Source organism: Streptomyces sp. NPDC058576 (assembly GCF_042718715.1).
In the GTDB taxonomy this organism is placed as follows: Bacteria; Actinomycetota; Actinomycetes; order Streptomycetales; family Streptomycetaceae; genus Streptomyces.
Window position 1 is genome coordinate 1 of record NZ_JBHXPF010000011.1, and the last position, 55439, is coordinate 55439.

Below are 55439 nucleotides of genomic sequence, written 5' to 3' on the forward strand. Positions count from 1 at the left end.
GGGCGACGGGGTGTCCTGATCGCCCGCCGTGGGCGGGGTCTCCGGCTCCTCCGGCGGCTGTCCGGGCGGTCGCCCCCGCCGGGCGATCGGCCGTGGGGACCCCGGCGGCCGGCCCCCCGCCCCCCGCGCCCCCCGGGCCCGCCGTCCCCGGCCCGTCCGCCGGCACACCCACCGAGAAACCGCAGGAGCCTAAGGAGGCGGAGGAGGCTGCGCCCTCCGACCCGTCCGCTCCCGCCGCCACGGGCCCCAGGACACCGCCCGACGAGATCGCCCCGGCCACCGGGACCTTCACGAAGGAGCAGAAGGAGTACCTGGCCGACCGGGTGCCCAAGGGCATGGACCCGGCCGCCGTGCTCGAGACCGGCCAGGAGACCTGCGACAAGCTCCGCTATCTGGTGAAGGCCGACCGGGACACCGCCGTCGGCGCCATCGCCACCGACGAGATCCCGGACGCCGCGGACGCCGTCGCCGGGCTCTGCCCCCAGCACCAGGACCTGGTGGACGAGGCGGCGTACGCCTACCCCGACGGCGCCCACACCGGGAAGAAGCTCCGGCCGGGCGTGTACCGCTCGGCCTCGCCCACCGCGGACTGCTCCTGGCAGATCACCGGGGCCGGGGGCAAGGAGCTGAGCCGGGGCTCTTCCGGCACCGGGAAGTCCCGGAAGATCACCATCCCCGATTCCGCTCGCACATTCACCTCCACAGGCTGCTACGCCTGGCTGCCCGAAGGAGCCAAGGGATGACCGCAGGTACGCCGAAACTCCCGATAGCCGTGGCGATCCCCACGAAGAACGAGGGGCTGAACATCGCGGAGGCGGTGAAATCGGTGCTCGGCCACTTCGAGGCCGTCGTCGTGGTGGACTCCCACAGCACCGATGACACCGTCAAGATCGCCGAGGAGTGCGGGGCCGAGGTGGTCACGTACACCTGGGACGGGGGCCACCCGCGCAAGAAGCAGTGGTGCCTGGAGAACGTCCGCACCGATCTGGACTGGATCCTGCTCCTGGACGGCGACGAGCGGCTCAGCCCCGGGCTGCTGGCCGAGCTCCGGGAGACCTTCCGGAACCCGGCGGCGCCGAAGCCGGCGGCGTACGACATTCCGCTCGGTTACTGGTTCTCCGGGAAGCGGCTGCGGCACGGATACACCATCCGCAAGCGGTCGTTGACCGACCGCACCCGCTCCTTCTACCCCGAGGTCGGGGACCTGGACGCCCCGGGCATCGGGGAGGTCGAGGGGCACTACCAGCCGGTCGCGGCGACGGTGGGCACACTCACCCACCCCATCGAGCACCAGGACCTCGACCCGGTGACCGCCTGGTTCGAGCGGCACAACCGCTACTCGGACTGGGAGGCCTGGCTGGAGCACCACCCCCATGTGAAGGAGCAGGTGCGCCAGGTCAAGTCGCGCCAGGGGCAGTTGTTCCACAAGGCGCCGTTCAAGCCGGTGGTGTCCTTCGCCTACATGTACCTCTACCGGCGGGGCTTCCTGGACGGCCGGGCGGGCTTCGACTTCGCCCTGGCGATGAGCTTCTACCGCTGGCAGATCGCGCTCAAGTCCCGTGAGAAGCCGCTGCGCTGACCCGCCCGCCGGTCACCCTCGCCTCCGGCGGACCACGTCCTCGTAGGTCCGCCGGAGGGTGGCGGTGACGGCCTCGATGGTGAACTGCTCGTTCACCAGCTCCCAGGCGGCCTTGCCCGCCTGCTCGGCGGCCTCCGGCTCCAGCAGCTCCAGGATCGCGTCGGCGACCTTGCGGGCGTTGGCCGCGTCCTCGCCGACCCGGCTGTCGATGACCCGGCCCGAGCCCGCCGCCGCCACATCGGGGGCCTGCCCGCAGGTGCGGGTGATGACGACCGGGGTGCCGACCGACATCGCCTCCAGCACCGAGACCGGGAACGGCTCCTCGATCGCGGGCAGCACGTACACATCCGCCTCACGGTCGGCGGCCAGGACCTCGTCGTGCTCCAACGGCCCCACGTGGTCGAGCGATGCGGCCACCCCCAGCTTCCGGGCCAGCGCGAGGGTGCCGGACAGCGCGCCGGTGTCGGGCCCGGCCAGCACGAAGCGGGCGTCCGGGTGGCGGGCGAGGACGTGCGGCATCGCGGCGACGAAATCCTCGGGCCGCTTGCGCTCCTGGATCCGGGCCAGATACAGCACGGTGGGCGGGCGGCCGGGTTCCCGAGCGGGCTTGCGCTCCTGCGGGCGGACCCCGTTGACCAGCCGTACGGTGCGGGTGAGCGGGACGGGGGCGGCGACGGCGTTCACGTCGAGCCGCTCCATCTCGGTCAGGTGCAGGACGGCGTCCGCCTCCCGCAGCACCTTGCGCACCCCGAGGAGGTCGGTGAGCTGGGCGACCTTCTTCTCGGTGGGGTCGATCATGCCGTGGGTCTGGACGACCAGCGGCGTCCGGGTCGCGAGCGCGAGGAGCGCCGCGGGCAGGGTCACCAGGTCCCGCATCAGATGGACGTGGACGAGGTCGGCGCCGCGCATCATGCGCCGGGCGGTGCGCAGCAGCCCGGCGGAGGTGATGCCGCTGACCTCGAACATCGGCAGGAGGTGCCGCGCCTGGAAGAGGTGGACCGGAACTCCCTCCACCCGGCTGGGCAGTTCGCCGTCGGGGAAGCCGTCGCCGAGGGCCATGACGCGGGCGTCGTCGCCGTGCGCCCGCTGGACCCTGGAGAGGTTGAACGCCACCCGGGTCGGACCGCCGAAGGCGTGATCCGGAGTGTGGAGCGTGACGACGTGCAGGATTTTCACCAGAGTTCCCCTCGACTATGGCCACGTGTTCACAGCGTAGTCATCGGTCCCCCTCAAGTGGGCTGATTCGTTAGAGTGTTCAGCGGTTCACTGATCCCGGGGGGGCGCATGACGTCGGTGCACACGGCGGCGCGCACGCAGGCCCGGGGGCCCGCATCCGAGGCGCCCGAGCGGCCGATCGTCTGGTCGATGCTGTCGCGGGCGGTGTCCGTGCCGCTCATCCTGGGGCTGGTCTGCTTCCTGCCCGCGGTGATCGCCGCCCAGCCCGGCACCGGGGTGCGGGACACCGCGTACTGGCTCCAGTTGGTGCTGACCTGCTATGCGGGAGCCCGGCTGGCGACCATGATCCTCTCCACCCGGCGGCGGCTGCTCCAGGGCGTCTTCTGGATGTTCGTGTACATCGCGATGGGCGTGGCGCCCTTCGCCCAGGTGGTGATCGGGCAGACGCCGACGCCGATGGTGGGACCGCGCCAGGACCTGGTCACGGCCATCGCGATGGTCCTGGTGGGGTGTGCCGCCTACGACCTGGGGGCGCTGCTGGCCTCGCGGCGCCCGCTGCGCCGCCGTACCCCCTCGGCGCGGGCCCCGGGCGGAGGGCCCGCCGTGGCGCACCCGGTGCGGCTGCGGCTGCTGGTGCTGCTGGCGTTCGCCGCGAGCGCGTTCTATGTGCTGAAGCTGGGCGGCCCCGCGGTCTTCTTCTCCAGTCGTCAGGAGATCAACGAGACGGTCGCGGCGAGCGGCGTTGCCGCGGAGGGTTCCAACGTGGGCTCGGCGTTCGTCAAGGGCTTCGGCCAGGTCCCGGCGCTGCTGGCGCTGCTCTTCTACACCCGCCGGCTGGCGACCTCCTACCGGGCCCGGCGCCGACCCTCGACGGTGCTGGTGTGGGTGGCGCTGGCGGGGCTGAACCTCCTGGTGAACAATCCGATCTCCAACGCCCGTTACTGGTTCCTGACGGTGGTGGTGGCGTTCGTGTTCGCCGCGTTCCCGAGCAGCGCGGCGGTCTACCGGACGGTGCTGACGACGGGAGTGGTGGGGGCGCTGGTGCTGTTCCCGTACGCGGACAAGTTCCGGTACGAGGAGGGAGGGCAGCGGGCCGTGCAGTCGGCCTCGGTCTTCGATCCGCTGGTGACCAAGGACTACGACCAGATGGTGATGTTCGCCAACACCATCTCGTGGGTCGACACCCGCGGCCACACCTACGGCCGCCAACTGACGGGCTCGGCGCTGTTCTTCGTGCCGCGCGCGGTGTGGAGCGGGAAGCCGGAGGACACCGGGGTCCGGGTCGGGCAGTGGATGGGCCTGCGGATGACCAACCTCTCGGCCCCTCTGTGGACCGAGTTCTGGGTCGACTTCGGCGCGACCGGCATGATGGGCGGCCTCGCGGTGATCGGCTACGCGTCGGCCCGCACCGACCGCCGCTACGCACTGGCCGTCACCCGGGCGGGGCCCGGCCCCGGGAGTGTGCTGGCCATCGCCGCTCCGCTGATCGCCGGGTACACCTTCATCCTGCTGCGCGGCCCGCTCCTCCAGGCGGCGGGGAAGCTGGCCATCGCCGCGCTGTGTCTGCTGGCGATAGCCACGTTCAGGGAGCGGCGGAGAGAGCGCCGGCGCTGACGCCCTCGCCGGCGGCCCGGGTACGGCGGCGCAGCCGGGCCACCCTGACCCACGTGGCGGCGGCCTTGCAGAGCGATCCCAGGAACAGCCCCCAGGCGGCGCCCGGGACGCCCCCGACGACGTAACCGCCCGCGAGGAAGGCCACGGCGGTGAGCGAGAAGACGACCTGGATGGCGAGCGTGGTGCGCGGGTCGAGCATGCGCAGGGCGAGCAGTCCGCAGGTGCCGACGGCCATCGCCGCGTACTGGCTGCCTGTGGCGGGGAGCAGGGCGGCGGCCGTGGGCCAGGTGTCGCCGAGCAGTTCGCGTCCGGCGCGCTCGGGCAGCAGAGCGAGCACGGTGGCCCAGAGCGCGGCGGTCGCCGCGAGGACGGCGGCGAGCGCGGCGGTGGCCCGGATCCGGCGGCGCTCGTCGCCGATGCGGGCGAGCAGCGGAGGGCCGAAGGACGTGGCGGAGGTGTAGAGCACGTTGAGCGGCCCGAACAGGGTGGTCGCCCCGCGCAGCGCCCCGACCAGGAGGGGGTTGCCGACCGCGCCGAGGCCGAGGACGGACAGCTGGCCGGTCGCGTTGCCGACGCCGAACTCGACGGTGAAGCGCTGCCCGAGGTGGCCGCGCCGCAGCAGCGGGCGCAGCCGCAGCGGGGACCCGGCGGTGGCGCGGTGGAGGAGGGCGGCGGACAGCAGGAGCGCGGGCAGGGCGGACAGGCCCCAGACGGCGATCAGGCGGGCCGGGGACGCCCCGTGGTCCTGCACGGAGAGCGCCCCGAGCACACAGCCGAGCCGCAGCAGGTCGCCGGTCAGGGCGAGATGGGGCTGCTGGAGGGTGGAGAAGGCGTACCGTACGGCGTCCTGCCCCAGCACCACCGGCAGGACGAGGCCCAACACCAGGAGGGCTCCTGCGGTGTCGCCGGGGAGGAGGACGCAGACGGCCGCGAGCAGCCCGCCGAGCACGGCGGCGGCGAGCACCGTGAAGGTCACGGCGGACCGGCAGGCGCCCCGGGTCTCCTCCCCCGGGCCGCGCTTGAGGACGAGGGGCTGCCCGGTGTACGCGCCCGAGACGCCGAGGAGCACGGTGAAGACCAGGTAGACCGCGGAGAAGCGGGCGAAGTCGGCGAGCGTGGAGAGCCGGGCGGCGGCAAGAAGCACCAGGATGTTGGTGAGCGCCGCCACGCCCTGGTCCGCGACCGAGCAGAGGACGGCGGTGCGGGCTCTCACCGGCGGGCGGCCGGCAGGGTGAAGGAGCGCAGGCCGAGGGTCTCGGTGGGATCGCCGGTGATCTCGGGAGCGTCCGGCTCGGCGGCGGAGGTGGGCCCGCCGCCACCGCCCCGGCGTCGGGTCGGCTTCGCCCGTCGCTCGGCGCGGCGCAACCGACCCCGGGCGGGGTGGAGCAGGGCGCCGAGGACGGAGCCGCCGGAGGCGCCGATGATCTCGCGGATGCGTTCCAGGTCGCTGCGGTGCACCTCGCGCGGGTCGCAAACGATCATGACGCCCGCCACCCGGTCGACGAGGGCGACCGCGTCCGCGTAGGACAGGACGGGCGGGGCGAGGACGATGACGACGTTGCCGCTCCGGTCGGCCTCGGCGACGATGCGGCCGACGGGCGGGGAGGTCAGGGCGCGCGGGACGTTGTCGACGGTGGTCCCGGGGATCAGGGCGAAGGCCCCGGAGCCGGGCACGTCCACATTGGTGCGGCCGCCGCCTGGCCAGCTGCCGTCGCCCTCCTCGGCGGCCCAGCGCGGCGGGCGCACCTCGTGGCCGGCGGAGCCGATGTCGCGGGCGAGGGAGGGGGTGCGCAGGTCGGCCTCGACGAGCAGGACGTCGCGGCCCATCTCGGCGAAGGCGGCGGCCAGGTTGGCGGCAGCGGCGGCGGCTGCCGCGCTGTCGCCGCGCGGGGCGGTGACCAGCAGGCGGCGGCTCTCGGCGAACGACGGGTCGTAGGCGAGCCGGAAGGCGACGGCGCGGTACTCCTCCGCCAGCCGGGAGCTTCCCCGGCCGATGGCGAGCAGACTGCCCGCGGCGCGTTCCCGGGGCAGGGTGCCGAGCAGGGGTGCGCCGAGCGACTGGACGAGCTCGCGGGAGGAGCGTACGGCCGGGTCGAAGACGAGGCGCACCCAGGAGAGCAGCAGCCCCAGCGCGAGGCCGACGACGCCGCCGAGACCGAGGAGCAGGGGCAGTCCCGGGCCGGTGGGCGCGGTGGGGGCGACGGGCTTCTTGTTGAGGTAGCCGGGGGTGGTGTCCAGGGCCCCCAGCTCGGAGATCTTCCGGCTCAGCTCGGAGATGGAGACGATGATGTTGGCGCGGGCGCTGGTGACGTCGTCGGCCGCTCCGACTCCGGCCTGTTCCTCCAGCTGGTCGCGTTTCTCCTCCAGCGGCTTCAGCTGGGCGCGGTAGCCGCCCGCCATGTTCTCGATGCTCTCCTCGGTGCGCGCCTTGCGGTGGGCCAGATAGGCCTCGGCGAGGGCTTCGGCGCGGGCCCGGGACCGCTCGGGGGTGGCGCCGGTGTAGGAGAACCGCAGGGTGAGGGTGTTGGGCGGGTTGGTGACCTGGAGTCCGGCGAGGAGCTTGCGGGCGGTGACGTCGTCGCCCTCCTTGAGGAGGGTGCCCGCGGCCAGGGTGCCCACGGTGTCGCTGATCGCGGTCTGGCGTTCGGAGCCGATGTTGATGCCCTTGTCGGCGGTGGATCCGGCGGCGAAGGGGTCGGAGATCGCGGAGCGGACGAGCACCTCGCCGGTGGCGGTGTACGTGTCCTCGCCGCCGAGCGCGAGGTAGCCGCCGCCGAGCAGGCCGACGACCACGCCGACGGCCAGCAGCGATCGGTAGCGCAGGAGTTGGCGGAACTGGTCGCGCAGGAGCGCGGGCTCGTCGTGGTCGTCCAGGGCGCGGTGCTGTGGCGTCATCGGCGGGGGCTCCCTTGCGCGTCCGGCAGGACCTCGGCGAGCAGGTCGTCGAAGCGGGCGAGGCCCGCCTCGCGGCTCAGATGACGGGCCACGTACCGCGGCCCCTCGGCGCCGAGCACGTCGGCGGCGGCCGGGTCGGCGGTCAGTTTCCGCAGCGCTTCGAGGAGGGCGGGCGGGTCCTCGGGAGCGACGAGGACTCCGGCGCCCGAGCGGCGGACCTCGTCGGCGGTGCCGCCCTCGTCGGCGACGGAGGCGATCACGGGACGTGAGGAGGTGAAGTAGGAGGTGAGTTTGGAGGGGACGCTCATGTCGAGGACCGAGGCGCGCTGGGTGACCGCGAGGGCGTCGGCGGCGGCGAGGACGTCGGTGAACTCCTCGGCTCCCGCGGGCTCCAGGAACTCCACGTTGGCCAGCCCCTCGGCGCGGGCGCGCAGGGCGTCGCGCTGGTTGCCGTCGCCCATCAGGACGACACGGACGTCGGGGGCGAGGCGGGCGGTGTCGATGAGCACCTCCAGGCCCTGCTTGAGGCCCATGTTGCCGGAGTGCAGGAGGACCGGGGTGGACTCGGGCCAGCCGAGCCGGGCCCGGGTCGCGGCCCGGTCGGCGGTGGGCCCCTGCACATGGGTCCAGTTGGGGACGAGGCGGATGCGCCCGGGGTCCACCCCGAGGGCGGTGACGCCGGGGACGAAGCTCTCGTGGATGACGCCGACGAGGGCGGCCCCGCGCAGCGCGTACCGCTCGGCGGCCGCGGCAACGGCGGCGGCCCGGCCCCCGCCCCGGATGCCGCTCTGCGCGGCGGCGGCGCCCATCAGGTCCTGGACGACGGGGAGATACGGCACGCGATGGCGTCGGGCGAGGCGCGCTCCGATGACCCCGCCGGCGAGGCTGGGCATCTGGGAGATCACGACGTCGGGGCGGCCGGGCGGCGGTGCGATCAGTCCGGTGACGAGCACGCTGGCCTCGAACGCCGCACGCCTTACAGCCGTCTGACGAGGCGGCACATAGTGGCGGCGACGGTGCACGCCGACGCCGCCGATTATCTCCACCGTCCGCCATACGCCCCGGTAGCTCTCCTCCAGTCGCCAGGAGGGATAGTGCGGCATGCCGGTGAGCGCCCGGACGCGGGCGCCGGACGCGGCCCAGTGCTGCGCCAGTTGGGCGGCGTACGGGCCTATGCCCGTGAGTTCCGGAGCGTAGTTGGTCGAGACCACCAGAAGCCGGCGGTCCCGGATCGGACCGGGCCTTGCAGCATCGGACATCGGACGATCGCCTTCCCCCCACGACAGCCGCTGTCCCCACCGAGGAACAGCCCCCATCGAGCTTATCCGTTCACGGCTTGCACAAGTGTTCTTCACAGTAAGGTCGTTGGAACATCACCGGATCACGTTCACCGTGGGGGGAGAGATACGGATGGTGCAGCACAGGGTGGGTTACGCACCCGGGGTGTACGACCTGTTCCACGTCGGGCACCTCAACATCCTGCGGCACGCCCGCAGTCAGTGCGACTACCTGGTCGCCGGAGTCGTGTCGGACGAGATGGCCGCCCTCGCCAAGGGCCATACGCCGATGATCCCGCTCCGCGAACGACTGGAGATCGTCCGCAGCGTGCGCTTCGTGGACGCCGCGTTCGTGGAGACCGTCCCGGACAAGGTCGAGACCTGGCAGCAGGTCCGGTTCGACGTGATCTTCAAGGGCGACGACTGGCGGGGCACGGAGAAGGGGGTGAAGCTGGAGCGCGACTTCGCCGAAGTGGGCGTGGAGGTCGTCTACTTCCCGTACACCGTGCACACGTCCAGCACCCAGTTGCGCCGGGCGCTGGACGTGCTCGTCAGCCGGCCCGGAGCGCTTTCAGCTCCCTGAACCACTTGGCGAGGAAGGCCGCCAGGAACAGCGTGTGCACGACCGCCAGCACGGCGTACCCGGCGCGGAAGGCCCCGGGTGCGCCGAGCAGCAGGAACACCAGGCAGAACACCCCGTAGTCGGCGGGCAGCAGGGCCACGGCCCGCACCTGCGACACCGGTGCCGGCGCCGCCGCCCACGACGGACCCAGGGCACTGGCCGCCGCCTTGCCGAGGTGTTCGCGCAGCAGCCCCGCGCAGAAGGTCACCACGGCGGCCAGCTGAAAGCCCAGCGGCAGCAACAGCCATGCTTGTGAGGGAAGTTCGCCGAAGCGGTAGAAGGAGATCAGGACCGCGGTGTGGACGAGCAGCAGCTTCCCGCAGTCCACGACGTGGTCCAGCCATTCCCCGTCGGGGCCTCCCCGGCCGGTGAGCCGGGCGAGCTGCCCGTCGGCGGAGTCGAAGGCGAAACCGACCGCCAAGGCCGCCCAGACCAGGACGGCGAGCGTCCAGGACGGCTCGACGAGCGCGACCGATGCCACCGCACCATAGGTGAACAACGCACTGGTCAACGTGACTTGATTGGGCGTCATGCCCGCCCGGTAGGCCCCGGCCGCGAGCACACGACCGGCCGGCCGGTTCACGTACCGCGAGTAGAGCGAGACGCCCTTGGCGCTCTTCTGTGCGCCGCGCAATTCGCGCAGCACCGTGCCCGTGCTTCCCATACGCCCCCCAGCGTCCGGCCCTGCCCGCATCATGGCACGCGGGCCCGCGGCCGTGGGGTGTTTGGATCTCCTTACCTCCGGGGTAATCGACGCCGCCCGGCCCCCGGGGCCAAGGTGGGTGCATCGCCCCGGACCGCCGGGACGCCTACGGAGAGGGCCTGCCATGACCGCGTACGACGAGACCGTTCAGCGCTACTTCGCCGCCTGGAACACCACCGGGGCCGAGGAGCGGGCGAAGGCGGTAGAAGCCGCGTTCACCGACGACGCCCGCTACACCGACCCGCTGGCCGACGTGAGCGGGCACGAGGGGCTCGCGGCCCTGATCGGCGGCGTGCACGAGCAGTTCCCCGGCTTCCGGTTCACGCTCACCGGGACGCCGGACGGGCACCACGACCTGGTCCGGTTCTCCTGGGAGCTGGTCTCCTCGGCGGACGGCTCAGCCCCGGTGGCCGGGTTCGACGTGGCCCGGCTGGCCGAGGACGGCCGGATCAGCTCGGTCAGCGGGTTCCTGGACCGCGTGCCGGCCGCCTGAACGCGCCTCGCGCCAGCGTCACTTCTCCTCGGTGAGCTGCTCGTCGAGTTCGTCGAAGAGCAGCTCGCCGTGGTCGACCTGGCCGGTGCGGTACGCGGAGCGGGCCACCAGGTGCGAGGCGACCGGTCCCGTGAGCATCTGGAAGAAGGCGATGAGGGCGAGGGTGGCGAGGTCCATGCCGCTGCGCAGCCGCAGTGCGACCCCGGCCAGCACCAGGATCATCCCGAGGGTCTGCGGCTTGGTGGCGGCGTGGCTGCGGGAGAGGACGTCGGGCAGCCGGATCATGCCGATCACCCCGAGCAGACAGATCGCGGCGCCGATGAGGAGCAGGACGGCGCCGGCCGTGTCGACGATCTGGAGCCAGACGTTCACCGCGGGTCCTCCTGGGAGTCGCCGGGGTGCGCGGGGCTCGGCGGATTGCGGGGCCGGTCGCGCACGGCGATGAAGCGGGCGATTCCCACCGAGCCGGTGAACCCGAGGAACGCCAGCACCAGCATGATCGGGAAGTAGAAGGGGTCCCGGGCGAAGGCCGATTTCGCGGCGAGACCGGCGATGATCAGGGCGGCGCAGACGTCCAGCGAGATCGCCCGGTCCAGCATGGAGGGACCGCGCCAGATCCGGGCCAGCAGCAAGGCCCCGGCGATGAGGATCAGGACGACGGCGCAGGTCAGCAGGGTGTGGTCGACCTGTTCGGGTGCGGTCATGGTGCGGGCCTCCCGGCGGCGAGCTGGGGCGGTGGCGGGGGTTCGGCGACCCGGGCGATCTCGTCGGGGGTGCCGAAGGCCCGTACGGTCAGTTCTTCCACGCGCCACACCTGGCGCCGGGCGGCTTCGAGCTCTTCGGGCCGGTCCGCGTCCAGGACGTGCACGAAGACGGTGGCGGTGGCCCGGCGCACCTCGATGATGGATCCGCCGGGCACGTTGGAGACGGCGACGGCGGTGGCGGCGAGCATCAGGTCGCTGCGGCAGCGCAGGGGGACGCCGATCACGGCGGCCCGGTGCGGCAGGCCGAAGAAGATCTGCCGGGTGACCTTCACGGCCGAGGTGTACATGTCGTAGAAGAGATAGCCGGCCAGGCACAGGATGCCCCAGGGGTGGAGCCGGAGTCCGAGGTCGACCCGGGGCAGCGGGAAGGCGAGGCAGACGGCGACCGAGACGACCAGGCCGGTCAGGACGTTGGCCCAGGTGAGGGTGGACCAGAGCAGCACCCAGATGACGGTGAGCCAGGCGATCAGCGGGAGGTCGATCACCCGACGGCGGCGGGTGCCGAACTCAAAGCTCAGCGGCGGCAGATCGGCGTTGCGGAACGAGAAGTGCGGGACGCGTTTCACCGGCCCAGCACCTCCTGGATGTAGGGGGTCCGCTGGAGGAGTTCGGCGGCCGTGCGGTCGGTGTAGGCGGTGAGCGGGTCGGCGAAGACGGTGAAGGCGAGGCCGATCGCGATGGTGGCGGCGGTGGCCGCGACCATGGGGTGGGGCAGCCGGCTGGTGGTGGTGACGGCCCGTCCGTGCAGCGTCGCGGCGGCGGCCTGACCGGCGGGCGGGGGCGCCGACACGATGCCCTCGTCGCCGGTGCCGGGGATGTGGTCGGGTCCCGCGTCGCTGTCGTCGTCGCTGTCGTCGCCGGACTCCAGGACCGTACCGGCGGCGGCCAGGCCGGGCGGGGCCGCGCGCCAGAAGGCGAGGTTCCAGACCTTGGCGACCACGTACAGCGTGAGCAGGCTGGTGGCCGCCGAGCCGACGACCAGGACCCAGGCCCAGCCGCTGCCGTCGGCGACGCCCGCGCGCATCAGCCCGAGCTTGCCGATGAAGCCGGACAGCGGGGGGATCCCGGCGAGGTTCATCGCGGGGACGAAGAAGAGCAGGGCGAGCATCGGGGCGGCCCGGGCGAGGCCGCCGAGCCGGGTCAGCTCCGTGGTGCCGCCCCGGCGTTCGATGAGCCCGGCGACGAGGAACAGCGTCGTCTGGACGGTGATGTGGTGGGCGACGTACACGATGGCCCCGCCGTACGCCTCGCGGGTGGCGAGGCCGATCCCGAAGACCATGTAGCCGATGTGGCTGATCAGGGTGAAGGAGAGCAGCCGCTTGAGGTCGGTCTGCGCGACCGCGCCGAGGATGCCGATGACCATTGAGGCCAGCGCGATCGCCATCAGCAGGTTCCCGATGCGGTTGCCGGGGAAGAGCAGCGTCTCGGTGCGCAGCATGCAGTAGACGCCGACCTTGGTGAGCAGTCCGGCGAAGACGGCGGTCACGGGGGCCGGGGCGGTCGGGTAGGAGTCGGGGAGCCAGGCGGCGAGCGGGAAGACGGCGGCCTTGATCGCGAAGACGGTCAGCAGCAGTGCCTGGATCAGGGTCTGTACGCCGATGGGCAGTTCGGCCAGCCGCACGGCGAGCTGGCCGAAGTTCGCGGTGCCGGTGGCCGCGTACGTCATGGCGATGGCGGTGAGGAAGAGCATCGAGGAGAACAGCGAGATGATCACGTAGGTGGAGCCCGCCCGCATGCGGGGTCCGGTGCCGCCGAGGGTGAGCAGGACGAAGCTGGCGACGAGCATGATCTCGAAGCCGACGTAGAGGTTGACGAGGTCGCCCGCGAGGAAGGTGCAGGAGACCCCGGCGACGAGGATCAGATAGGCGGGGTGGAAGACGGCCAGCGGGGTCTCCTTGTCCCGGTCGGTCATGCCCTGGCCGAGGGAGTAGACGAGCACGCAGAGCGTGATGGCCGAGGAGACCGTGAGCATCAGCCCGGACAGCCGGTCGGCGACCAGCGTGATGCCGAGCGGCGGGGCGAAGTCGCCGAGGTGGACGGAGAGCGGGCCCTGCCGGTCGGCGGCGACCATGAGGATCACCGAGAGCGCGAGCACGGCGGAGAGCACGGCGACGCTGATGAAGCGCTGGAAGCGCCCCAGGCGGGTGCCGAAGGCGAGGCTGAGGCCGGTGGCGCACAACGGCAGCAGTACCGGCAGCGGGACGAGCGCGTTCATCCGTCGGCTCCTCGGTCGCGGGGGTAGCGGTCGTCCGCCTTGGCGTCGCCGTCGCGGGCGTAGTCCTCCGGGTCCGCGCCGAGCACGTCGTTCCAGAGGTTGCCGGAGGCGTCGCGGCCCCGGGCCTGGCGGGCCCGGTCGGCGCGGAGCCGGTCGCGGAGCCGGCGGCGCTCATCCCGGTAGCGTTCGCGCTCGTCCGCGGTGGGCTCGGCTCCCGAGCGAAACTCCTCGCGCAACTGGGCACGTTCGGAGAGCACTTCGGCGCGCAGCACGATGCGCCGGTCCTCCAGGTCGTCGTGGACCTCGTCGGTGCCGGTGATCTGGTGGCTGCGGTAGGCCATGGCCAGCAGGAACGCGGTGGTGGCCAGGGTGATGACGATGGCGGTCAGCGCGATGGCCTGCGGCAGCGGGTCGGTGACCCGGCTCAGGGACACCCCGTACAGCAGCGGTGCGGCGCCCGCGCGGCCGGTCGAGGAGAGCACCAGCAGGTTGATGCCGTTGCCGAGGATGACGGCGCCGAGCAGGATGCGGGTCAGCGGGCGGGTGAGCATGAGGATGCCGCCCACGGCGCAGAGCACGACGGCGGTGGCGATGAGCGAGGCGCTGACGATCACCGTTGGAGACCTCCCGCCTCGGGCCGGGCTCCGGGGGTGAGGACGCCCGCCGCCCGTTCGATCTGCCGGTCGACCTTGGCGCCGAGGGCCCGCACGATGTCCAGGACGACGCCGAGGACGAGCAGGTAGACGCCGAAGTCGAAGAGGACCGACGTACTCAGGTGGTAGGTGCCGAAGACCGGCAGATGGCCGTAGTACGTGAAGGCGTGCAGGACGGTGCCTTCCAGAAGTCCGATGAGGCCCACCCCGGTGGAGATGAACAGCCCGAGGCCGGTGAAGAGTCCGGGTTGCAGGGGGGCCGCCTCGGCGAGTTCGAACCGGCCGCCCGCCAGGTAGCGGGTGATCAGGGCGACCCCGGCGACGAGTCCGGCGACGAACCCGCCTCCGGGCAGGGACTCCGCGCAGAACAGCAGATAGACCGAGAGCACCAGGATCGGGTGGAACAGCAGCCGGGCCACCACTTCGAAGACGATCGAGCGGTGTTCGGGGGCGAGGGTGGCCCCGGCGGCGAGCCAGCTGCGTTCGGGGGCCACGTCGTCGCCCTGCGGCAGCCGGGAGGAGTGGTGGGCGGACAGCGACCAGGCGGTGCGGCCCTGCAACTCCTCCTGGGTCATGGAGCCTTCGCTGCGGCGGTGCAGGTAGATGAGGCTGGTGACACCGATCGCGGCGGCGGCGAGCACGGCGGACTCCCCCATCGTGTCCCAGGCGCGCAGGTCGACGAGGATGGTCGCCACGACGTCCTTGAGCCCGTGCTCGGCGACTTCCTGGACCATGGCGGTGCCGGCCGGTTCGGCGGTGCGCGCGGCGGCGGCGACCCACATCCCGACGCCGACGGTGGCGGCCGCCGCGAGCGCCACGGGGATGCGGGCGGCGCGCCGCCAGGTGCTCACGGTCTCCTGGAAGTGGACGGGCATCCGGCGCAGCACCAGCACGAAGACGATCATCGCGACGGTCTCGACGCAGAACTGGGTGAGCGCCAGGTCGGGCGCTCCCTGGACGACGAAGAGCAGCGCGGTGCCGTAGCCGGTCAGACCCGCCAGGACCACGGCCTTCATGCGCCGCCGCACCGTCAGGCACAGCAGGGCGGCGGCACAGGTCAGGGCGGCGACGGCGCCCTGGAGCGGGTTGTCCCAGAGCCGGGGGCGCACGGCCCCGTCCCAGGGGGTGTCGACCATGAGGACGGCGAGCTGTCCGCCGAGCATGACGAGCAGCGTGGTGGCGAGGTACACGGAGAGGGAGCCGCGCTGGATGAAGCCGGTGACCTGGAGGGCGAGACGTTCCTGCCCGAGCAGCAGATGGCCGAAGACGCTGTCGGCGGTGGGCCAGGCGATCCGCCGGGAGAGCCGGGTGACGTGCGCGCGGCCGAGGAAGAGCACGGTGCCCGCCGCCCAGGCGACGGCCGACAGGAGCAGGGCGAGGCCGAATCCGTGCCAGAGAGCGAGGTGGTACGGGTCCGGGACGGCCGGGAACAGGTCGGCGTACGCGTTCGGCAGCCGGTCGGTCCAGCTGACGGCGGGGCCGAGGACCAGTCCGAGCACGGCGAGCAGGGCGGGCGGGGCGAGGAAGGCCGGGCCCACGCGGTGGACGGGGGTGTCGGGGACGCCGGGCTTGCGGAGGAACGCGCCCCAGAAGAACCGCAGGGTGTAGGCGGTGGTCAACGCGGAGCCCGCGACCACGACGGCCAGCGCCCACCGGTCGGCGGTGGATCCGTGCAGCAGCGCCGCGAAGGCCGCCTCCTTCGCGGCGAAGCCGAGCAGGGGCGGCAGGGCGGCCATGGAGGCGGCGGACAGCGCCGCGACCCCGGCGACATACGGCAGCGAACGTCCGACACCGGAGAGTTTACGCAGGTCACGGGTGCCGGCCGCGTGGTCGACGATGCCGGTGACGAGGAACAGCGGGGCCTTGAAGAGGGCGTGGGCGAGGATCATGGCGAAGGCGGCGAGCGCGGCGTCGTGGTTGCCGGTCCCGGCGAGCAGGACGAGGAAGCCGAGCTGGCTGACGGTCCCGTAGGCGAGGACGAGTTTGAGGTCGTTCAGGCGCAGCGCCCGCCAGCCGCCGAGCAGCATGGTCGCGCCGCCGAGGACGAGGACGACGGGTTTCCAGACGGGGACGTCGGCGAAGGCGGGGGCGAGCCGGGCGACCAGGTAGACCCCGGCCTTGACCATCGCGGCGGCGTGCAGGTAGGCGCTGACGGGGGTGGGGGCGGCCATGGCGTTCGGCAGCCACATGGAGAACGGCCAGATCGCGGACTTCGACAGGGCCCCGCCGAGGACGAGAACGACCGCGATGGACACGGCGAGGGTCGCCTCGGGCGGGTCGGCGACGATCGCGGAGATCCGGTAGGTGCCGGCGGCCTGACCGATGATCAGGAAGCCGACGAGCATGGCGAGCCCGCCGAGCGTGGTGACGACGAGGGCCTGGAGGGCGGAGCGGCGGCTGTGCCGGTGTTCGCTGCCGTGGCCGATCAGCAGGTAGGAGAAGACCGTGGTCAGCTCCCAGAACACGTAGAGCGTGATCAGGTCGTCGGCGAGGACGAGGGCGAGCATCGCGCCGGCGAAGGCGAGGAGGTTCCCGGCGAAGCGCCCCAGTTGCGGGGTGTCGTCGGTGAAGTAGGAGGCGCAGTAGAGCAGGACGAGCGCGCCGACCCCTGCGGCGAGCAGGACCATCAGCTCGGCCAGCGCGTCCAGCCGCAGGTCCAGGGCGACGCCGTAGTCCGGGATCCACGGCCAGGTCCAGGTGTCCGCGCCGCCGGACGCGGCGGTGTTCCAGCGGGTGAAGGCCCAGACGGTGGCGGCCGCCGGGGGCAGCGCCAGCACGACGAAGGCCCGTCGGCCGAGCCGGTGCACCAGCGGGCCCGCGCAGGCCGCCAGCGCGAAGTGGGCGACGATGAGCGCGATCACAGCGGAGCGTCCGGGTCGGGCGACGGGGCATCCGAAATAAAGAGCACTAAATACAGATATATCCCCCGAAGCGATTCACCCGTCCGGCGCGCCGCGCACCTCCCGGGCCGCTGCGTTCGGGGCCGTGGGGCGCCGCCGCCTCAGCCGTGTCCGGCGCAGGGGCCGCTGTGGTCGCAGTACGGGGTGTTGCCGGTGGCGCCGCAGCCGCAGAGCATCACCCGGGTCTCGTGGCGGGGGCCGTACGGGGTGGCGACTTCGAGATCGCCGCGCAGGTGCAGCACGCCGTCGGTGTGGAGTGACACATGCGTGGGGACGTCGGGGACCTCGTCCGGCATGCCGTCGGTGCGGTGGTACTGGAGGGCGCCGCTCGGGCAGCGGTGGATGACGTCGGCGACCTCGTCGGCGGGGGCGTTGCCGGGCTGGACCCACGGGCGGCGGCCGACGTCGAAGACGGCGGGGAGCCCGCGCACGCATTCGGCGGCGTGCAGACAGCGGTGGGCGTCGAAGCCGACGACGATGCCCTCGCCGTCGTAGGACTTGGCGGCGGGGCGCGGGGGCGGTTGGCTGTTCACCGCTGACTCTCCCGGGTCGGCTCGGCATCCGGACCCCTTCAGCCTCGCCCCGGCTCCGTCCCGCCGCTACTCGGGCGGGGCGGTGGGAGGCGAGGATGCCCCGGGAGCGCCCCTCCACGGATCGGGGCCGGAACCCGTCCGTTCACGGCAGGACCGCGACCGCGTCTCACGGCAGGACCGCGACCCCGTCGATCTCGACCATGGCCTGCTCGTCCCAGAGCCGGGCCACCCCGATGACGGCCATCGCCGGGTAGTCGCGCCCCGCGAGCCTGCGCCAGATCCGGCCCAGCTCGGGGGCGTGGGAGCGGTAGTCGGCGACGTCGGTGGCGTAGACGGTGACCCGGGCGAGGTCGGCGGGGGCGCCGCCGGCCGCGTGGAGCGCGGTGAGCAGATTGCCCAGCGCCAGGGCGAACTGCTCGGGCAGGGTGGCCCCGACGACCTTGCCCGCCGGGTCGAGCGCGGTCTGCCCGGCGAGGAAGACCAGGTGCCCGCCGGTGGCGACGACGGCGTGGCTGAAGCCGGTGGGCGGGGAGAGTTCGGCCGGGTTGATCCGGTGGGACGGACTCATGCGGGCGGCTCCTGGGTCGGGCCCACGGATTGCGTGGATTCCACGGGCTCCTGGGCGGCGGGAGGCTCGGCGAGTGGCTCGGGTCGCCGCGCGGCGTTCGCGTACAGCTCCTTGGCGATGATCGTGCGCTGCACCTCGCTCGCGCCCTCGTAGATCCGCGGCGCGCGGACCTCCCGGTAGAGGTGTTCGAGCAGATGCCCCCGGCGCAGGGCGCGGGCGCCGTGCAACTGGACGGCGGCGTCGACGACGTACTGCGCGGTCTCGGTGGCGTACAGCTTGGCCATCGCCGCGCGGCGCGGCACCCCGCTCTCCCCCGCGTCGTACGCCGCTGCCGCCGCGTACACCAGCAGGCGGGCGGCCTCGGTGCGGGTGGCCATCTCGGCGACCTGGTGCGAGACGGCCTGGAGGTCGCTGAGCGGGCCGCCGAACGCGGTGCGGTGGGCGGTGTGCTCCAGCGTCGCGTCGAGGGCGGCGCGGGCCATCCCGGCGGCGAAGGCGCCGACGCTGGGCCGGAAGAGGTTGAGGGTGTTCATCGCGACCCGGAAGCCCCGGTCGGGCTCGCCGAGCACGTCGTCGGCGGTGACCGGTACGCCGTCGAACTCCAGGGTGCCGATGGGGTGCGGGGAGAGCATGTCGAGGGCGGAACCGGTGAGCCCCGGGCGGTCGGACGGGACCAGGAACGCGGTGATGCCCCGGGATCCCGCGCCGGGGGTCGTCCGGGCGAAGACGACGGCGAAATCGGCCTCGGGGGCGTTGGAGATCCAGCACTTCTCGCCGGTGAGCGCCCAGCCGGCCCGGGTGTGCTCGGCGGCCAGGCTCAGGGCCGCCGCGTCGGAGCCCGCCCCCGGCTCGCTCAGCGCGAACGCGGCGACGGCCCGCCCGGCCCGCACCTCGGGAAGCCAGCGTTCGCGGTGGGCGGGAGTGCCCGCCTGGACGACGGGGGTGGTGCCGAGGCCCTGGAGGGCGAGCGCGGTCTCGGCCTCCGTGCAGCCCCGGGCCAGGGACTCGCGCAGCAGGCACAGGTCCAGCGCCCCGGAGCCCAGCATCCGGCCGAGGAGTCCCAGCTCGCCGAGGGCCGCCAGCAGAGGCCGGTTGACGCGCCCGGGCTCCCCCTTCTCCGCCAGCGGGCGCAGCTCCCGTTCGGCGAGGGTGCGCAGCTCCTCGCACCAGGCGGTCTGTTCCGGTTCGAGGGAGAATGCCGTCATGGCGGCGCCTCTCTTGTCGCGTCTCTGCCGTATCGCGTCTCTGTCGTGGCGCGTCACTGGCTCTTACCGCGTCACTGGTCCTGCCGCGTCACTGTCTTATCGCGGACCGTTGACTACCGTCACCCAAACGATACGCTCCAGAGGCGACAAGGGGGCGATCCTTGATGGAGCCGAATTCCTCGCCGAACACGCCCGCAGCCGCCGCCGACGCGTCCGTACGCGTCCGCGGCGCGCATCACGAGCCGTCCGGGCGTGCCACCGGCGCCCACGTCGACACCTTCACGCGCGACCATCTCCCGCCACCCGACCAGTGGCCGGAACTCCTCCTGGAGGACCCGGCGCCGCACTACCCCGACCGGCTGAACTGCGGACACGAACTGCTGGACCGCACGGTCGAGGAAAGGGGCGCCGGCCGGCCGGCACTGCGCTCCGGCGACGGCGTCGTCTGGAGCTACGGCGAGCTGCGGGAGACCGTGGACCGCATCGCCCACGTGCTGACCCAGGACCTGGGCGTCGTCCCGGGCAACCGGGTGCTGCTGCGCGGGCCGACCACGCCCTGGCTGGCCGCCTGCTGGCTCGCCGTCATGAAGGCGGGCGCGGTCGCCGTCACCGTACTGGCGCAGGCGCGCGCGACGGAGCTGGCCACCATCTGCTCGCTGGCGCGGATCGGCCACGCCCTGTGCGACGCCCGGTCCGCGGAGGACCTGACGAAGGCGGACGTGGCCGGGCTGCGGATCACCCTGTTCGGCGGGGACGGCCCCGAGGACCTCACCCGGCTGGCCCAGGGCCGGTCCGGTCCGTACCGGGCGGTGGACACGGCCGCCGACGAGGTCGCGCTCATCGCGTTCACCTCGGGGACCACCGGGCGCCCCAAGGGCTGTATGCACTTCCACCGGGACCTCCTGGCCATCGCCGACACCTTCTCTCGGCACGTACTGCGCCCCTCGGCCGACGACGTGTTCGCGGGCAGCCCGCCGCTGGGCTTCACGTTCGGCCTGGGCGGGCTGCTGGTCTTCCCGCTGCGGGCCGGGGCCTCGACGCTGTTGCTGGAGCAGGCGGGCCCGCAGCACCTGCTGCCCGCCCTGGTCCGGCACCGGGTCTCGGTCCTGTTCACGGCGCCGACGGCCTACCGCACGATGCTCGGGCAGTTGGACGGCCACGACCTGTCGGCGCTGCGGCGCTGTGTGTCGGCCGGGGAGAACCTGCCCGCGGCGACCTGGCAGGCCTGGTACGAGGCGACGGGGCTGCGCATCATCAACGGCATCGGGGCCACCGAACTGCTGCACATCTTCATCTCCGCGGCCGACGACGCGATCCGGCCGGGCCTGACCGGAGTGCCTGTGCCGGGCTGGCAGGCCCGGGTGGTGGACGAGCGAGGGGACGAGCTGCCCGACGGCGAGGCGGGCCTGCTCGCCGTGCGCGGCCCGGTCGGCTGCCGGTATCTCACCGACCCCCGGCAGACGGAGTACGTCCGGCACGGCTGGAACATGACCGGCGACACCTTCGTCCGCGAGCCGGACGGCTACTTCCGTTACGTGGCCCGCGCCGACGACATGATCATCTCCTCCGGGTACAACATCGCGGGCCCCGAGGTGGAGGACGCCCTGCTGCGCCATCCGGAGGTGGCGGAGGCGGCCGTGGTGGGCCGGGCGGACGAGCTGCGCGGCGAGGTCGTGGTGGCGCACGTGGTGCTGCGCGAGGGCTCGGAGCAGACGGCGGACTCGCTGCGCGCCCACATGAAGGCGAGCCTGGCCCCGCACAAGTGCCCGCGCGTCTTCGTCTTCCCCACCTCGCTCCCCCGCACCGCGACCGGCAAACTCCAGCGGTTCCTGCTCCGGGAAGACACCCCCTAGAGTGATCACGTGGCCGAGTTGCGCACCCCCCGCTCCCTGATCATCACGCTCTACGGCGCGTACGGCCGTCCGGCGGACGGCGCGCCGTTCGCGGTGTCGGAGCTGATCCGCCTGCTGCACGCCGTGGGCGTCGACGCCCCCTCCGTGCGCTCCTGCGTCTCACGGCTCAAACGGCGCGGGCTGCTGGTGGCCGCCCGGGCCGGGGACGGCTCGGCGGGGTACGCGCTGTCGCCGGACGCCCGGCAACTGCTGGACGACGGGGACCGGCGGATCTACCGGCGGGCCGGACCGCGGCTCGCCGACGGCTGGGTCCTCGCGGTGTTCACCGTGCCCGAGGCGGAGCGCAGCAAGCGCCACCTCCTGCGCTCCCGGCTGGCCCGCCTCGGCTTCGGCACAGCCGCGCCGGGGGTGTGGATCGCGCCGGCCGGGCTGTACGAGGAGACCCGGCACACCCTGGAACGGCTCGAACTCGCCCCGTACGTCGACCTGTTCCGCGGCGAGCACCTCGGCTTCGCCGCCACCCGCGAGGCGGTGGCCCGCTGGTGGGACCTGGACACGGTGGCGCGCCTGCACCACGACTTCCTGGAACTGCACGAGCCGGTGCTGCGCGACTGGGAGTCGTCCGGGGACACCGGCGAAGGACCCCGCCCGCAGACCGCCTACCGGGACTATCTGCTGGCGCTGGACTCGTGGCGGCAACTTCCGTACGCGGACCCGGGTCTCCCGCCGGAGCTGCTGCCCGGGGACTGGCCGGGCGGGCGGTCGGCGGAAGTGTTCGGCCGGCTGCACGAGCGGCTGCGGGACGCCGGGGAGCGGTTCGTGCGGGGGTGATCCCCGTACGGGGGGGGGAAATCCGGGTACCCCGGGGCCCCGCCCACCGGCAGGATGAGGCATGACCTGGACCTTCACCGACGACGTCGACGTGTTCCTCGCCACGGCCGGCCCGTCGCTCGCCGCGCGGCCCGTGGAGCACACGGTGGCGCTGAGCGTCACCGAGCGGCTGAGGCGTTCCGGCGCGCATCACTACGGGGCGGGCGATCCGGTGCTCGGCTGGTGGCGCGGGGCGGACGGGGCGGTCGCCGGGACCGTGGTGCGTACTCCGCCTCATGTGGCGCTGCTGACCGCCGTGCCCGCGGAGGCGGTGGGACCGCTGGTGGAGGCCCTGGGGGCGGGGCCGGACCTCGACGGCGTCAACGCGGACCGGGACACCGCGGCGCAGCTGGCGGCCCTGCTGCCGGGCTACCGGACCGAGCAGGAGCAGCGGCTGTACCGGCTGGGCAGGCTGCGGCCGCCCTCCCCCGCGCCGGCGGGCCGGGCCAGGACGGCGACGCGAGCGGACCGGGCGCTGCTGGTGGAGTGGGTGCGGGGGTTCGCCGCCGCGACCGGGCAGTCCAAGTCCTCGGCCGGGTGGCTGGTGGACGAGGGCACGGGGCGCGGGGCGCTCACCCTCTGGGAGCGCGGCGGGGCGCCGGTGGCCCTGGCGGGGCGCACCCGGATGTTGGCGGGCACGGTGCGGGTGACGTTGGTGTACACCCCGCCGGAGCTGCGTGGCCGGGGGTACGCGGCCGCCGTGACGGCCGAGGCCTCGCGGGCCGCCCAGGCTGAGGCCCCGGCGGAGGTGCTGCTCTTCACAGACCTGGCCAACCCGACGAGCAACGGCGTCTATCTGCGCATCGGTTACGAGCCGGTCGCGGACCGGGTGCAGATGAGGAGGGGCGCGTGACGGCGGAGCGGGAGGGCTCGGCGGAGCCCGTGGCGCCGGAGCCTGTGCTCCCGGAGCCGCTGTGGCTCGTCGCCGCGAACGTGGTGCGGTGGCGGCGGTACGGGGACGGCGGACAGGAGCTGCGGCCGGGGACCAAGGCGTACCGGGGCGGGGCGAAGGTGTACGTCGTCGACACCCACCCGGGCATGGGGCACGAGCAGGTGACCACCATCGGGCGGGCCCGCATCGGCCGTTGGATCACCGTCGACACGGGCTCGCGCCATCTGCACAGCTTCCGGGCCGAGCAGGTGCACGCACCGGCTGTGCTGCGGCGGGCCGAAGCGATCGCGGTGCGCCCACAGTCCCGGGAGGAGGCCGAGGAGCTGGCCGGACTGCTGGAGCGGCTCGCCGCCCGGTACCGCGAGACCCACCACGGCGCGCCGCACCCCACGCCGTGCCAGTGCCACACGTGTCTGGTCACCCCAGCGTGAGCCGGGGTTTCGGGGCGTCGGTGCGGCCGGTGGGCGGGGTGCGGCTGCCCGCGCCGTACGGGAGGGGCCAGGGCGCGCCGGGGCCGGTGTAGCCCTGTTCGGCCGCCGCGTGGAGGGTCCAGTGCGGGTCGTACAGGTGGGGGCGGGCCAGGGCGCAGAGGTCGGCGCGGCCCGCCAGGAGCAGGGAGTTGACGTCGTCCCAGGAGGAGATCGCGCCGACCGCGATGACGGGGACGTCCACGGTGTTGCGGATCCGGTCGGCGTACGGGGTCTGGTAGGAGCGGCCGTACTCGGGGCGCTCCTCGGGGACGACCTGGCCGGTGGAGACGTCGATGGCGTCGGCCCCGTGCTCGGCGAAGGCGCGGGCGATCGTGACGGCGTCCTCGGAGTCGGTGCCGCCCTCGGCCCAGTCGGTGGCGGAGATCCGCACGGTCATCGGCCGTTCCCTGGGCCACACTTCGCGTACGGCGTCGAAGACTTCCAGGGGGAAGCGGAGCCGCCCCTCAATCGATCCGCCGTAGGCGTCGGTGCGGTGGTTGGTGAGCGGGGAGAGGAAGCCGGAAAGCAAGTAGCCGTGGGCGCAGTGGAGTTCGAGGAGGTCGAAGCCGGAGTCGGCAGCGCGCCGGGCCGCCTCCACGAACTGCTCGCGTACGGCGTCCAGTCCGGCCCGGTCCAGCTGTGCCGGGACCTGGCTGACGCCCTGCTCGTACGGGAGCGGGGAGGCGGCCGTCAGCGGCCAGTTGCCGCTGTCCAGGGGCTGGTCGATGCCCTCCCACATCAGTTTCGTGGAGCCCTTGCGGCCGGAGTGGCCGAGCTGGACGCCGATGGCCGCGCCGGGGGCGGAAGTGTGGACGAAGTCGGTGATCCGCCGCCAGGCGGAGGCCTGTTCGTCGCTCCACAGGCCCGTGCAGCCGGGAGTGATACGGCCCTCGGGGCTGACGCAGACCATCTCGGTCATGGTGAGTCCGGCGCCGCCGAGCGCGCGGGCCCCGAGGTGGACGAGGTGGAAGTCGCCGGGGAGTCCGTCGGTGGCGGAGTACATGTCCATGGGCGAGACGACGACGCGGTTGCGCAGTTCGAGGCCGCGCAGGCGCAGCGGGGTGAACATCGGCGGGGTGCCGGGCGGGCAGCCGAACTCCTCCTCGACGGCGGCGGTGAACGAGACGTCGCGCAGCCGGAGGTTGTCGTGGGTGACCCGGCGGCTTCGGGTGAGCAGGTTGAACGCGAAGCGGCGTGGCGGCTGGTCGACGTAGGTGGCCAGTTCCTCGAACCAGCGGAGGCTGGCCGCCGCGGCGCGCTGGGTGGAGGCGACGACCGGGCGGCGCTCGGCCTCGTACGCGGCCAGCGCCGTCGGCAGGTCGGGCTGCTCCTCGGTACAGGCCGCCAGCGCCAGGGCGTCCTCGACGGCGAGCTTGGTGCCGGAGCCGATGGAGAAGTGGGCGGTGTGGGCCGCGTCGCCGATGAGCACGGTGTTGCCGTGCGACCAGCGGGAGTTGGTGACGGTGCGGAAGGCGAGCCAGGAAGAGCGGTTGCCGCGCAGCGGGCGGCCGTCCAGGGCCTCGGTGAAGAACTTGGCGCAGCGGGCGGTGGATTCGGCCGCGTCACAGGTGTCGAGCCCGGCGGCGCGCCACACCCCCTCGCGCATCTCGACGATGACGGTGGAGGCGTCCGCCGCGTAGGGATAGCCGTGCAACTGCATGACCCCGTAGGGGGTTTCGGCGATATCGAAACGGAAGGCGTCGAGCGCGAAGTCGGCGGCGAGCCAGATGTAGCGGTTGCGGTGTTCGGTGACGCTCGGGCCGAAGGCGTCGGCGTGCGCGGCGCGGGTGGCGCTGTGCACCCCGTCGGCGGCGATGACCAGGTCGTGGTGGGCGGCCAGCTCCGTGGCGGGCGGGGCCGGGGCGCGGAAGCGGAGCTCCACGCCGAGGCCGGCGCAGCGCTCGTGCAGGATCTCCAGGAGCCGGCGGCGGCCGAGGGCGGCGAAGCCGTGGCCGCCGGAGGTGTGGGTGCGGCCGCGGTGGGCGATGTCGATGGTGTCCCAGCGGACGAATTCGCGGCTCAGGGCGCGGTACACCTCGGGGTCGGCGTGCTCGATGCCGCCGAGGGTCTCGTCGGAGAGGACGACGCCGAAGCCGAAGGTGTCGTCGGGGGCGTTGCGCTCGAAGACGGTGACCTCGCGGTCCGGGCCGAGCCGCTTGAGGAGCGCCGCGGCGTAGAGCCCGCCGGGGCCGCCGCCGATGACCGCGACGCGCCGCACGGGGTCGGTGCCGCGAGCCACGGCTACCGCCCCTGCCACTTCGGCGGCCGCTTCTCGGTGAAGGCGGCGTGGAACTCGGCGTAGTCCTCGCCGTGCATCAGGAGTGCCTGGGTGTTGGCGTCCAGCTCGACGGAGGCGGCCAGCGGCATGTCCAGTTCGGCGGTGAGCAGGGCCTTGGTCTGGGCGAGGGCGAGGGCGGGGCCGTCGGCGAGGCGGCGGGCCAGCTCGGCGGCGCGCTCGTCGGCCCTCCCCTCCTCGGCCAGCTCGCTGATCAGCCCGATCCGCTCCGCCTCGGGGGCGCGGACGGCGTCCCCGAGCATCAGGAGCCGGGTGGCGTGGCCGAGGCCGACGACCCGGGGCAGCAGGTAGGCCGCGCCCATGTCGCCGCCGGAGAGCCCGACCCGGGTGAAGAGGAAGGCGAAGCGGGCCGAGGGGTCGGCGACCCGGAAGTCCGCGGCGAGGGCCAGCACGGCTCCGGCGCCCGCCGCGACGCCGTGGACGGCCGCGACGACGGGGAAGGGGCACTCACGCAGGGCCCGGACGACCTGTCCGGTCATCCGGTTGAAGTCGAGGAGCTGTGCGGTGTCCATGGCCAGGGTGGCGCCGATGATCTCGTCGACGTCGCCGCCGGAGCAGAAGCCGCGTCCCTCACCGGCGAGGACGAGGGCGCGGACGGAGCGTTCCCGGGAGAGCTCGGCGAGGAGGTCGCGCAGATCCGCGTAGGCGCCGAAGGTGAGCGCGTTGAGTTTCTCGGGGCGGGAGAGTGTGATGGTGGCCACACCGTCGTCCCGGGTCAGCCGGAGATGACGCCATTCCTCGGTGCTCGGGGCCGAGCTGGGAAACGGGCTCATGGAGGGGTCCCCTTCAGCGATCGGGCTGGTGCCGGCCGTGCGCGGGTCGCGTTCCGCCTCCGAAGTTATCACTCATGCGTGACCGCCGTCACGAGGTCGCAATACAGCATCCATGAGACCGTTGTGGCGAAAGTCCCCTTTGCTCCGGCCGACCGCCCCTATGGCTGGGCCGAAGCGGTTCGTAAAGTTGAAACCAGGAAGTCTCGACACGAGTACGACGTGAACCCCAGAAGTCGAGACCTCCCGCTTCGAGGATGACCCGCTCCCGAACGGAAACCCTGCCGTGCCGCCCGATGTCCCCGTCCCCGCTTCCTGGCGCATCGCCCTGCCGCACTCCACCGCGGCCGTGCCGATCGCCCGCGCTCTCATCCGTACGGCGCTGTCGGACATCGACGCCCCGGCCGACAGCGACACCGCCGAGCTGCTGACCGCCGAACTGGTGGCCAACGCGGTCGAGCACACCCTGGGCGGCGAGCCCATCGAGCTGGTCGTCGAGCTGCTGCCCACCGGCTGCCAGGTCGAGGTGCACGACCGCGACCCCGCCCCGCCGGGCGACCTGTCCCGGCCGCAGCCGGGCTGTGAGGTCGATCCCTGGCAGGAGCACGGCCGCGGCCTGCTGCTCATCCGGACCCTCAGCTCCGCGTGCGGTCACCGCACCACGGAGCACGGCAAGGCCGTCTGGTTCACGCTTCCGGCGATACCGGCGCAGCCGGGTCCGTCGCCGGGGAGCTGACCAGCCGGGAGCGCTTGCGCCCGTAGGCGGCGTACAGCAGGGAGCCGACGGTCAGGAAGACCGCGAACTGGACCCAGGTCGTCCAGCCGGTCCCGTACATCAGATACAGGCAGCACAGGACGCCCAGCACCGGGCTCACCGGGTAGAGCGGGACCCGGAAGGTCCGCTTCAGCCCGGGGTGGCTGCGGCGGAGCACCAGCACCGCGACATTGACGGCGACCATCGTGGCGAGCGTGCCGATGGTCGTCAGGTTCACGACCACGTCGAGCGGGACGAAGGCGGCCGGGACCGCGAAGACGCCGGCAACGATCCAGGTGTTGGCGACCGGGGTGTGGGTCGTGGGCGAGACTCGTTCGAACACGCGCGGGACGAGTCCGTCGCGGGACATCGACATCAGGATGCGGGTCTGCCCGTACATCACGGCGAGCACCACCGAGGCGATGGCGACGACCGCGCCGAAGGCGACGATGCCGCCGCCGACCGTGGAGTCGGTGACCTGGTTGACGGCGATGGAGAGGGCCGCGCTCTCCTCGGCGACGGCGTCCGAGCCGATCGCGCCGATGGCCGAGAGCGCCACCGCGCAGTAGAGCAGGGTGACGACGCCGATGCAGATCAGGATGGCGATCGGGATGTTCCGCCGGGGGTTCTTGACCTCTTCGCCGGCGGTGGTGATGGCGTCGAAGCCGATGTAGGAGAAGAACGCCAGCGAGGCGCCCGCGGTGATGCCGCCGGGCCCGTGGGTGGCGAACGGCATGAGGTTGTCGTCCTGGAACGCGCTGAACGCCACGGCACAGAACGCGACGAGGATGCCGATCTTGAGGACCGCCATGGCGGCGGTGGCGGTGGCGCTCTCGCGGACGCCGCGCACCAGCAGGGTGGCGGCCATGGCGATCACGACGATCGCGGGCAGGTTGATCACACCGCCTTCGCCGGGCCCGGAGGACAGGGCGGCGGGCAGTTCCCAGCCGAACAGGCTGTTCAGCAGCTCGTTGACGTACTGGCTCCAGCCCACCGCGACGGCGGAGACCGAGACGCCATACTCCAGCAGCAGGCACCAGCCGACGAGGAAGGCGGTGCGCTCGCCGAGCGCCGCGTACGCGAAGGAGTACGAGCTTCCGGAGACCGGGATGGCGCTGCCCAGCTCGGCGAAGGACAGGGCGGTGAAGATGCAGGTGATCGCCGCGAGGACGAAAGAGATCACGACGGCGGGGCCCGCCTCGGCGACGCTGTCGGACAGCCCGACGAAGATGCCGGTGCCGACGATCGCGCCGACCCCGAAGCAGACGAGCTGGAAAAGGCCCATCGTGCGCTTGAGGCCGTGGCCCTCCAGGTCGCCGCCTGATTCGGCGATGAGCTGATCGGGGCTCTTGCGGCGCAGGTCCCGGTGGGGGAGGCCGGGGCGCTTCGGGGTGCCGGATCGCGGCAGACCGGTGCTCATGCGGGACGTTCTCATCTCTGGTGGTGCAGTGGGGGGACGGTCCCCGTGCGCCGGCGTGCGGCGGCACAGGCAGGGCGTGCCAGGCGTCGTGGACCCGGTCCTGATCCGCCGGACACGCCCTGTGGGGTTCGCCCCCGCGAGGGGTCTCCCCCGGGTCCGAACCCCACCAAGAGCCGACATCGTAGCCACCAGCGCGCATGTTCACCCAATCGGGTGTATGAGCATGCGAACCCCTGCCCCGTATGCGTACGGAACGCCCGGCTGCCCGGGTATCCGTGGGGGCGGGCTACTTGCCGGCCAGCGTCGCCACCAGCACGGCCTTGATCGTGTGCATCCGGTTCTCCGCCTGGTCGAAGACGACCGAGTGCGCGGACTCGAAGACCTCGTCGCTGACCTCCAGTTCGGTCAGCCCGTACCGGGCGTGGATGTCGCGGCCGACCTGGGTGCCGAGGTCGTGGAAGGCGGGCAGGCAGTGCAGGAACTTCACGTCCGGGTTGCCGGTGGCCCGCAGGACGTCCATGGTCACGGCGTAGGGGCCGAGCGCCGCGATGCGTTCGGCCCACACTTCCTTGGGCTCGCCCATGGAGACCCAGACGTCGGTGGCGACGAAGTCGGCGCCCGAGACGCCCTCGGCCACGTCGCCGGTCAGGGTGATCGTCGCGCCGCTGACCTCGGCGAGCTCCCGGGCCCGCGCCACGACCGCCTCGTCCGGCCGGTACGCCTCGGGGGCGACGATCCGGACGTCCAGGCCGAGCAGGGCTCCGGTGATCAGGTAGGAGTTGCCCATGTTGAAGCGGGCGTCGCCGAGGTAGGCGAAGGCCGTCCCCGCGAGGGACCCCCCGCGGCACTCGGTCATGGTGAGCACGTCGGCGAGCATCTGGGTGGGGTGCCAGTCGTCGGTGAGCCCGTTGAAGACCGGCACCCCGCCGTGAGCGGCCAGCTCCTCGACGGCCTGCTGGCTGTCGCCCCGGTACTCGATCCCGTCGAACATCCGGCCGAGGACCCGTGCGGTGTCCTTCACGGACTCCTTGTGGCCCATCTGGGAGCCCGACGGGTCGAGGTAGGTGGTGAAGGCGCCCTGGTCGGCGGCGGCGACCTCGAACGCGCAGCGCGTACGGGTCGAGGTCTTCTCGAAGATCAGCGCGATGTTCTTCCCGCGCAGCCGCTGGACCTCGACCCCGGCCTTCTTGGCCGCCTTGAGCTCGGCGGCCAGCGAGACCAGGCCGAGAAACTCCTCGGAGGTGAAGTCCAGCTCCTTGAGGAAGTGGCGGCCGGTGAGGTCTATGGCCATGATGACTGCTCCTGGGTCGGGCGGGGATCGGCGCACTGCGCACGGCAGAACTGGAAGTCTATACGACGCCTCGCATCTCTATACAGAGCCCTGGCTCCACGCTCCGCGGCCGCTCATGCCACGGGGTCCCGCTCCACCGGGCAGCTCATACAGCGCGGCCCGCCCCGTCCCCGGCCCAGCTCGCTGCCCCGGATCTCGATCACCTCGATGCCCTGCTTACGCAGATAGGTGTTGGTCGTGGCGTTGCGCTCGTACGCGACGACGACGCCGGGCTCGACCGCGAGCACGTTGCAGCCGTCGTCCCACTGCTCGCGCTCGGCGGCGTGCACATCCTGGGTGGCGGTGAGCACCCGGATCGCGTCGAGGCCGAGGGCGGCGGCGATGGCACGGTGCATGTGCTCGGGCGGATGGTCGGTGACCTTGAGCTCGCGGGGGCCGCTGCCGGGCTCGATGGTGTACGAACGGAGCATGCCGAGACCGGCGTACTGGGTGAAGGTGTCGCCGTCGACCATCGTCATGACCGTGTCCAGGTGCATGAAGGCGCGGGCCTTGGGCATGTCGAGCGCCACGATCGTGCGCGCCGAACCGGCGTCGAAGAGGCCCCGGGCCAGCATCTCCACCGCCTGCGGCGTGGTGCGCTCGCTCATCCCGATCAGGACCGCCCCCTGCCCGATGACCAGGACGTCACCGCCCTCGATCGTGGAGGGGTAGTCGTCCTGCCCCTCCGACCAGTGGTGGAAGACACCCGCCTCCGGGCCGGTGAAGAGCGGGTGGTGCCGGTAGATGGCCTCGAAGTGGACGGTCTCGCGCTGCCGGGCGGGCCAGCGCATCGCGTTGATCGAGACCCCGTCGTAGATCCAGGCCGAGGTGTCCCGGGTGAAGAGGTGGTTGGGCAGCGGGCCGAGGAGAAAGTCGTCCAGGTCCATCACATGGAAGCGGACGGAGGTCGGCTCGCTGTTCCGCTCCAAGAACTCCCGCTTGGTCATGCCGCCGACCAGCGCCTCCGCGAGCGCCTGCGAGGACAACTCCTCGAAGGCGGCCCGCAGATGCTCGGTGGCGAGCGGCCCGTACTCCTTCTCGTCGAAGACCCGGTCCAGCACCAGACGCCGGGCGACCGGGATGTCGAGGGACTCGCGCAGGAGATCGCCGAAGAGGTGCACGGCGACGCCCCGGTCGCGCAGCACGTCGGCGAACCCGTCGTGCTCCTCCCGGGCGCGGCGCACCCACAGGACGTCGTCGAACAGGAGCGCGTCCTTGTTCCTGGGGGTGAGCCGCTTCAGCTCCAGATCGGGGCGGTGCAGTATGACGCGGCGCAGCCGCCCGGCTTCGGAGTCGACATGGAATCCCATGCCTTCATCCTCACCGCGCGGAGCACCGTTCACCCGGCGAACCGCTCATCGGTTCGTTCAGAGCCGGGGGTCCACCGGCTCCGACTCCAGGGCCAGGACGGCGAACACCGCCTCGTGGACCCGCCACAGCGGCTCGCCCTCCGCCAGCCGGTCCAGCGCTTCCAGGCCGAGCGCGTACTCCCGCAGCGCCAGCGAGCGCTTGTGGCCGAGGAACCGGGAGCGCAGGCGCTCCAGATTCTCCGGGCGGGTGTACTCGGGGCCGTAGATGATGCGGAGATACTCCCGGCCGCGCACCTTGACGCCCGGCTGGACCAGGCGGTCCTTGGCGTCCCGGACGAGGGCGCCGAGCGGCTTGACGACCATGCCCTCGCCGCCGCGCCCGGTCATCTCCAGCCACCAGTCGACGCCCGCGCGGACCGACGCCTCGTCCCCGGTGTCGACGACGAGCCGGCGGGTGACCTGGAGCAGCCCGGTCGGGTCGTGCTCGACCAGCCGGTCCAGCCAGGCCAGCTGTTCGTCGTGGGGGACGGCGGCCAGGGAGCGGCCCTGGACGGCGAGGATCTGGAACGGGGCCAGGCGCACCCCGTCCAGGCCCTCGGTGGGCCAGCAGTAGCGCCGGTACGCCTCGGTGAACGCGGCGGCGTCCTGGGCGCGGGCCCGCTGGTCTCCGGCGAGGCCCGCCACCTCCACGCCCCGGGCAGCCGCCTGCTCCAGGGCGGCGACGGCCGGCGGGAAGACCGCGCCGGAGGCCGCGCCGACGGCGGCGTACTGCGAGCGCAGCAGCCCGCCGGCCTTGAGCGACCACGGCATCAGCTCGGCGTCCAGGAGCACCCAGTCGGTGTCCCACTCCGCCCAGAGCCCGGCGGCGGTGACGGCGGTGCGGAGCCGGTCCAGGACCGCCTCGGTCATGGCCGTGTCGTCCAGGAACGGCCTGCCGGTGCGGGTGTACAGCGCGCCGGTGGGCCCCGCCGTGCCGAACCGCGCGGTCGCGGCCTCGGCGTCCTTGCAGACCAGGGCGACGGCCCGGGAGCCCATGTGCTTCTCCTCGCACACGACCCGCTCGACGCCGTCCGCGCGGTACTGCGCGAAGGCCTCGGCCGGGTGCTCCAGGAAGCCGTCCTCGCGGGAGGTGGCGGTGGGGGCCATGGTGGGCGGGAGGTAGGCGAGGAGCTGCGGGTCGACGGCGAACCGGCTCATGACTTCGAGCGCGGCGGCGGCGTTCTCCTCGCGCACGGCGACGCGGCCCATGTGCCGGGTCTCCACGACCCGGCGGCCCTGGACGTCGGCGATGTCCAGCGGCCGGCCCTCCCTGCCCCCGGGCGCCTCGGTGGTCAGCGGCTTGGCGGGCTCGTACCAGACCTTCTCGGCGGGTACGTCGACGAGTTCGCGCTCCGGCCAGCGCAGCGCGGTCATCTTCCCGCCGAAGACCGCACCGGTGTCCAGGCAGATGGTGTTGTTGATCCAGGAGGTGGTGGGGACGGGGGTGTGGCCGTAGACCACGGTGGCGCGACCCCGGTACTCCTCGGCCCACGGATAGCGCACGGGCAGCCCGAACTCGTCGGTCTCACCGGTCGTGTCCCCGTACAGCGCGTGCGAGCGGACCCGGCCGGAGGTGCGGCCGTGGTACTTCTCGGGCAGCCCGGCGTGAGCGACCACCAGCTTGCCCTCGTCCAGGACGTAGTGGCTGACGAGAGAGTCGATGAACTCCCGCACCTGGCCCCGGAACTCGGGGTGCTCGGCGTCCTCGCGCTCCAACTGCTCGACGGTCTCGGCCAGTCCGTGGGTGAGCTGGACCTTGCGGCCCGCGAGATAGCGGCCGAGCTTGTTCTCGTGGTTGCCGGGGACGCACAGGGCGTCGCCCGCCGTCACCATGGACATCACGCGACGCAGCACGCCGGGGCTGTCGGGTCCCCGGTCGACGAGGTCGCCGACGAAGACGGCGGTACGCCCTCCGGGGTGGGCACCGTTTACGTAACCGAGCTTGCCGAGCAGGGTGTCCAGCTCGGAGCGGCAGCCGTGGATGTCCCCGATGATGTCGAACGGGCCGGTGAGGTGGCGCAGGTCGTTGTAGCGGCGCTCCAGGACCACTTCGGCGCGCTCGGCCTCCTCCTCGGTGCGCAGGACGTGCACCTTGCGGAAGCCCTCGCGCTCCAGGCCGCGCAGCGAGCGCCGCAGCTCGCGGCGGTGGCGCTGGATGACGTGGCGCGGCATGGAGGCGCGGTCCGGGCGGGTCGCGTTACGGGCGGCGCAGACGTCCTCGGGGAGGTCGAGGACGATGGCGATGGGCAGGACGTCGTGCTTCCGGGCGAGCTGGACGAGCTGCTTGCGGCTCTCGGACTGGACGCTGGTGGCGTCGACGACGGTGAGCCGCCCGGCCTCCAGGCGCTTGCCGGCGATGTAGTGCAGCACGTCGAAGGCGTCGCGGCTGGCGCTCTGGTCGTTCTCGTCGTCGGCGACCAGGCCCCGGCAGACGTCCGAGGAGACGATCTCGGTCGGCTTGAAGTGCTTCCGGGCGAAGGTGGACTTGCCCGATCCGCTGGCCCCGATGAGGACGACGAGGGAGAGGTCGGTCACCGGCAGCTTGCGTGCGGGGCTCGTGGCAGCGGTGGCGGCGGTCTCCGCGCCGGTGGTGCTGTTGGTGCCGTGGTCGCTGTTCATGCGGCTTCCGCCTCCTTCGTCTCGGTCTTTCCGGCGGTTTCCGTGGTCCGGGTGAACACGGCCAGCTGGGTCGGCGGACCCACCTCGGGGTCCTCCGGTCCGACCGGCACGTACCGGACGGTGTATCCGTGCCGTTCGGCGACCTGCCCGGCCCAGTCCCGGAATTCGGCCCGGGTCCACTCGAAGCGGTGGTCCCCGTGCCGGACGTGCCCGGCCGGGAGGGTCTCCCAGCGGACGTTGTACTCGACGTTCGGCGTGGTCACGAGCACCGTCCCGGGTCGTGCGGCGCCGAACACGGCGTACTCCAGGGCGGGCAGCCGGGGCAGGTCCAGGTGCTCGATCACCTCGCTGAGCACGGCGGCGTCGTACCCCGCCAGCCGCTTGTCGGTGTAGGTCAGCGAACCCTGCCGCAGGGTGACCCGGTCGGCCTGGCGCTCCCCCATCCGGTCCAGCTTCAGCCGCCGCGAGGCGATGGTCAGGGCGCGCATCGAGACGTCGACGCCCACGATCTCGGTGAAGCGCACGTCCTTGAGGAGCGCTTGCACCAACTGGCCCTGACCGCAGCCGAGGTCGAGCACCCGGCTTGCCCCGGCGGCGCGCAGGGCGTCGAGGATCGCGGTGCGCCGGTGCTCGGCGAGCGGGACCGGCTTCTCCTCGGTGTCGGTGCTCTCGTCCACCGCGTTGTCGACGCTGTCCACGTCGAGGTCGTCCGACTCGGCGAGCCGGACCAGCTCCAGGGCCTGGTCGGCCTGGCGGGTGAGCCCCCAGCGGTGGGACAGATAGCGCCGGGTGATCAGCGAACGCTCGGGGTGATCGGCCAGCCAGCCCTCCCCGGCCCGCAGCAGCTTGTCCACCTCGTCGGGCGCGACCCAGTAGTGCTTGGCGTCGTCGAGCACCGGGAGCAGGACGTAGAGCTGCCGCAGTGCCTCGGCGAGCCGCAACTCGCCCTCCAGCACCAGGCGTACGTAGCGCGAGTCGCCCCACGCGGGGAACTTCTCGTCCAGCGGTACGGCCGTGACCTCGACCCGCTCCCAGCCGAGCGGAGCGAAGAGCCTGTGCACCAGCTCGACGCCGCCCCGGGCGGGCAGGGCCGGCACCTCGATCCGCAGCGGCAGCGGGCTCGTCGCCCGCTCGGGCCTGGCCCGGCAGACCCCGCCGAGCGCGGACTTGAACACGGCGGCGATGGCGACCGACAGCAGCGAGGACGCGGCGTAGGGGCGGTCGTTGACGTACTGCGCGAGCGCCGCGTCGGGCGCGCCTCCCCGGCCCTTGCCCTTCCCCCGCCGCACCAGCGCCACCGGATCCACCTCCAGCAGGAGTGCGGCCGTGCAGCGCTCGGCGGACGCCTCGGGGTAGAAGACGTGCGCGGTGCCGTGCGAGGTGGAGAACGTCTGCGCCCGGTCGGGATGCTTGTGCAGCAGGAAGCCCAGATCCGTGGCGGGACGCTCTTGGGTGCCGGTCGTACCGATTGTCAGGAACACCTGTCCGAGTATGATCCTCACCCCCTGCCCCCACCAGGTATTTTTCGCCCGCTGCCTACGTCTCCAGCCGCCCGGCCAGCTCCGTGATCCGGTCCGGTCCCACCCGGCAGCAGCCCCCGACGAGCCGGGCCCCGGCCCGCGTCCAGGACCGCACCCGCTCCGGGTCGAAGGTGCTGCGCCCGGTCCACCCCCGCGCCCCGGCGTCCCAGCCCTCCCCGCTGTTCGGGTAGACCACGGCGGGCCTGCCGGTGACCGCCACTGCCCGCTCGACGGCCTCCCGCGCCTCCTCGGGAGCACAGCAGTTGACCCCGACCGCGACGACGGACTCCCGCCCGGCCGCCACCGCGAACGCCTCCTCCAACGGCTGGCCCGCCCGGGTCCGGCCGCCCGCCACGCTGTACGAGAGCCAGTACGGCAGTCCGGTCTCCTCGGCCACCCGGACCAGGGCCTCCGCCTCGTCCAGGTCCGGCACCGTCTCCAGCGCCAGGACGTCGGGCCCGGCAGCGGCCAGCGCCGCCACCCGGGGGCGGTGGAAACGCTCCAGCTCCCGGACGCTCAGCCCGTAGCGCCCCCGGTACTCGCTGCCGTCCGCGAGCATCGCCCCGTACGGTCCGACGGACGCGGCGACCCAGGTCCGCCGCCCGGGGCCGGCCCGGCGCGCGGCGTCGGCGGCGCGCCGGGCCAGCTCCACGCTGCGGGCGAGCAGGGCCTCGGTCCCGGCCCGGTCGAGCCCGTACCGCCCGAACCCTTCGAACGTGGCCTGATAGCTGGCCGTGATGAGCACGCGCGCCCCCGCCCGGAGGTAGGCGAGGTGGGCGGCCTCGATCTGTTCCGGCGCGTCGGCCAGCAGCCGGGCCGACCACAGCGCGTCGGACAGGTCGCAGCCCTGCGCCTCCAGTTGGTTGGAGAGCCCGCCGTCCAGCAGGACGGGCCCGGCGTCCAGCGCGTCGGCGAGCGTGCTGCCGGTGCTCACGGCCGTCTCCGCCTCCTCAGATCACGTCACGTCAGGTCAGGTCAGGTCAGGTCAGGTCAGCTGGGACTGGATCTGCGAGGAGATCAGTTCCAGATGGTCGAGGTCGTCCAGGTCGAGGATCTGGAGGTAGACCCTCGACGAGCCGATCGCCCCGTAGCGGCCGATCTTGTCGACCACCTCGGCGGGCGAACCCGCCAGCCCGTTCGCCTTGAGCTCCTCCACATCCCGGCCGATGGCCGCCGCGCGCCGGGCGACCTCGGCGTCGTCCTTGCCCGTGCAGACGATCAGCGCGTTGGAGTACACGAGATCGTCGGGCGAGCGCCCGTGCGCCTGCGCGGCGGCCCGGACCCGGCCGAACTGCTTCTCGCTGTCCTCCAGCGAGGCGAACGGGATGTTGAACTCGTCCGCGTACTGCGCGGCGAGCCGCGGGGTGCGCGTCGCCCCGTGGCCGCCGATCAGGACGGGCACCTTGGCCTGGGCGGGCTTGGGCAGCGCGGGCGAGTCGGTGAGCTGGTAGTAGGTCCCGTCATAGCTGAAGGTCTTGCCGACCTCGGTCGCCCACAGGCCGGTGACGATCGCGAGCTGCTCCTCCAGGCGGCCGAACTTCTCCTTCGGGAAAGGGATGCCGTAGGCCTTGTGCTCCTCCTCGAACCATCCTGCGCCCAGACCCAGTTCGACCCGGCCGCCGGACATCTGGTCGACCTGGGCCACCTGGATGGCCAGGACTCCCGGAAGCCGGAACGTGCCGGCGGTCATCAGCGTGCCGAGCCGGATCCGCCGGGTCTCGCGCGCCAGTCCGGCCAGGGTGATCCAGGCGTCCGTCGGGCCGGGCAGACCGTCGCCGGAGCCCATGCGGAGATAGTGGTCGGAGCGGTAGAAGGCGTCGAAGCCCAGGTCCTCGGTGGCCTTGGCGACGGTGAGCAAGGTGTCATAGTCGGCCCCCTGCTGGGGCTCGGTGAAGATGCGAAGATCCATGCCTCCATCCTGCCCCTCCGGCGCCCGGTCCTCCTCACCATCCCGGCCGGTCTCCCCGCGTCTCCCCCGTCGTCTCCCCCCGTCGCGCCGTGTGTGTCCCCCGTCCATCACCCCAAGGGGCCGTCGTCTCCCCCTAGGAGTCCGCCGTCGCCACTCAGGGCGCCGCCGATGGTGCGGGGCCGCGTATGCCGCCGTACGGGCCGTCGCGCTCCCTCTCCCGCTCGGCCAGCCGTCTCAGCATCCCGTGCACGCGGTCCAGTGATTCGTCCGCCGCGTCCATGGCCTCGATGCACTGCCAGTACAGCCCGTCCTCCCCCGTGTCGCAGGCCACCCCGACCAGCGCGATCCCGGCCTCGCCGAGCAACAGCGCGAGCCCGGCCAGGGTCGGACGCACATCGGCGATCCCGGACAACTGGGCCGCCCTGGCACCGCCGGAGAGCACCGTCGGGTGGTCCAGCGCCGCGCATCCGGCGCCGATCTCCCCCAGCGCCCGCGCCTCGCTCCGTAATTCCACCGGCCCGCACAGCGCCAGCCGGCTGCCGACCGCCCGGGCGAGCGCCTGGGCCTGCCAGGCCTCCGCCATGACATCCAGCGCGCCCCGGCTGCCCGCCAGAGCCCGCCGCCCCACCTCGATCAGTCGCTCCGCTTCCATCTGTCTCCCCCGTCCGTACGAAAACCCGCTCACCTCATTCATTACCCACAGTGAGGTAGACAGCACCGTAAGGCCAGAGGAAATCGGAAATCTGTGGACACGAAGTCGAATGTGGATATCTTGATCACTCCGAAGAGTGACGATCGCGGGGTTCGGGAGCGCTCGGCAGAGGGAAGCGTTTCTCGTTCCGCTCCAACTTGGCCACCAGTGCCGCCGTCGGGTCGATGCCCAACACCTCGCAGAACTGCAGGAGATAGGCGAGCACGTCCGCCACCTCGTCGGCGACCCGGTGGGCGGATTCGGGGTTCTCCATGATCCCGGCCGACTGCTCGGGCGTCAGCCACTGGAAGATCTCCAGGAGTTCGGAGGCCTCTACGCTGAGCGCGGCCGCCAGGTTCTTCGGGGTGTGGTACCGCCCCCAGTCCCGTGCCGCCGCGAACGCGGCCAGCCGACGCTGGAGTTCTGCCACATCGATGTCTGTCACGGCCTCAGGTCTATCACCGGCCACCGACAGCGGAGGGCTCGCGGGAGGCGGCCCCGGAGGAGGCGGCCGGGGGCGGCGGTCCGAGCCGGCTGCCGCCCCGGCTGCCGCTTCCTACGACTGCGCGAGGCCCGCGGGCGTGACCCCTTCGACCTCCATGCCGACCGGCGCGAGCAGGAAGACATTGCGGTCGACGCGGTGCATGCCGCTGCCCAGGCCGAAGACCACACCGCTGCTGAAGTCGAGAATCCGCTTCGCGACGTCCGTTTCCGCCGCGGTCAGGTCGAGCAGCACCGGCACCTGGGCGACGAGATACTCCGCGACCTCACGGGCGTCAGCGAAGACCTGCACCCGCAGCACCACGAGGCGGCGCTGTTCGGCGGCGCGCTCGTCCGGGACGGTGCGGTGGTCGATCCGGGACGGCCACTCGTCGCGCCCGCGCAGCGGTACGACCTGGGCGAGCCCCTCCCACTGTTCGTCGGTGGCGTCATATCTGTCATACCTGTCGTACCTGCTCACAGGGCCACCCCGTCGTCGAGCCGGTCGGATGGGCACCGGCTGCACTCACTGTTCATCGGGCAATCCTCTCGTCCCTCACCCGTTCGGCGTACCAACGACACGGCGAAGTCTCCGTCCGTGTCGCATCCGGTACCCGACAGACATCGGTTCATGACGGAGACACCCCGTCGCCAAGCCGCCCCGCCGGACCGTCAGACCGTGATGACCTGGACCCCCGCCTCACCGAACCGGCCCCTCGCCTCCGCCGCGATGTTGGAGTCGGTGACCAGGACGTCGACGAGGCCCAGGTCGCAGACGCGCGCGAAGGCCCGCTTGCCGATCTTCGAGGAGTCGGCCGCGACCACCACCCGCTGGGCCCGTTCCGCGAGCAGCCGGTTGACGCTGGCCTCACCCTCGTGGTGGACGTACGCGCCGCGCTCGATGTCGATGGCGTTCACTCCGAGGACGGCGACGTCGAGCGTGATCTCGTTCATCACGCCGACGGCGAGCGGGCCCGTCAGTTCGTACGACTGAGGCCTCGCGACCCCGCCCGTCACGACCATCTTGATCTGCGGGCGGATCGCCAGCTCGCTCGCGATGTTGAGGGCGTTGGTCACCACGGTCAGCGTCGGCTGCCCGCCCGCCACCGCCGTCTCCCCCACGATGTCCGGCCGTACCGCGAGCGCCCTGGCCACTTCGGTCACGGTCGTCCCACCGGTCAGGCCGACCACCTCGCCGACCGCGACGAGGCCCGACACCGCGCGCCCGATGGCCTGCTTCTCCGGCGCGTGACGGCCCGTCTTGTAGCGCAGCGCCAGTTCGTAGGAGACGCCGTGCGCGACCGCGCCACCCCGGGTGCGGGTGAGCAGGTGCTGTTCGGCCAGTTGGTCCAGGTCGCGGCGGATGGTGGCGGCCGAGACGTCGAGCGTCGCCGCCGCCTCCTCGACGTCCACCCTGCCGTGCTTGCCGACCAGTTCCAGCAGCGCGTCCCAACGGGCGTCCCTGGACAAGAGCGTCTCCTCACCGTCCGGCGCGGGCACCGCGTTTCGCGGGAACGCGGTCGCCGGTGTCCGGACCGCCGCAAGCGTCGCACAGGGGCCCCCTGGAGCCCTTCACCCACCTGCACCTTGCTTGTTTTTGCTCGATAACTGCATGTAACGTGCAGAATTCTACATGCGGGCTCATCAGCCGCGCTCAGCCCCGTTCCCGTGGTCCACCTCGTTCCCGTGGAGTGCAGACGTGTCGTATGCCGAGACCGAGACAGCCAGTCAGCCCGCATGCTGGCGGCGCGCCGCCGCCCTGGCCGGTGGCCCCGAGGCCGCCGTCCTGCCCGCCCCGGGCGAGCGGATCGCGGTCGTGGGCTGCGGCACCTCCTTCTACATGGCGCAGGCCTACGCCGGGCTCCGCGAGGGCTCCCGACAGGGCGAGTCGGACGCCTTCGCCGCCTCCGAATTCCCCTTCGGCCGCGGCTACGACCGAGTCGTCGCACTGACCCGCTCGGGGACCACGACCGAGGTGCTGGAGCTGCTGACCCGGCTGCGCGGCACCACGCGCACCGTGGCCGTCACGGCGGATCCGCGGACTCCGGTCAGGGCGGCGGCCGACGACCTCGTCGTCCTGGACTTCGCCGACGAACGGTCCGTCGTCCAGACGCGCTTCGCCACGACCGCCCTCACCCTCCTGCGGGCCCATCTCGGCCTGCACTCCGAGACGGCGGTCGCGGACGCGGAGACCGCGCTGGCCGAGCCGCTCTCCGACGAGCTGCTGCGGAGCACCCAGTTCTCCTTCCTCGGCCGGGGGTGGACGGTCGGTCTGGCCCACGAGGCGGCGCTGAAGATGAAGGAGGCGTCGCTGTCCTGGACGGAGTCCTATCCCGCGATGGAGTACCGCCACGGTCCCATCAGCATCTCCACCACGGGCACCACGACCTGGATGTTCGGCGATGCCCCCGAGGGGCTGCCCGAGCAGGTGCGCGCGACGGGCGCCCAGTGGGTGAACGGCTCCCTCGACCCGCTGGCCGATCTCGTACGGGTACAGCGCCTCGCCCTCGCCCGGGCCGCCGCACAGGGGATCGACCCGGATCTGCCGCGCCACCTGAGCCGCTCGGTGGTTCTCGACGGGGCCCGGGACAAGGCCTGAGAGACCATGGAGGCATGCACCTGACCCTGTCGGCAGCCCAGCGGCTGTCGGCCGCCTCCGAGCCGCAAGGAGGCATCGCCGGCTGGGCCGCCGGGCTGGTCGAGACGTTCGGCGGGCCGGGCGCGGGTGCGGCCATCGCGTTGGAGAACGTGTTCCCGCCGCTGCCGAGCGAGGTCATCCTGCCACTGACCGGGTTCGCCGCGTCGCAGGGCGTGCTCAGTATCGCCTCGGCGCTGTTCTGGACGACGCTCGGGTCGGTCGTGGGGGCGGTGGTCCTGTACGGGATCGGGGCCGTGTTCGGCCGGGAGCGGATGCATGCCTGGTGGGCGAAGCTGCCGCTGGTCAAGGCCTCCGACCTGGTACGGACGGAGGCGTGGTTCGCCCGGCACGGCACCAAGGCGGTTCTGCTGGGCCGGATGGTGCCGGTGTTCCGGAGCCTGATCTCGGTGCCCGCGGGTGTGGAGCGCATGCCGCTGCCGGTGTTCGTCGCGCTGACGACGGCGGGCAGTCTGGCGTGGAACACCGTGCTGGTGATGGCCGGATACTGGCTCGGCGACCAGTGGGACGTCGTCGGGGCGTACGTCGGCGTCGTGTCCAAGGTCGTGCTGGCACTGGTCGTCGTCGCCCTGGTCGGCTACGTCACGATGCGTGTCCGGGGCCGCGGGCGCGAGAAGCCCTGACGGCACGGGTCCGCGCGGCACGGCGCGGCCGGACGGGCGCGACCCGGCACGCACCGTTCAGCGCCGCGCCGCCCGCCGGAACCGGCCCCCGGCCCGAACGACCGGACACCCCCTCGGGGGTGTCGCGCGCATGACCGCTCAGGACTCCTCGAAGTAGGCGTCCAGGACCTTGTCCAGCTCGGCCGGCCAGCCCTTGAGCTGACTGCGGCTCTCCGCCTCGACCTCGGCGTTGAACCAGCGGCGGGTCGACAGGTGGACGGTCACCGTGAACCTGCGGCCGAAGCGGGCCGGGGTGGTCTCCACCGCGCCGATCTCGTCCCACCCGAAATCGGCCTCCTGGTCGTCCAGCCGGAACCGGACCCCTTCCCGCGCCACCCGGATCGAACCGCGCCGGTCGCCGACCTCGAAGACGGGGCCCTCCTCGTCCTCGTCCTCGGCCTCCGCATCCGCATCGTCGCCGACCGCCGCGGCTTCCTCCGCCGCTTCCGGTTCCTTGCCGGCGTCGCCCTCCTCGGCCGCCGGTTCGAGCTCGCCGTCGCGGATCTCCTCCGCCTCCGGACCGGCCTCCGATTCCGCTTCGGGCTTCCGGGTACCGGCGGGCGCCGCCAGTCCGGGCAGGGGGATGAACGCCGGGTCGGTGCCTGCGGCGAACTCGGGCTTCTTGTTGGAATCTATGCTCTGCTCCACGGCGGGCAGTATGGTCGACGAACCTGTACGTGACCAGTCATGACCGCTCCGGCCCAGCTCCCGGCCCCCATCCCGCGGGTGAACTCCCCTCCACGGAACGGGCGAAGCCCCTGGCCGGCCGCCAGATTAAAGTTAGGTCAGCCTAACCCTCGACGGGGTCTGACCGGCCCTCAGAGCACGCCCTTGCGCCACTCCCGTACCAGCAGATAGCCGAGGTACGCACCGCCGATCGCCATGGTGTAGATCCCGACCGGCAGGTCGTCGAAGAGCGTCAGCTGCTGGGAGCAGAGGTCCGCGAGCACCAGCAGCAGACCGCCGGTCAGGGCGGAGAGCAGCAGGTGCGGACCGGAGCCACGGGTGAGGCGTCTGGCGATCTGGGGTGCGGTCAGGGCGATGAAGGCGATCGGTCCGGAGACGCTGACGGCTGCGGCGGAGAGGGCGATGGCCAGGACCACGGCGAGCGTCTTGGCCTTCTTCGGCTCGGATCCGAGCCCTTCGGCGATGTCGTCGCCCATCTCGCCGATGTCGAGCCGCCGGGAGATCAGGGCGGTCAGCGGGGCGGTGGCGAGCAGGATCAGCCACACGGTGGTGGCGTCGGTCCAGGACCGGGCGGTCAGGCTGCCGTTGACGTAGGCGGTGAGGACGGAGGCCTTGTCGCGTTCCAGGGCGTAGACGACGTACTGGGTGACGGCCGCGCCCATCGCCGCGACCCCGATGCCGGCGATGACGAGCCGGGCGGGGTTGCGGAAGCCGGTGCCGGTGGAGACGTACACGAGGGCCATCGCGAGGATCGCGCCGATGAGCGCGCCGACGGGGACGGGAACCGTGTCGGGGAACATCAGCGCGCAGATCGCGGCTCCCGCGCCGGCTCCGGCGGAGAGCCCGATGACGTCCGGGCTGCCGAGCGGGTTGCGGGTGACGGACTGGAACAGCGCGCCGGACAGGCCGAGCGCCGCGCCGACCCCGATGGCGACGGTGACGCGCGGGCCGCGCAGCCGGTTGAAGACGAACCGGTCCTTGCCCTCGGCGTCCCCGACGAGCGCGGCGGGCAGATCGGCGAGGTCGATGCCGAGGCGTCCCCAGGCCAGCGTCGCGACGGCGGCCGCGAGGAGGAGGACGAAGAGCCCGACGCCGGCGAACACGGAGGCGCGGCGCATGGGTATCGCCACGGTGCGGCCGATGGTCAGGTAGCCCCGGGAGGCCTTGGCGGCGGGCGCGATGCGGTCGGTGACGGTCATGAGGTGCCCCTCATCCTGCGTACGGCGATGAGCAGCGCGGGTGCGCCGATGAAGGCGGTGACGACGCCGACCATGAGTTCGGTGGGGCGCATGACGACCCGGCCCACCACGTCCGCGAGGAGCAGGAGGGTGGGGCCGAGCAGGGCGGAGAAGAGGATCTGGGCGCGGAAGTCGACGCCGACCAGGGCCCGTACGACGTGCGGGACGGCGAGGCCGACGAAGGCGATCGGGCCGACGGCGGCGGTCGCGGCGGCACTGAGCAGGGTGGCGGCGAGCAGTCCGCCGCCCCGGGTACGCCCGGGGTGCGAGCCGATGGCGACGGCGGTGGCGTCGCCGAGGGCCAGGGCGTTGAGGCCGGGCCCGAGGGCGAGGGCGAGCAGGAAGCCGACGGCGGCGAAGGGCAGGACGGACCAGAAGACGTCGAAGTCCCGGCCGCCGAGCGCTCCGACGACCCAGTAGCGGTAGCTGTCGAAGACCTGCGGTTTGCTGAGGGTCACCGCCTGGATGAACGCCATCAGTACGGCGGTGAGCACCGCTCCGGCGAGCACCAGGCGCACCACGCTCGTCCCCGTGCCGGCGGAGCCGATGACATGGACGAGGACGCCGGCGACCAGCGCTCCGGGCAGCGCCCACCACATGGTGTCGGTGGCGCCGGAGGCCCCGAGCCAGGCGGTCGCGGCGACGATGCTCGCGGAGGCGCCGGCGTTGATGCCGAGGAGGCCCGGCTCCGCCAGCGGGTTGCGGGAGACACCCTGCATGAGGGTGCCCGCGACGGCGAGGCAGAGTCCGGCGAGGACGCCGAGGACGGTCCGGGGGTAGCGGCTCTCGATGATGACGGTGATGTTGGGGTCGGCGCTGCCCCGCAGGACGTCGACGACATCACCGAACGAGGTGCTGCGACTGCCGAACATGACGCTCGCACAGAGCGCGACGGCCAGCGCGGCCAGGCCGAGGAGCAGGAGGAAAGCCGTCCGAGCGGCGCCGGTACGGGAGGTACCGGCGCCGCTCGGCGGTGCGACCGTGGTGGTTGCCATGAGAGTGGAGTGTGCCTGGTGGCCCTGGTCCTTCGGATACCCGGCCGGGGTTACTTGCCGGCGGTCTTGACGGCCTTGTCGATGATCGGCAGGTAGCGCTCGATCGTCCAGGGCACGGTCAGCGGGTTGATGATCGAGGAGGCGGTGACGAAGGAGTTGTCGTCGCTCGCGACGACGGCGCCCTTCTTGATCGCGGGGATCGCGCCGTACAGCTTCTGGCCCTCGATCTCCTTGCGGTTCTTCTCGTCCGTGTAGAACGTGAAGACGAGGTCGCTGTCCTTGAGCTTCTCGGCGTTCTCCAGGCCGATGAGGGCCGAGTCGGTGCCGGGGGTCTCCTTGAAGCCGTTGACGACCGGGTCGACCTTCAGGCCGAGCGAGGAGACCATCTTGACGCGCTGCTCCTCGGGCTTGAAGACGCCGAGGGTGCCGGGGCCGGAGTTGTAGATGTAGGAGAAGGTGACGTCCTTGTAGTTCGGCCGGGTGGCCGCGGCGTCGGCGAGCTGCTTCTCGATCTTCGTCTTGAGACCGTTCGTGTCCTCGGTCCGGCCGAGCGCCTTGCCGATGATGTCGATCTGCTGGTCCCAGTCGGTGCTCCACGCCTGGTCGGGGTAGGCGACCGTGGGGGCGATGTCCTTGAGGACGTCGTACTGCTTCTGCGTGATGCCCGACCAGGGGGCGAGGATGACGTCCGGCTCCAGCTCGGTGATCGCCTCGAAGTCGATCTCCTCGCCGCCGGTGAACTGCTTGGGCAGCTCGTCGCCGGACTTCTTGACGGCTTCGTTGATCCACGGCAGGTAGCCGGACTTGTCGCTGCCCCAGGGGTAGCTCTCGATGCCGACCGGGGTCTGGCCGAGGGCTATCGCGGTCTCGGCGGAGCCCTGGCCGAGGGTGACGATGCGCTCCGGCTTCTCCTCGATCTTCGCGGTGCCGAGCGAGCTCTTGATCGAGACGGGGAAGGCGCCGCCGCCCTTCGCCGAGTCCTTGGCCCCGTCCTTCTTGTCGCCGTCGCTGTCCGAGGAGCAGCCGACCAGGGCGACGGCGAGAGCGACGGTGGTGGCCGTGGCGGCGAGAGTGTGGCGGCGCACGCGGGTGAAGCCGAGCATGGAGGGTCCTCAGGTTGGCCGAGCGAATGAAGGTTAGGCAAGCCTAAGCCAGAGGTGTCGGCGGCTCAAACAACCCCCCTCTCGCACCACCTGGCCCAGGCGCCGCACTCCGGGACCGCCACTCCGGCGGAAGTCCCGGTCCGGGAGGGGCGAGAAACGGTGACGCACCACCATTGCGAAACATGCAATCTTCTCAGAGATGATTTACTGCCAGATGAATAATTCATACGGTCGAGCTTCGTGCGGCACTTCGGCGCATCACCACGGGGACAGAGTGAGATGTCTGTACTACCCCTCGGCGCACGGTCGTTGCCCACGGACGGCATGACGGCGCCACCCCAGGAGGAGCCCGCTTCCGGGATGCCCGTTGCCGCGTGGGCCGACGGCGGACCGGGCCTCGCGTCCGGCCCTTCCCGACGCGGTTTCGATCGAGAGCGGTCGCGCTCGCCCGGCGGCCGAAGCGGTCGGCGGGGGCGTTGGGGACGCACGGGCGGGGCAAGCGAACCCGTGCGCTGATCGTTATGGAGGCCGCCCGCGCCAGGCCGTTTGCCGCTGAACTCCCGTACGTCGTGAGCGTCTCCACCCCCTGAACGGCTCCGCCCACCCGCACGGCCCGAAGCCTTGAACGGCCCGACGCCCAAGAACGGACGGAGTTTCCCTGCCCGCGCTCGACCTCACCGCCGATGACGTCGCCTTCCGGCGTCCGCGACGGGGGCTCCACATCCAGCTCCAGAGACGAGGCGTCCGCGCGGACCGCGAAGCGGACCCCGGCGGTAGTGCGGGCCAGCCCGGAGAAGTTGGCCGACATCGCGGCGGCGAGCCGGTCCACCGGCATCCGCAGCGGCAGCCTCGCGCCACCGCCCCGGTCCCAGCTTGCCGACGGCGCGATAAACGTAGCAGCGCAATCATCTGCCCCCAAACAATCATGGGCGGTAAGTAGGCGACGGTTACAGGCCCTAGGCTGGAGGCGCGAAAACGTTCTGGGGACGGACAATCTCCACACACCGGATGGCTCGCCGTCCTGGGCCGCAGGAGGAGCAGTCATGACCGCCACACCGCCTTCCCGTGTCACCTCGCCCAGCCGCGAGCCGGAGGCCGGCGACCGCGACCGGTACTTCTCCCGGCTGGCGCAGGAGCGCCCCGACATCGCGATGTGCCGGGCGACCACGTTGGTGGCCCGCACGATCGACGAGGAGTTGTCCGGGCACCGTATGACCGCGGCCCAGCACCTCGTACTGAAGATGCTCGACGACGTGGGCCCGTGTTCCCAGCAGGAGTTGAGCGAGCAGCTGCGCATCGACCGGAGCGTGATGGTCGGCTGCATCGACGGACTGGAGGACTCCGGTCTTGTACGGCGCGAGCGCCACCCCCGGGACCGCCGGGCCTACGCGGTGACGCTGACCCCGGAGGCGGGACCGGCACTGGCGGAGGCGGAGGCCGGGGTGCCGCGCCTGCTGGACCGGGCCTTCGGCGCGCTGACGGCCGCCGAGCGGCGGACCCTGACCCGGCTGGTGGGCAAGATCCTCGACGTGAACTGAAGCCCGCTCGGGCTCGGTGCGGTGTGTCGACGCCGGTCACCCGGCGGGGCGGGGCGGGCGCCGGGTCAGTGCCCGTGATCGACGCCGGAGCGGGGCGGGCGCCGGTCAGTGCCCGTGATCGGCGGACTCCCCGCCCTCGGGCACCGACTCCCCGGGCGTCGCCCCGCCCGCGTACACGGTGAAGGCAGCCGTGCGGACCTTGCCCTCGTGCCGGAAGTCGAGGAAGAGGCGGTAGGCCCCCTTGCTCGGGGCCGTCGCGGTGAAGGAGACCTCCGGCCCGGGCTCCGTCCGCCCGTCGCCCGGCTCGCCGTTCGGATGGACGTGAAGGTACGCCAGATCCCCGGCGCGCAGCGCGACGAGGTGGCCGTAGGCGCCGAGATGGGGCTGCAGGTCGGTGACCGGCTTTCCGTCCTTCTCGACCTCCAGCTTGAGCTCGCTGCCCGCCCCGGGGCGCAGCGCCCCGTCGAGCGTCACCTCGTACCCGTCGACGGTCACCGTCCGTTCGGCGTCCGGCAGCGGCTCGGGGCGCGCGTCGCCCGAGACGGCCAGGTCCGCGCCCAGGGTGACATCCTCGGCGTTCTTCACGTCCGGGGTGAAATCGGCGAAGACCCGGTAGCCGCCGGCCTCGGGAAGCTCGACGGGGGTGGACCAGGTGCCGTCGGCGGCCCGCTCGGGGTGCAGATGCCGGTAGGTGGTGAGGTCGCTCGACGCCACGATCAGGTGCAACTCCTTGCCGTGCTCGCGCCGGAACGCGGTCACGTTGCGGGAGGTGTCCTCGTCCACGACGGCGAAGCGCAGCTCGGCGGTCTCGCCCGCCTCGACGCGCGGGGTGCGGAGGTCGAGGGCGAAGCCCCCCTCGGCGATCTGCAGGCCGCCGGGGAGCTGCGGGCCCTTCTCGGCACTCTTCTCCGCCGCCTCTTCCCCCGCCGAGTGCTCCTTCGCCCCATGACTTTCCTGCTGGGACACGTCTTCGGTGGCGACGGCCGGGTCCACGGCGCCTCCCACCGCGTACGCCGAACCGAAGGCCGCCGTGAGCCCCGCGGCGAAGGCCGAGATCTTGAGACCGGTATGCATGACCCACTCCCTCGTCGAGATCGCCGGGTCGCGACCACTCTCTTCGAGGATACCCCCCAGGGGTATCAAGTCAACCGGGAGGCGATCTTGAGGAAGGGACGGGGCCATCAGCTCCCGACCGATGGACAGCGACCTCGCCGCTGAAGAGAACGGTGGCGGCCCGGCAGGGCTCGACGACGCACGTCAGGCCCTGAACAAGCCCCTCGCCGCACGAGAACGAGCCGCAGGAAGGTCGTCACTGCCTCCGCTGTCGCAGCTCATGCCACTGATCGAGCCTCCGCGGCAGGGCGAGGCCCTCCTTTACTTCTCCGCGCGTGCGCGTCGCACGGAACACGCCTTCGCCGCACGAAGCACCGAAGGCCCAACCGGACCGCCGGCATCCCGGACTCCGGGTCGTCAGCGGTCAGCCCGCCTGCGCCTCGAAGCCGGCGTCCTGGCAGTACTGCACGACGAGCCCCTGCGCCTCCCTGTCACCGCTCTTCATCGCCGCCACAGTCGCCTCCCCCAGGGTTCGGCCTCCCCCGACCGCCTCGTCCCGGAGTGGCTCCATCGCGCGGACGGCATCATCGACGACGGCCCCGACCTCATCGAACCCCTCCGGATCGACCGTCTCCTCATCTACGGCGTCCCGCGTCTTCTGCCACGCCCCCAACTCCGTGCAGTAGCGCTCGCGCTGCTCGGTCAGCCGCTGTTCGCTCCTGCCGTCCGACGAGGAACATCCCGCCGTCACCGCGACCAGAGTGAATACCGGGACGATCGCCCTGACCCATCGCACTTGTTGCTCCCGCCTGACTGAAACCGCGCACGAAACCGCTTACCCACAACTCCGGAGCAGGATAGTCACGTTGGGCTCGTCGCCCGAGGGCGGTCCGGACCGGCGGAGCACCGGCCCGCCGCACCCTCCCGGCCGCCCCAGGCCGCCCCCGTCGAAGCCGCCACAGCCCGGCACCGCACCAGACGCACCGCACCCGCCGCCGGATCGCCTCCCAGCGCGACCCCGACCGGGTCGCACGCGAGCGGGAAGCCGTCCAGGATGCCGCCGTAGCCACCACCCACACACAACAGGCCCTGAGGGCCGCCCCCGCGCCGCCCTGGGCGACGATCTCCCGCCTGGGGCCCCCAGACCGCCACCCGGGGTGGAGATCGGCTCTCAGCGGCCCGTACGGGCGATCTCCAGCATGGCGGGGAAGAAGTGGGCATATCGGGCACGGCGGCGGGGAAGGCGAGGTGGTCGGCCAGGTTCGCTGTCGCGCCGGACAGCCGGGGCCGGGGATGCAGAGTCCGACGCCGGCACGTCATGAGCCGCAGACGTAGTTGGTCATCCCAGTTGAGCTCTCACCTGGAACTCTCAGGTTGACCTCGCACATGGATATCTCACCTGGCACTGACAAGACCCGCTGACACATCCATGATCACCAGCTGACTCGGCGGCTCCAAAGGCGCTGAATCGTTTGAGTGTTGGACGCCCACATGACTACGGTTCAGGGCATGAAGACGACAGCCGATGCCGAGCAGGGCATGCAGAAGAACGAGGCGTCCGGACGGGACACCCGAGCGGCGATCCTGACCCGCGCGATCAGGGCCAACGTGCCGCTGCGCAAGACCTTCGTCCAGGCGAACAGGGGGGCGAAGAGCCGCCCGGGACCCCTGAGCGACTTCGTGACCGGCAGGGACCTGCGGGGACTCAGGGCCTACCTGATGATCGTGGCCGCGTGCAGCAACGGGGACAACGGCTGGTCGACCACCCACGACAGCGCCGTGTGGGCGCGGCTGATGGACATCCACGAGACCGCGAGCCCGCAGTCCGCGCGAACCGGCGCCTGGCGGGCGCTGCGCCGGCTGAAGGAGCGCAACCTGATCGAGTGCAGCCGCGTCGGAACCATGATCAAGGTGACGCTGCTGCGCGAGGACGGGACCGGGAAGGCCTACGACCGCCCCAAGGGCGACACCGAGGAGAACCGGTTCCTGCAGATCCCCACCACGTTCTGGACACAGGGCCGCGACGAGAGGCTGAGCCTGCCCGGCCTGGCCCTGTTCCTCGTGGTCGCCCGCGAGAAGCACTGGACGACCTTCCCCGCGGAATGGGCGCCCGAGTGGTACGGCTGGTCCCCCGACACTCACGAGCGCGGCCTGAAGCAACTCGTCGAGCTCGAGTTCGTCCAGGCCCGGGCCTTCCGGAAGAAGGCCCCCCTCGCACCCCTGGGCTTCACCATCGCCCAGCAGTACCAGCGGGCCCTCATCACCCGGCCGCGCAAGCCGCCGAAGAAGACCACCGCCCCCACCCCCGGATGACCCGCGGACCCGGGAGCACGTTCGGCTCCGCCCAGCTCAACACCGTGACGGACCACTTCATCGATCCGAGCCGTCCCTAGACGGCTCCGCCCACCCGTCTGCCCCAGGGGGACACCATGACCACCACGCCGAACCCGCAGCCCCAGCCCCAGCCCCAGCCCCAGCCCCAGCCCCAGCCCCACGGTGCTCCCGCTCCGGTGCCCGACCCGCCGGCCACTCCCGACCGGGCGGAATGGGTGCTGCCGGTGATCGTGATCGGGGCGGTGGTCGTCCTGATGGCGTGCGCGTTCGGGGCGTTTCTCGTCCACGCCTACCCGGCACTCAAGGAGCCGCTCACGATGGCCCTGAGCATCGCCACGCTGGCCGGGCTGCTCGTCGCCACCGTGGTGCTGCTGCACCGCCGACGGTGAACGTCGCTGCTCCCTGGAGTGAGTCGGCCGGCCGGGGCCCCGGAGATCGCATGGGCGGCGATCGGGGTCAGGGCCCGTACGGAATCCCGTACCGGCAGCGGAAGCCGTCGGTACGGGCTCCGTCGCCCGCGACGTCAGCCGACCTCGCCGCCCAGCGCCGCCAGAGTGCGCAGCAGGGTGTCCGTCTGCTCGTCCATCGGGAAGAACGACTCCACCGCGAGTTCCGAGAGGGTCACGTCGGCGGGGGCGCCGAAGGTGGCGATCGTGCTGAAGAACGCCATGTCACCGAGCGGCGTACGGATGCGCAGCGGGACGACTATGCCGGTCGGGTCCACCGGTCCGGGGTCGGCATCCGGGCCCGGCGGGGCGGGGTAGGCGGAGACCTCCTCGTACAGCTCCCGCAGGTCGTCGTGGCCAGTGGTGTCGACCTGGTGCCGCAGCCGGCCGAGGGCGTGGGCCCGGACCTGGGCGAAGTTCAGGCACTGGGAGGCGAGCCCCTCCGGGTGGAGGATCAGCCGCATCACGTTGCCACCCGACTCCGTCAGGTGCGGCGGCACGGTGCCGAGCAGGAGGGACATCGCGTCGTTGCGGTCGACGATGTTCCAGATCCGGTCGATCGCGGCGGCCGGGTACGGCTCGTGGCCGGCCAGCATCGCCCTGACCGCCGAGCGCACCATGGCCATCCGGTCGCTGTCGAGCGGCGACTCCCGGTAGGCGGGGGCGTAACCGGCCGCCAGCAGAAGGCCGTTGCGGTCCCGCAGCGGGATGTCGAGGTGCTCGGCGAGCCGGAGGACCATCTCCCGGCTCGGCCGGGCGCGGCCTGTCTCCACGCAGGAGAGGTGCCGGGTCGATGAGTCCGCCCGCAGAGCCAGGTCGAGCTGGCTGAGCTTGCGGCGACGGCGCCACGCACGAAGCAACAGGCCCACACGAGGCTGGACTTGGGTCTCCATGATCTCACCGTATCCGTGAATCCCCGCCGAGGCGTTCTTGACCTGGGAGGTCATGGAGTCCCGGACACCCCGCGTGGCACGGTGTCACCGATCCGCCGACCGAAGGAGATCCCGCATGACGTACACCCTCGCCCCGTCCGCAGCGATGGCCCCCGCACCGGACGCCTCCCGGTTTCTCCGTCTGGTGCTGCGCGTCGACAGCGTGAGTACCGCCGTGATGGGCCTCGTGCTGGTCGCGGCCGCCGTGCCGCTCGGCTCCGCGACCGGGATGCCGGTGGCCTTCGCCGTCGCGTTCGGGATCTTCCAGCTCGGCGGAGCGGGCTGTCTCGCCCTGATCGCCGGCTATCCGGTGATCCCGACGGCCCTGGCCAGAACCGTCGTCGCGGTGAACGCCCTGTGCGCGGTCGGGTGTGTGGTGACGGCCTTCGCCGGGTTCGTGCCGCTCAACGAATTCGGGGTGGTGTTCCTGCTGATCGGCGCGCTGATCGTGGCGGTCTACACGGCGCTCCAGTACACGGGGCTGCGGCGGATGACCGCGGCGACGGCCTGACCGGCCGCCGCCGGAGCCGGGGGCTTGGCCGTCGAACGTGATCGCGGTGTCCTCGCCCGCTCCGGCGTGGCGTCGCGGGAGCCGCCCCCGCCCTCCCTAGCGTGGCGGAGGCGGGACCTCCGACGGCAGGACAGACGCACCTCATGGCACCACGCACCCACTGGCTCTTCGGGGACCAGCTCGGCCCCCACTTCCTGGACCCCGACCACGGCGGCCCGGACGCCCGGGCCCCTCTCCTGATGATCGAGGCCCGGTCCGTGCTGGGCCGGCGCCGCTTCCACCGGGCCAAGGCCCACCTGGTCCTCTCCGCGATGCGGCACCGGGCGGCCGAACTGGGCGACCGGGTCCGCTACGTTCGGGCCCGGACCTACGCGGAGGGACTGGCGGAGGCGGGTTTCGGCAGCGGGGGCGACCGCCTGACGGTCTGCCACCCCACCTCCCGTGCCGCGCTGGACTTCGTGACCGCGCGGGACGGGATCGACGTCCTGCCGGCCCGGGGCTTCCTGGTGCCGCGGGAGGAATTCGGCGCGTGGGCGAAGGAGCACGGGGGCGACCACCTGCGGATGGAGGGCTTCTACCGGTGGATCCGCCGCCGGCACGAGCTGCTCATGGACGGCGATGAGCCGGCCGGCGGAACGTGGAACCTCGACCACGACAACCGCGAGCCGCCGCCCCGGGGTCGCGGGACCCTGGACGCCCCCGCCCCCTACCGTCCGCGCGAGGACGAGATCGACGACGAGGTGCGCCGCGACCTCGACCGCTGGGAGCGCGACGGCGAGGTCGCGTTCGTCGGCCGCGACGGCCCCCGCCGCTTCCCCGTCACCCGGCGGGAGGCACTGGCCGCGCTGCGGCGCTTCGTCTCCCACCGCCTCGGCGACTTCGGCCGGTACGAGGACGCGATGCTGGCGGCCGATCCCGTGATGAGCCACAGCCTGCTGTCCGTCCCCCTCAACCTGGGTCTCCTGGACCCCGCCGAGTGCGTCGACCGGGCCGAGAAGGCGTGGCGCGCGGGCGAGGCGCCGCTCAACAGCGTCGAGGGCTTCGTCCGGCAGATCGCCGGCTGGCGGGAGTACGTGTGGCAGCTGTACTGGCACTTCGGTGAGGAGTACCGGGAGCGCAACGCGCTGCGCCACAGCGCGCCGCTGCCCGACTGGTTCCTCGACCTGGACGCCGACGCCGTCACCGCGAACTGCCTGTCCACCGTGCTGGCCCAGGTCCGCGACACCGGCTGGACCCATCACATCCCACGGCTGATGGTGCTGGGCAGCCGGGCGCTCCAGGACGGCTGGGACCCGGCCGCCGTGACCGACTGGTTCCACCGGTGCTTCGTGGACGGCTACGACTGGGTGATGCTGCCCAATGTCGTCGGCATGTCGCAGTACGCCGACGGCGGCCGGATGACGACCAAGCCGTACACCTCCGGTGGCGCCTACATCAAGAAGATGAGCGACCTCTGCGGGCCGTGCTCCTACCGCCCGACCGACCGCACCGGCGAGCACGCCTGCCCGTACACGGCGGGCTACTGGGCCTTCCTGCACCGCCACCGGACGGCCCTGAGCGCCAACCACCGGATGGCCAGGGCGGTCAAGGGCCTGGACCGGCTGAAGGATCTCGACGGGCTCCTCGACGAGGTCGCGGAGCGCGGCGACCGGGCGCCCTGAGGAGGGTCTCAGTCCCCGGCGAAGTCGTCCGGAGCGGACCGGGCGAGTTCGGCGAGGGTGGCGAGAGTCCGGGAGAGCACCTCCCGGGTGGGTGACGCCAGGCCGATGCGGATCGCGTGCGGGCCCCGGTGGCGGCCGGCGGAGAACGCCGCGGCCGGGGTCAGCGCGATGGAGTGCCGCGCGGCGGCGGCGACGAAGGTGTCGGAGCGCCAGGGTGCGGGCAGCTCCCACCAGAGGTGGTACGAGGACGGGCGGCTGCGGGTGCGGAACTCGCCGAGGTGCACGTGCGCGATCTCCTGCCGCACCTCGGCCTCCCGCTGTTTGGCCCCCACGAGGGTGGCGACGACACCGTCCTCCTGCCACCGCACCATCGCCTCCAGGGGAAAGCGCATGGGCGTCCACCCTCCGGAGCGCACGGCCGCCGCGACCCGGCCGACCAGTGCGGCGGGGGCGACGGCGAACCCGAGGGAGAGTCCCGGGGAGAGCCGTTTGGAGAGGCTGTCGACGAGGACGGTGTGCTCGGGGGCCCGCGAGGCGAGGGACGGCAGGTCGCCCCGGAGGAAGGCCCAGACGGCGTCCTCGATCGCGTGGATCCCAGATGTCAGCAGCACGTCGGCCAGGTGATCGAGCCGCCGCGCGGGCATGGTGAGGGACAGCGGGTTGTGGAGGACCGGTTGTACGTAGACGGCGTGCAGCGGTTCGGCGCGGTGCGCTTCTTCCACCGCCTCCGGGATCAGCCCGTCCTCGTCCATGGCCAGGGGCACGAGGGTGACGCCGAGCCGGGCGGCGATGGCCTTCAGCACCGGATAGGTGAACTCCTCGACACCGAGCCGGGCGCCCGGCCGGGTCAGCGCGGCGACGGCGGCGGAGATGGCCTGCCGGCCGTTCCCGGCGAACAGGACACGTTCCGGATCGGGCCGCCCGCCGCCCCGTACGAGGAGATCGGCGGCCGCCTCGCGGGCGGCGGGGGTACCGGCGGGCCCCACCGGGCGGAGCACCGACTCCAGGTCGTCGGAGCGCACCAGCTTCTCCAGGCCGGCGGCGAGCAGCCCGGCCTGTTCGGGGACGACGGGGTGGTTGAGCTCCAGGTCGACTCGGCCGGCGGCAGGCTCGGAGAGGGCCGGGGCGGGGGCGGGAGCTCCGGGCGCTGCCGTGACGAACGTGCCGCGGCCGACGTGGCCGACGGTGAGGCCCCGGCGGGCC

General features: G+C 72.4%; 52 protein-coding genes (1 of these 52 running past the window's edge). 17 read left to right on the forward strand and 35 right to left on the reverse strand.

Annotated features, from left to right (window positions below):
- The first annotated feature begins 92 nt into the window (after positions 1 to 92).
- Together ACFWRV_RS11345 and ACFWRV_RS11350 are read left to right on the forward strand one after the other, a co-directional pair.
- Positions 93 to 743 (forward strand): hypothetical protein, encoded by a 651-nt coding sequence (locus ACFWRV_RS11345; protein ID WP_384331765.1) that lies wholly within the window; start codon positions 93 to 95, stop codon positions 741 to 743.
- Positions 740 to 1579, forward strand: a complete 840-nt coding sequence (locus tag ACFWRV_RS11350; protein ID WP_384331768.1) for a glycosyltransferase family 2 protein — start codon at positions 740 to 742, stop codon at positions 1577 to 1579. The genes ACFWRV_RS11345 and ACFWRV_RS11350 overlap by 4 nt, the downstream gene beginning before the upstream one ends.
- 12 nt (positions 1580 to 1591) lie before the next feature.
- On the opposite strand, the gene ACFWRV_RS11355 is transcribed toward ACFWRV_RS11350, so the two are convergent.
- Positions 1592 to 2755: a glycosyltransferase gene (locus ACFWRV_RS11355; protein WP_384331771.1), complete on the reverse strand. Its 1164-nt coding sequence runs from the start codon at positions 2753 to 2755 to the stop codon at positions 1592 to 1594.
- A gap of 108 nt (positions 2756 to 2863) precedes the next feature.
- Here ACFWRV_RS11355 and ACFWRV_RS11360 point away from each other — a divergent pair, with 108 nt between their 5' ends.
- Complete coding sequence (locus ACFWRV_RS11360; protein ID WP_384331774.1) at positions 2864 to 4369, forward strand: hypothetical protein; 1506 nt, start codon at positions 2864 to 2866, stop codon at positions 4367 to 4369.
- On the opposite strand, the gene ACFWRV_RS11365 is transcribed toward ACFWRV_RS11360, so the two are convergent.
- Genes ACFWRV_RS11365 through ACFWRV_RS11375 form a run of 3 tightly spaced genes read right to left on the reverse strand, consistent with a single transcriptional unit; the run spans position 4338 to position 8523 of the window.
- Positions 4338 to 5582 (reverse strand): hypothetical protein, encoded by a 1245-nt coding sequence (locus ACFWRV_RS11365; RefSeq protein ID WP_384331777.1) that lies wholly within the window; start codon positions 5580 to 5582, stop codon positions 4338 to 4340. The two genes, ACFWRV_RS11360 and ACFWRV_RS11365, sit on opposite strands and share 32 nt — an antisense overlap.
- The gene (locus ACFWRV_RS11370; RefSeq protein WP_384331780.1) at positions 5579 to 7264 is read right to left on the reverse strand and encodes a lipopolysaccharide biosynthesis protein; all 1686 of its coding nucleotides are present in this window, start codon (positions 7262 to 7264) and stop codon (positions 5579 to 5581) included. The genes ACFWRV_RS11365 and ACFWRV_RS11370 overlap by 4 nt, the downstream gene beginning before the upstream one ends.
- Positions 7261 to 8523: a glycosyltransferase gene (locus tag ACFWRV_RS11375; RefSeq protein WP_384331783.1), complete on the reverse strand. Its 1263-nt coding sequence runs from the start codon at positions 8521 to 8523 to the stop codon at positions 7261 to 7263. The genes ACFWRV_RS11370 and ACFWRV_RS11375 overlap by 4 nt, the downstream gene beginning before the upstream one ends.
- Positions 8524 to 8674: 151 nt before the next feature.
- Between ACFWRV_RS11375 and ACFWRV_RS11380 the strand changes: the two genes are divergently transcribed.
- Positions 8675 to 9124: an adenylyltransferase/cytidyltransferase family protein gene (locus tag ACFWRV_RS11380; RefSeq protein WP_384331785.1), complete on the forward strand. Its 450-nt coding sequence runs from the start codon at positions 8675 to 8677 to the stop codon at positions 9122 to 9124.
- Here the strand turns inward: ACFWRV_RS11380 and ACFWRV_RS11385 are convergent.
- The gene (locus ACFWRV_RS11385; protein ID WP_384331788.1) at positions 9093 to 9827 is read right to left on the reverse strand and encodes a CDP-alcohol phosphatidyltransferase family protein; all 735 of its coding nucleotides are present in this window, start codon (positions 9825 to 9827) and stop codon (positions 9093 to 9095) included. The genes ACFWRV_RS11380 and ACFWRV_RS11385 overlap by 32 nt on opposite strands.
- Before the next feature lie 163 nt (positions 9828 to 9990).
- On the opposite strand from ACFWRV_RS11385, the gene ACFWRV_RS11390 reads away from it, so the two are divergent.
- Entirely contained in the window at positions 9991 to 10359 is a 369-nt protein-coding gene (locus ACFWRV_RS11390) for a nuclear transport factor 2 family protein (RefSeq protein WP_384331791.1), read from the forward strand.
- 18 nt (positions 10360 to 10377) lie between these two features.
- On the opposite strand, the gene mnhG is transcribed toward ACFWRV_RS11390, so the two are convergent.
- From mnhG to ACFWRV_RS11435, 9 genes are all read right to left on the reverse strand, one after another.
- On the reverse strand, positions 10378 to 10731 hold the full coding sequence (gene mnhG, locus ACFWRV_RS11395) for a monovalent cation/H(+) antiporter subunit G (protein ID WP_384331794.1): 354 nt from the start codon (positions 10729 to 10731) through the stop codon (positions 10378 to 10380).
- Entirely contained in the window at positions 10728 to 11063 is a 336-nt protein-coding gene (locus tag ACFWRV_RS11400; RefSeq protein WP_384331798.1) for a monovalent cation/H+ antiporter complex subunit F, read from the reverse strand. Before ACFWRV_RS11400 ends, mnhG begins: the two co-directional genes overlap by 4 nt.
- Positions 11060 to 11689 carry a Na+/H+ antiporter subunit E gene (locus ACFWRV_RS11405; protein ID WP_384331801.1) on the reverse strand — a complete coding sequence of 210 codons (630 nt, stop codon included), beginning with the start codon at positions 11687 to 11689 and terminating at the stop codon, positions 11060 to 11062. The genes ACFWRV_RS11400 and ACFWRV_RS11405 overlap by 4 nt, the downstream gene beginning before the upstream one ends.
- Positions 11686 to 13338, reverse strand: a complete 1653-nt coding sequence (locus tag ACFWRV_RS11410) for a Na+/H+ antiporter subunit D (protein ID WP_384331804.1) — start codon at positions 13336 to 13338, stop codon at positions 11686 to 11688. Before ACFWRV_RS11410 ends, ACFWRV_RS11405 begins: the two co-directional genes overlap by 4 nt.
- Positions 13335 to 13952 (reverse strand): Na(+)/H(+) antiporter subunit C, encoded by a 618-nt coding sequence (locus ACFWRV_RS11415; protein WP_384331807.1) that lies wholly within the window; start codon positions 13950 to 13952, stop codon positions 13335 to 13337. The genes ACFWRV_RS11410 and ACFWRV_RS11415 overlap by 4 nt, the downstream gene beginning before the upstream one ends.
- A complete protein-coding gene (locus ACFWRV_RS11420) occupies positions 13949 to 16852 on the reverse strand; it encodes a Na+/H+ antiporter subunit A (RefSeq protein WP_384331810.1) in 2904 nt (967 codons plus the stop codon). Before ACFWRV_RS11420 ends, ACFWRV_RS11415 begins: the two co-directional genes overlap by 4 nt.
- 140 nt (positions 16853 to 16992) lie before the next feature.
- A complete protein-coding gene (locus ACFWRV_RS11425; protein WP_384331813.1) occupies positions 16993 to 17424 on the reverse strand; it encodes a (4Fe-4S)-binding protein in 432 nt (143 codons plus the stop codon).
- Positions 17425 to 17590: 166 nt separating this feature from the next.
- Positions 17591 to 17992: a RidA family protein gene (locus ACFWRV_RS11430; protein WP_384331816.1), complete on the reverse strand. Its 402-nt coding sequence runs from the start codon at positions 17990 to 17992 to the stop codon at positions 17591 to 17593.
- Positions 17989 to 19197, reverse strand: a complete 1209-nt coding sequence (locus ACFWRV_RS11435; protein ID WP_384331819.1) for an acyl-CoA dehydrogenase family protein — start codon at positions 19195 to 19197, stop codon at positions 17989 to 17991. Before ACFWRV_RS11435 ends, ACFWRV_RS11430 begins: the two co-directional genes overlap by 4 nt.
- 164 nt (positions 19198 to 19361) lie before the next feature.
- Here ACFWRV_RS11435 and ACFWRV_RS11440 point away from each other — a divergent pair, with 164 nt between their 5' ends.
- From ACFWRV_RS11440 to ACFWRV_RS11455, 4 genes are all read left to right on the forward strand, one after another.
- On the forward strand, positions 19362 to 21050 hold the full coding sequence (locus tag ACFWRV_RS11440) for an AMP-binding protein (RefSeq protein WP_384331822.1): 1689 nt from the start codon (positions 19362 to 19364) through the stop codon (positions 21048 to 21050).
- A 9-nt stretch (positions 21051 to 21059) separates the two neighbouring features.
- Positions 21060 to 21881, forward strand: coding sequence for a PaaX family transcriptional regulator C-terminal domain-containing protein (locus ACFWRV_RS11445; RefSeq protein WP_384331825.1), 822 nt, complete (start codon positions 21060 to 21062; stop codon positions 21879 to 21881).
- Between the two features lie 61 nt (positions 21882 to 21942).
- On the forward strand, positions 21943 to 22773 hold the full coding sequence (locus ACFWRV_RS11450) for a GNAT family N-acetyltransferase (RefSeq protein ID WP_384331828.1): 831 nt from the start codon (positions 21943 to 21945) through the stop codon (positions 22771 to 22773).
- Positions 22770 to 23243, forward strand: coding sequence for a hypothetical protein (locus tag ACFWRV_RS11455; RefSeq protein ID WP_384331831.1), 474 nt, complete (start codon positions 22770 to 22772; stop codon positions 23241 to 23243). The genes ACFWRV_RS11450 and ACFWRV_RS11455 overlap by 4 nt, the downstream gene beginning before the upstream one ends.
- On the opposite strand, the gene ACFWRV_RS11460 is transcribed toward ACFWRV_RS11455, so the two are convergent.
- Together ACFWRV_RS11460 and ACFWRV_RS11465 are read right to left on the reverse strand one after the other, a co-directional pair.
- Positions 23230 to 25539, reverse strand: coding sequence for a bifunctional salicylyl-CoA 5-hydroxylase/oxidoreductase (locus tag ACFWRV_RS11460; protein WP_384331834.1), 2310 nt, complete (start codon positions 25537 to 25539; stop codon positions 23230 to 23232). The two genes, ACFWRV_RS11455 and ACFWRV_RS11460, sit on opposite strands and share 14 nt — an antisense overlap.
- Complete coding sequence (locus ACFWRV_RS11465; RefSeq protein ID WP_384331837.1) at positions 25524 to 26351, reverse strand: enoyl-CoA hydratase family protein; 828 nt, start codon at positions 26349 to 26351, stop codon at positions 25524 to 25526. The genes ACFWRV_RS11460 and ACFWRV_RS11465 overlap by 16 nt, the downstream gene beginning before the upstream one ends.
- A 283-nt stretch (positions 26352 to 26634) precedes the next feature.
- Here ACFWRV_RS11465 and ACFWRV_RS11470 point away from each other — a divergent pair, with 283 nt between their 5' ends.
- Positions 26635 to 27084, forward strand: coding sequence for an ATP-binding protein (locus ACFWRV_RS11470; RefSeq protein WP_097867015.1), 450 nt, complete (start codon positions 26635 to 26637; stop codon positions 27082 to 27084).
- Here ACFWRV_RS11470 and ACFWRV_RS11475 read toward each other — a convergent pair.
- The 11 genes from ACFWRV_RS11475 to ACFWRV_RS11525 form a co-directional block, all read right to left on the reverse strand.
- Positions 27035 to 28522, reverse strand: coding sequence for an amino acid permease (locus ACFWRV_RS11475; protein ID WP_384331840.1), 1488 nt, complete (start codon positions 28520 to 28522; stop codon positions 27035 to 27037). The two genes, ACFWRV_RS11470 and ACFWRV_RS11475, sit on opposite strands and share 50 nt — an antisense overlap.
- 286 nt (positions 28523 to 28808) lie before the next feature.
- Entirely contained in the window at positions 28809 to 29813 is a 1005-nt protein-coding gene (argF, locus tag ACFWRV_RS11480; protein ID WP_384331843.1) for an ornithine carbamoyltransferase, read from the reverse strand.
- Between the two features lie 113 nt (positions 29814 to 29926).
- Entirely contained in the window at positions 29927 to 31162 is a 1236-nt protein-coding gene (locus tag ACFWRV_RS11485) for an arginine deiminase (protein ID WP_384331846.1), read from the reverse strand.
- Between the two features lie 57 nt (positions 31163 to 31219).
- Positions 31220 to 33820 carry a polynucleotide kinase-phosphatase gene (locus ACFWRV_RS11490; RefSeq protein WP_384331849.1) on the reverse strand — a complete coding sequence of 867 codons (2601 nt, stop codon included), beginning with the start codon at positions 33818 to 33820 and terminating at the stop codon, positions 31220 to 31222.
- On the reverse strand, positions 33817 to 35301 hold the full coding sequence (locus ACFWRV_RS11495; protein WP_384331852.1) for a 3' terminal RNA ribose 2'-O-methyltransferase Hen1: 1485 nt from the start codon (positions 35299 to 35301) through the stop codon (positions 33817 to 33819). Before ACFWRV_RS11495 ends, ACFWRV_RS11490 begins: the two co-directional genes overlap by 4 nt.
- 55 nt (positions 35302 to 35356) lie before the next feature.
- Complete coding sequence (mmuM, locus tag ACFWRV_RS11500; protein ID WP_384331855.1) at positions 35357 to 36274, reverse strand: homocysteine S-methyltransferase; 918 nt, start codon at positions 36272 to 36274, stop codon at positions 35357 to 35359.
- Between the two features lie 51 nt (positions 36275 to 36325).
- Positions 36326 to 37249: an LLM class F420-dependent oxidoreductase gene (locus ACFWRV_RS11505; RefSeq protein WP_205082002.1), complete on the reverse strand. Its 924-nt coding sequence runs from the start codon at positions 37247 to 37249 to the stop codon at positions 36326 to 36328.
- A 154-nt stretch (positions 37250 to 37403) separates the two neighbouring features.
- A complete protein-coding gene (locus ACFWRV_RS11510; protein ID WP_384331859.1) occupies positions 37404 to 37901 on the reverse strand; it encodes a DUF6099 family protein in 498 nt (165 codons plus the stop codon).
- A gap of 124 nt (positions 37902 to 38025) precedes the next feature.
- Positions 38026 to 38385: a nucleotide pyrophosphohydrolase gene (locus ACFWRV_RS11515; protein ID WP_384331862.1), complete on the reverse strand. Its 360-nt coding sequence runs from the start codon at positions 38383 to 38385 to the stop codon at positions 38026 to 38028.
- A gap of 111 nt (positions 38386 to 38496) precedes the next feature.
- A complete protein-coding gene (locus tag ACFWRV_RS11520; protein WP_006128240.1) occupies positions 38497 to 38901 on the reverse strand; it encodes a cell division protein SepF in 405 nt (134 codons plus the stop codon).
- Between the two features lie 191 nt (positions 38902 to 39092).
- On the reverse strand, positions 39093 to 39890 hold the full coding sequence (locus ACFWRV_RS11525) for a DeoR/GlpR family DNA-binding transcription regulator (RefSeq protein WP_384331865.1): 798 nt from the start codon (positions 39888 to 39890) through the stop codon (positions 39093 to 39095).
- Between the two features lie 229 nt (positions 39891 to 40119).
- On the opposite strand from ACFWRV_RS11525, the gene ACFWRV_RS11530 reads away from it, so the two are divergent.
- Both ACFWRV_RS11530 and ACFWRV_RS11535 read left to right on the forward strand, forming a co-directional pair.
- Positions 40120 to 41019 carry an SIS domain-containing protein gene (locus ACFWRV_RS11530; protein WP_384331868.1) on the forward strand — a complete coding sequence of 300 codons (900 nt, stop codon included), beginning with the start codon at positions 40120 to 40122 and terminating at the stop codon, positions 41017 to 41019.
- A 14-nt stretch (positions 41020 to 41033) separates the two neighbouring features.
- Complete coding sequence (locus ACFWRV_RS11535; protein WP_384331871.1) at positions 41034 to 41699, forward strand: DedA family protein; 666 nt, start codon at positions 41034 to 41036, stop codon at positions 41697 to 41699.
- 138 nt (positions 41700 to 41837) lie between these two features.
- On the opposite strand, the gene ACFWRV_RS11540 is transcribed toward ACFWRV_RS11535, so the two are convergent.
- The 4 genes from ACFWRV_RS11540 to ACFWRV_RS11555 form a co-directional block, all read right to left on the reverse strand.
- The gene (locus ACFWRV_RS11540; RefSeq protein ID WP_384331874.1) at positions 41838 to 42386 is read right to left on the reverse strand and encodes a hypothetical protein; all 549 of its coding nucleotides are present in this window, start codon (positions 42384 to 42386) and stop codon (positions 41838 to 41840) included.
- 170 nt (positions 42387 to 42556) lie between these two features.
- A complete protein-coding gene (locus ACFWRV_RS11545; RefSeq protein ID WP_384331876.1) occupies positions 42557 to 43624 on the reverse strand; it encodes a FecCD family ABC transporter permease in 1068 nt (355 codons plus the stop codon).
- A complete protein-coding gene (locus tag ACFWRV_RS11550; protein WP_384331879.1) occupies positions 43621 to 44658 on the reverse strand; it encodes a FecCD family ABC transporter permease in 1038 nt (345 codons plus the stop codon). Before ACFWRV_RS11550 ends, ACFWRV_RS11545 begins: the two co-directional genes overlap by 4 nt.
- Before the next feature lie 50 nt (positions 44659 to 44708).
- Positions 44709 to 45761 (reverse strand): iron-siderophore ABC transporter substrate-binding protein, encoded by a 1053-nt coding sequence (locus tag ACFWRV_RS11555; RefSeq protein ID WP_384331882.1) that lies wholly within the window; start codon positions 45759 to 45761, stop codon positions 44709 to 44711.
- Between the two features lie 1043 nt (positions 45762 to 46804).
- Here ACFWRV_RS11555 and ACFWRV_RS11560 point away from each other — a divergent pair.
- Positions 46805 to 47299, forward strand: a complete 495-nt coding sequence (locus ACFWRV_RS11560) for a MarR family winged helix-turn-helix transcriptional regulator (RefSeq protein ID WP_384331885.1) — start codon at positions 46805 to 46807, stop codon at positions 47297 to 47299.
- A gap of 105 nt (positions 47300 to 47404) precedes the next feature.
- Here ACFWRV_RS11560 and ACFWRV_RS11565 read toward each other — a convergent pair whose 3' ends face one another.
- A complete protein-coding gene (locus ACFWRV_RS11565; RefSeq protein ID WP_384331888.1) occupies positions 47405 to 48373 on the reverse strand; it encodes a hypothetical protein in 969 nt (322 codons plus the stop codon).
- A gap of 403 nt (positions 48374 to 48776) precedes the next feature.
- The gene (locus tag ACFWRV_RS11570) at positions 48777 to 49148 is read right to left on the reverse strand and encodes a hypothetical protein (protein ID WP_384331890.1); all 372 of its coding nucleotides are present in this window, start codon (positions 49146 to 49148) and stop codon (positions 48777 to 48779) included.
- 713 nt (positions 49149 to 49861) lie between these two features.
- Here ACFWRV_RS11570 and ACFWRV_RS11575 point away from each other — a divergent pair.
- Both ACFWRV_RS11575 and ACFWRV_RS11580 read left to right on the forward strand, forming a co-directional pair.
- Positions 49862 to 50665, forward strand: coding sequence for a hypothetical protein (locus ACFWRV_RS11575; RefSeq protein WP_384331893.1), 804 nt, complete (start codon positions 49862 to 49864; stop codon positions 50663 to 50665).
- Positions 50666 to 50781: 116 nt separating this feature from the next.
- Entirely contained in the window at positions 50782 to 51075 is a 294-nt protein-coding gene (locus ACFWRV_RS11580) for a hypothetical protein (protein WP_384331896.1), read from the forward strand.
- A gap of 134 nt (positions 51076 to 51209) precedes the next feature.
- Here ACFWRV_RS11580 and ACFWRV_RS11585 read toward each other — a convergent pair whose 3' ends face one another.
- Positions 51210 to 52025, reverse strand: a complete 816-nt coding sequence (locus tag ACFWRV_RS11585) for a helix-turn-helix domain-containing protein (RefSeq protein WP_384331899.1) — start codon at positions 52023 to 52025, stop codon at positions 51210 to 51212.
- A gap of 115 nt (positions 52026 to 52140) precedes the next feature.
- On the opposite strand from ACFWRV_RS11585, the gene ACFWRV_RS11590 reads away from it, so the two are divergent.
- Both ACFWRV_RS11590 and ACFWRV_RS11595 read left to right on the forward strand, forming a co-directional pair.
- Positions 52141 to 52575: a hypothetical protein gene (locus tag ACFWRV_RS11590; protein WP_384331902.1), complete on the forward strand. Its 435-nt coding sequence runs from the start codon at positions 52141 to 52143 to the stop codon at positions 52573 to 52575.
- A 143-nt stretch (positions 52576 to 52718) separates the two neighbouring features.
- The gene (locus tag ACFWRV_RS11595; RefSeq protein ID WP_384331905.1) at positions 52719 to 54236 is read left to right on the forward strand and encodes a cryptochrome/photolyase family protein; all 1518 of its coding nucleotides are present in this window, start codon (positions 52719 to 52721) and stop codon (positions 54234 to 54236) included.
- Between the two features lie 8 nt (positions 54237 to 54244).
- On the opposite strand, the gene ACFWRV_RS11600 is transcribed toward ACFWRV_RS11595, so the two are convergent.
- On the reverse strand, positions 54245 to 55439 hold the 3' portion of the coding sequence (locus tag ACFWRV_RS11600; protein ID WP_384331908.1) for a PLP-dependent aminotransferase family protein. Its footprint extends 149 nt past the window's final position; only the last 1195 of its 1344 coding nucleotides appear in the window; its start codon lies off the right edge, out of view — the gene reads right to left on this strand; its stop codon occupies positions 54245 to 54247.

Excerpts from the sequence above, each read along its gene's own strand:
- ACFWRV_RS11350 (WP_384331768.1), top strand. The coding sequence starts at position 740 with ATGACCGCAGGTACGCCGAAACTCCCGATAGCCGTGGCGATCCCCACG.
- ACFWRV_RS11360 (WP_384331774.1), top strand. The coding sequence starts at position 2,864 with ATGACGTCGGTGCACACGGCGGCGCGCACGCAGGCCCGGGGGCCCGCA.
- ACFWRV_RS11370 (WP_384331780.1), bottom strand. The coding sequence starts at position 7,264 with ATGACGCCACAGCACCGCGCCCTGGACGACCACGACGAGCCCGCGCTC.
- ACFWRV_RS11375 (WP_384331783.1), bottom strand. The coding sequence starts at position 8,523 with ATGTCCGATGCTGCAAGGCCCGGTCCGATCCGGGACCGCCGGCTTCTG.
- ACFWRV_RS11380 (WP_384331785.1), top strand. The coding sequence starts at position 8,675 with ATGGTGCAGCACAGGGTGGGTTACGCACCCGGGGTGTACGACCTGTTC.
- ACFWRV_RS11385 (WP_384331788.1), bottom strand. The coding sequence starts at position 9,827 with ATGGGAAGCACGGGCACGGTGCTGCGCGAATTGCGCGGCGCACAGAAG.
- ACFWRV_RS11390 (WP_384331791.1), top strand. The coding sequence starts at position 9,991 with ATGACCGCGTACGACGAGACCGTTCAGCGCTACTTCGCCGCCTGGAAC.
- ACFWRV_RS11400 (WP_384331798.1), bottom strand. The coding sequence starts at position 11,063 with ATGACCGCACCCGAACAGGTCGACCACACCCTGCTGACCTGCGCCGTC.
- ACFWRV_RS11410 (WP_384331804.1), bottom strand. The coding sequence starts at position 13,338 with ATGAACGCGCTCGTCCCGCTGCCGGTACTGCTGCCGTTGTGCGCCACC.
- ACFWRV_RS11430 (WP_384331816.1), bottom strand. The coding sequence starts at position 17,992 with ATGAGTCCGTCCCACCGGATCAACCCGGCCGAACTCTCCCCGCCCACC.
- ACFWRV_RS11435 (WP_384331819.1), bottom strand. The coding sequence starts at position 19,197 with ATGACGGCATTCTCCCTCGAACCGGAACAGACCGCCTGGTGCGAGGAG.
- ACFWRV_RS11440 (WP_384331822.1), top strand. The coding sequence starts at position 19,362 with ATGGAGCCGAATTCCTCGCCGAACACGCCCGCAGCCGCCGCCGACGCG.
- ACFWRV_RS11450 (WP_384331828.1), top strand. The coding sequence starts at position 21,943 with ATGACCTGGACCTTCACCGACGACGTCGACGTGTTCCTCGCCACGGCC.
- ACFWRV_RS11465 (WP_384331837.1), bottom strand. The coding sequence starts at position 26,351 with ATGAGCCCGTTTCCCAGCTCGGCCCCGAGCACCGAGGAATGGCGTCAT.
- ACFWRV_RS11475 (WP_384331840.1), bottom strand. The coding sequence starts at position 28,522 with ATGAGCACCGGTCTGCCGCGATCCGGCACCCCGAAGCGCCCCGGCCTC.
- argF (WP_384331843.1), bottom strand. The coding sequence starts at position 29,813 with ATGGCCATAGACCTCACCGGCCGCCACTTCCTCAAGGAGCTGGACTTC.
- ACFWRV_RS11485 (WP_384331846.1), bottom strand. The coding sequence starts at position 31,162 with ATGGGATTCCATGTCGACTCCGAAGCCGGGCGGCTGCGCCGCGTCATA.
- ACFWRV_RS11490 (WP_384331849.1), bottom strand. The coding sequence starts at position 33,820 with ATGAACAGCGACCACGGCACCAACAGCACCACCGGCGCGGAGACCGCC.
- ACFWRV_RS11505 (WP_205082002.1), bottom strand. The coding sequence starts at position 37,249 with ATGGATCTTCGCATCTTCACCGAGCCCCAGCAGGGGGCCGACTATGAC.
- ACFWRV_RS11510 (WP_384331859.1), bottom strand. The coding sequence starts at position 37,901 with ATGGAAGCGGAGCGACTGATCGAGGTGGGGCGGCGGGCTCTGGCGGGC.
- ACFWRV_RS11535 (WP_384331871.1), top strand. The coding sequence starts at position 41,034 with ATGCACCTGACCCTGTCGGCAGCCCAGCGGCTGTCGGCCGCCTCCGAG.
- ACFWRV_RS11545 (WP_384331876.1), bottom strand. The coding sequence starts at position 43,624 with ATGACCGTCACCGACCGCATCGCGCCCGCCGCCAAGGCCTCCCGGGGC.
- ACFWRV_RS11550 (WP_384331879.1), bottom strand. The coding sequence starts at position 44,658 with ATGGCAACCACCACGGTCGCACCGCCGAGCGGCGCCGGTACCTCCCGT.
- ACFWRV_RS11555 (WP_384331882.1), bottom strand. The coding sequence starts at position 45,761 with ATGCTCGGCTTCACCCGCGTGCGCCGCCACACTCTCGCCGCCACGGCC.
- ACFWRV_RS11560 (WP_384331885.1), top strand. The coding sequence starts at position 46,805 with ATGACCGCCACACCGCCTTCCCGTGTCACCTCGCCCAGCCGCGAGCCG.
- ACFWRV_RS11565 (WP_384331888.1), bottom strand. The coding sequence starts at position 48,373 with ATGCATACCGGTCTCAAGATCTCGGCCTTCGCCGCGGGGCTCACGGCG.
- ACFWRV_RS11575 (WP_384331893.1), top strand. The coding sequence starts at position 49,862 with ATGAAGACGACAGCCGATGCCGAGCAGGGCATGCAGAAGAACGAGGCG.
- ACFWRV_RS11580 (WP_384331896.1), top strand. The coding sequence starts at position 50,782 with ATGACCACCACGCCGAACCCGCAGCCCCAGCCCCAGCCCCAGCCCCAG.
- ACFWRV_RS11585 (WP_384331899.1), bottom strand. The coding sequence starts at position 52,025 with ATGGAGACCCAAGTCCAGCCTCGTGTGGGCCTGTTGCTTCGTGCGTGG.
- ACFWRV_RS11590 (WP_384331902.1), top strand. The coding sequence starts at position 52,141 with ATGACGTACACCCTCGCCCCGTCCGCAGCGATGGCCCCCGCACCGGAC.
- ACFWRV_RS11595 (WP_384331905.1), top strand. The coding sequence starts at position 52,719 with ATGGCACCACGCACCCACTGGCTCTTCGGGGACCAGCTCGGCCCCCAC.